Here is a 57,225-nt window from a genome sequence, read left to right on the forward strand (position 1 = left end):
CCCCAGCGAGCTGATCGACGGCGTGGCCGAGTAGCGGCGCCAATACGGCGAGCCCGTCGCGAACGCCTCCGGTGGATCCTGGAAGGTTGACGACCAGCGTGCGTCCCGCTCGTCCGGCGAGGCCTCGTGACAACGCGGCGGCCGGCACACCCTGCGCGGTGCCGTAGGCGCGGATGGCCTCCGCCACGCCCGGCACCTCGGCGTCGAGCACCCGCCGGGTCATCTCCGGTGTGAGGTCGTTCGGGTTCAGTCCCGTTCCGCCTGTCGTCACGATGACGTCGTACCCTGCGTCGACACCGTTGCGCAAGGCGGACTCCACGTCCGGCCCGTCCGGCACCACCGTCGGCCCGTCCACGTCGGCTCCGAGATCGCGGAGACCGGCCACCAGTACCGGGCCGCTGCGGTCTTCGTAGACGCCCGCGGCGGCTCTGGTCGATACGGTCACCACCAGCGCTCTCATCGACTCAGCCCGCACGCCGCCAGGTGCCGGAGCGCCCGCCCGTCTTCTCCTCGACTCGGATATCCGAGATCACGGCGCCTCGGTCGATCGCCTTGACCATGTCGACGACGGTCAGCGCCGCCGTGGCCACGGCGGTGAGCGCCTCCATCTCCACGCCGGTCCGGTCCGCGGTACGCACGGTCGCCGAGATCTCCACCGCGTCGTCGGCGACGGAGAGGTCGACGTCCACGCCGTGTATGGCCAGCGGATGGCACAGCGGCACCAGGTCCGGCGTGCGTTTGGCGCCCTGGATCCCGGCGATCCGGGCCACCGCCAGCGCGTCGCCCTTTGGCACGTCACCGGCGCGTAGTGCGCTGATCACCTCTGGCGACACGAGCACTCGCCCCGATGCACGCGCGGTGCGAACCGTGACGTCCTTGGCCGTGACGTCGACCATCCGTGCCGATCCGTCGTCGTTGATGTGCGTCAGTCGTCCGGCCACGGTCAGTCCTTCCTGCTCTCCAGGCGCATCGCGTCGACCACCTGGCCCGCCGCGACCTCGGTGATGTGCTCCGGGACGACGATCAGGGAGTTCGCGTACGCCAGATCGCCCAGCCGGTGCGACTCCTGGGCTCCCAAGGGTGTCACGAGGTAGGAACCGTCCGACGACGGCTGCAGGCGCGCCCGAGCGAACTGCCGCCGACCGTCCGGCGAGCGCAGGCTCTCCTGGAGAACCGCCTTCACGCTGGACCGATGCAGGCGAGCGGCGCCGAACATCTTGCGGATGGCCGGGCGGACGAAGACCTCGAACGAGACGAACGCGCTCACCGGATTGCCGGGAAGCGTGAAGATGGGCGTGGACTCCTCGCCGATGGTGCCGAATCCCTGCGGCTTGCCGGGCTGCATGGCGACCTTCTCGAAGTTGACCGTGCCCAGCTGCGAGAGCACCGACTTCACGACGTCGTACGCTCCGGCGCTCACGCCTCCGGTGGTGATCACCAAGTCGGCGCGGACCAGCTGATCCTCGATCAGGCCGAGCAGCGTCTCCGGATCGTCCCGGACAGGAGGAATCCGGTAGGCGATAGCGCCCGCCTCCCGTGCGGCGGCGGTTAGAGTGAACGAGTTCGAGTCCGTGATCTGACCCATGAGCAGCGGATTACCCGGCTCGACCAGCTCGCTGCCAGTGGAGATCACGACGACGCGCGGCTTCGGCCGGACCATCACCCGGTCACGGCCGACCGCAGCCAGCAGTCCGATCTGAGGAGCGCCCAGATAGGCGCCGGCCCCGAGGACCACGTCGCCTTCCCCGACATCCTCACCGGCCCGGCGGAAGTGCGCGCCCGGCTTCGGGGGCGCTGCGATGCGCACGCGAGCGGTTCCGCCGTCGGTCAGCTCCACCGGCACGATCGCGTCGGCTCCGGCGGGGATCGGCGCTCCGGTCATGATGCGGGCGGACAGACCAGGGCCGATCGCGGTGACGCGCGTGTCCCCGGCCGCGATGTCCGCGACTACGGGCAACTCGACCGGCTCGTCGTCGCTCGCCTCGGTGACATCCTCGGCGCGCACGGCGTAGCCGTCCATCGCCGAGTTGTCGAACTGCGGCAACGGCCACGGCGCGACCACGTCCTCGGTGAGGACGCAGCCGTGGGCATCGAGGACATGGACGTCCAGGGGAGGCAGCGGTCGGATCGCCTCAAGGACGTCGGACAGGTGGTCGGCCACTCGTTTCACGTCAACAGCCTCTCAAAGACCGGCCCAGAAACCACTACCGACATTCTCGACGGCAGCCGTGGAGTTCGTCAGCTCACTCGCCGTCCTCGGGCGGCAACGCCGCCACGAACTCACGCAGCCACGGCCGGAACTCGGGCCCGAGGTCACTGCGTTCACTAGCCAGCTGAACGATGGTACGCAGGTAGTCGAGACGGTCTCCGGTGTCGTAACGGCGGCCGCGGAAGACGACGGCCCGGACGCCGCCGCCGGATTCGGCCGGCACTCCGGCCAGCGTCTTGAGGGCGTCGGTGAGCTGGATCTCGCCGCCTCGGCCGGGCTCGGTGTTGCGCAGGACCTCGAAGACGGCCGGGTGGAGCACATACCGCCCGATGATGGCCAGGTTGCTGGGCGCGTCGGCGGGGTCCGGCTTCTCCACCAGGTCGGTGACCGCCACCACGTCGTCGTCGTCGTCCGTCGGCTCCACGGCCGCGCACCCGTACAGATTGACCTGGGCGGGGTCGACCTCGATCAGCGCGATGACGCTGCCGCCGTACCGCTGCTGCACGTCGAGCATCTGGGACAGCAGGCGGTCTCGCGGATCGATCAGGTCGTCGCCCAGCATCACCGCGAACGGCTCGTCGCCGACATGCAGCGCACCACACAGCACGGCGTGTCCGAGACCGCGCGGGTCACCTTGCCGGACATAGTGGATGTCGCCGAGGACCTGGGACTTGCGCACCCGCCCGAGACGCAGCTCGTCGCCCTTCTGCTCCAGGGCAGCCTCGAGCTCCCAGGCGCGGTCGAAATGGTTCTCCAGCGAGTTCTTGTTCCGGCCGGTGACGAGGAGGATGTCCTCCAGCCCCGAGGCGACGGCCTCTTCCACCACGTACTGGATGGCCGGCTTGTCGACCACCGGCAGCATTTCCTTCGGCGTCGCTTTGGTTGCCGGAAGGAACCTGGTGCCCAGACCAGCCACGGGGATGACGGCCTTGGTGACTGCTTTCGACGACGCGTTCATGTCGGTACCTTACTCAGTGCGTTCATTCGCGGACGTTGTCCCTGTCTCGTGATGAAGCCCGGGGAGCCTGCGCTCACCGCGCCGGACCGAGTACCGTGACAGGGTGCCGACGTCGATCCGCGAATCGAAGCGCGCGCTGCGCGAGCGCATCCTCGCCAATCGTGCCACCTTGGATGCTCGCGCCTTGGCCACCGACGCCCTGTCATTGCGGGACTCGCTGCTGGAGATACCCGAGTTCGCCCGCGCCACGCGTGTCGCCGCGTACGTGTCGGTCGGCACCGAACCGGGAACCGGGCCGCTCATCGAGCAGCTGTCGGAGAATGGCGTCGAGATCCTGCTGCCTGTGGTGCTGCCCGATTTCGACTTGGACTGGGCGGTCTACCGCGGCCCCGACTCGCTCACCCGGGCGCCACGGGGACTGCTTGAGCCCTCAGGCCCGACGGCCGGCCCCGGTGCGGTGGCCGACGTCGACGCCGTGATCGTTCCCGCCCTGGCAGTGGACCGGCATGGCACCCGCCTCGGCAAAGGCGCGGGCTGCTACGACCGGGTGCTCGCCCGGCTGGCCGGCAGGATACCGGCGTTCGTGTTGCTGCACGACGGCGAGATCCTGGACATACCGATCCCCCGGGAACCGCACGACATCGCCGTCGACACCGTGATCACTCCGTCCGGCCGGCACCACTTATAGGCTGGCTTGGCCGCAGCACCAGGTGATAGTCACCGGCCGCACGCACGCTCTCCTCGCTCCAGCGCATCGGCAGCATCTCGCCGGACCGCCAGAGGTCGTTCTGATCGCCGTAGTTCCGGTGGAACGGGTGCCCACTGACGCCTGTGAGGTCCACCCACATGGAACCATCGAGGTCCGCCAGGTCCACGACCATCCGCATCGACGGCACCCAGGTCACCTCGTACCCCTCGGCCGCGTTCCAGGCATTCGCCTGCACGGTGGACGAGCCGCCGCCCACCGGCTCCGGGTCCATATTGAACAGGCTCTCGACCAGCCCGATCCCGGAATCGCCGAAGGTCTGGTCGGTCAGGCTCAGCGTGTGGGCCCGGCCCCACTCCCACATCTCCGGATCCTTGCCCTGCAGCCGGGTCATTTCGTCGCGCGCCTCCAGAACAGCCCGGGCCAGGATGTCCTCGCGGCGCTCCACCTCGTCGGTCGCGACGTCGTCCCAGAATGGGTCGTCGGGAGACTCGAGCAGATCACGCATCGTCTCGAACCACCGGCCGCCGCCCGACGGCCACTGATCTTCCGGCAGCTCGTCATGGAATGTCAGCGCCAGGACGCGGCTCCATACGGTGTTGAAGTACGCGGCCGCGCCGGACTCCGGCTCCTGGAGGTAGTCCCAGTCCCGCAGCAGACGCAACCCGTCCCCGTAGTAGCCGGCCGGCGCGTCGAGCTTCAGCAGATGCGGCACGAGCACCTCCGCCGCGGCGCTGTACGTGTCCATCTGAATCCGGGTCATGGTCTCGACGTCAAGCGGGCCGTCGGCGACCGCCTCCTCCAGCAGCTCGCCGATACGGCCCGCCCGGTGCCCGAGATCGAAGTCGGCCGTGAGAAGGAACGGATACGCGTCACTGGTGACCGGCTGGTTGGCCGTCACGATCATGCCGTCGTCGGGATTCAGCATGCTCGGCAGGTCGTCGAACGGAATGTATCCGGCCCAGTCGTACTCGTCCGTCCAGCCCGGCACCGGGTAGCGCCCGTCGCCGCCCGCCCGAACCGGAATCTTCCCCGGTGCCTGATAGCCGATGTTGCCCTCGACGTCGGCGTACACCAGGTTCTGCGAGGGGACCTCGAAGAGCGCCGCGGCCGCGCGGAACGAGGACCAGTCGCTCGCCGCGTTCAGGGCGAAGACGGCGTCCGCGGTGAGGCCGGGGTCGAGCGCGGTCCACCGCAGCGCCACCCCGTACCCGTCGCCCCGGTCCGGAGCGTCGCCAGCCACGGGTGCCTCGAAGCCGACCTCACGCATCTGCTCGGAGTGATCGGAGATCAACGGGCCGTGCCGGGTGGAGCGCACGGTGATCGTGACCTCGTCGCCCCCCGCCACGTGGATGGTCTCTTCCCGCGTCTCCATCGGCACCAGCTCGTCGTGCACCCGGTATGTGTCACCTTCGACATCCTCGAGGTACAGATCGATGACATCGGCGCCAAGGTTGGTGAACCCCCAGGCCACATCCTGATTGTGCCCGATCACCACCCCGGGGAGACCGGAGAAGGAGAAACCCGCGACATCGAACGGGCACTCTGGGCCCACCTGGCGGCAGTGCAGTCCGACCTGGTACCAGATGGATGGCAGTGTCGGGCTCAGGTGGGGGTCGTTGGCGAGCAGCGGCGCACCGGACTCGGTCAGCGTGCCGTCCACCACCCAGGCGTTCGAGCCGACGCCGCTCCCGGAGCCCAGCATCACCGGTGCTGCCCGCAGTGCAGCCGCCGCCGAGCGCAACGCGGCGCCGGTCTCCTCGACGGGCACCGGCTCGCCATCGCGGCCGATGATCGTGTCCGGGACGTCGTCGGGCAGATACTCGTCGTCGACGATCGGTGGCCCCACCTCGGGGTCATAGTCCGGATAGAGCTGCTCCACCCGCTCCACAGGGAGCGCACTGCTCAAAAGAGCCCGGTCGACCTCGTCCACCACGTTTCCGCGCAGGTCCCAGGCCATCGCCTTGAGCCAGCTCAGTGAGTCGATGGGGGACCAGCGCGCCGGCGTCGTGTCACCACCGATCAGCCCCAGCAGCGTGTAGGCGAAACCGCGGTCCGCCCCCGAATTCTCCCGCAGCCACGCGTTCACACCGTCCGCATAGGACTGCAGATAGCGCCTGGTCTCCGGGGCGAGAAGCGGGAACTCCTGTCGTGCCACCTGCCGCCAGCCCATGGTGCGGACGAACGCGTCGGTCTCGACGTGGTCCTCACCGAAGAGCTCAGCGATCCGCCCGGAGGTCACGTGGCGGCGGAAATCCATCTCCCAGAAGCGGTCCTGCGCGTGAACGTAGCCCTGGGCTCGGAACAGGTCTTCGGCCGTGTCCGCATAAATGTGCGCGATACCGTGCTCGTCCCGGATGATGTCGACGTCGGCGCTCAGCCTGGGGATCTCCACGGCGCCGTCGTACGCCGGGAACGGCCGGCGGATCGACCAGGCGGTGAAGATGGTGACGGCGACGAGCACGAGGACGAGAATCCCGGCTGTCACCGACAGGGTGAGAGTGATCCGACGACGAGTCACCGGCACAGCGTAGGGGACAAACCGGCCCCCTCCCTCAACCCGGGGGTGCGCCGAGGTGATCATCGCGGTCAGGAGGTATCACGCGGCACGTGGAGCAGTAAGGCTGTAGCCTTTGGCAGAGTTACGAAAGGCTGTCACCTTGCGTACTCCGCATGGAAGTCTTAGCCTTGCAAGATGCGGGTCTACGTCCTGACCGTCGACCAGCGGCGCAGCCGCCGCGGCCGCGACCTGGTCGAGGACGCGCTGACGCTCATGCGGCGCCAGGTCGGTGATCCGCTCCTGCCGTTCGAGCGGACCGCGGGCGACGAGTTCCAGGGTGTTGTCACTGACGCCGAGGACGTGCGCCGTGCTTCACTAGCCCTCATGCGAGAGGGATCATGGAGCGTAGGTATCGGCATCGGTGAAGCCGAAGAGCCGCTGCCCGACAGTACTCGCTCGGCCCGTGGACCCGCGTTCGTCTACGCGCGCGAGGCGCTCGATGCCGCCAAGAAGCGCCCGCACACCATCGCAGTCTCCGGGCCCGGTGACCGGGCCCAGGACGCCGACGCCCTGATGACGCTGCTCGCCGCGCTCATCACCCGCCGTACCGATGCTGGCTGGGAGGCCATCGACCTAGTCGAGGAGGGCCTCGCGCTGGCGGAGGTGGCCGACCGGCTCGGCGTCACCCGGCAGGCCGTGGGGCAGCGGCTCTCGGTCGCCCTGTGGCAGCAGGAGAAGGACGTTCGCCCGCTCGTCGTCCGCCTACTCGAGGAGGCCCGATGACTGTCGCCGCGGTTGCCTTTCTCGGCGCCACCGCCGTGGTCGCCGCCGTCCTCTGGTATCTCGTCGACCGTCGCAAGGACCGCATCTCCACCACGGCGGCCGTCCTGGCCGCGGCTGTGCCGGCCGTCCTTCTCGGGGTCGCGGCGCTGCTGGCGGTCCTCGGACCTGCCGCTGACGACGGCACGCTTCGCACCGCGCACGTGGTCGCCGTCGTCGCGGCCGTGCCCGGTGGTGCCCTCGTGGCGCGTGCCGTGCTGCGGCTCGCCGACCGTCGCCCCGGAGGCGGCCTTGCCGGCGACGAGAAACCCTCCAGCGGCGGCGGCCTGGCAACCACTGACTCGTCACCGGCGGTACCGCTGCCCCCACCTCCGCCTCCGCCTCCACCAGCCGCCGCCTCGTCCAGTCCGCCGGCCTGGACTCCTCGCGTTCCATGGGATGCGCCACGCGGACCGTCGGCCTCCGCCGGCGCCACGGCCGGGTGGCGAAACGCGCGGGCGGTCTCCGACCCAGAGACCTTGCGCGGCGGGGCGACTATCGGCTCGCTGGAGCGCGTGGCCATCGTGGTGTCACTGCTTGCCGGCTGGCCCGAGGGGCTGGCGCTCACCCTGGCGGTCAAGGGCTTCGGCCGGTATCCGGAGCTCCGCAAACCGTCGGCACCCGAACGGTTCATCATCGGCACGTTCGCCAGCATCCTCTGGGCTGCCGCCGTGGCTGGCACCGTCGTCGCCCTCCGCCCCTGACGCACCTCCAAATGATCATGTAAACCATGTTTCCTCGTGCTTCACCAGGCCTGCAGGCATGGTGAAGCACGAGAACGCATGGTTTACATGATCATTTGGGCTCACGTGGACAAAAGGGCGGTCGAAGGCGCATTATTAGCAGTCGAGGTCTGTGAGTGCTAAGGCCGGACCACGTGACATCGGGAGGACGACGAGTGCCCACGTATCAGTACACCTGCACCGACTGTGGCGAGCCGCTTGAGGTGGTGCAGAGTTTTAGCGACGACGCGCTGACCGAATGCCCCTCGTGCCAGGGACGCCTGCGTAAGGTGTTCTCCGCTGTCGGCGTGGTCTTCAAGGGCTCGGGCTTCTACCGCACGGACAGCCGTTCCAGCGAATCGAAGAACGGCTCGTCGACGAGCACCAAGCCCGCCGAGAGCACCAGCTCGTCGGAGTCCAGCTCTTCCTCCAGCTCCGGCAGCTCGGACTCGTCGTCCAGCTCGTCCGGCGGCTCGTCGGAATCCTCGTCGAGCAGCTCGTCGAACGGCTCGTCGTCGTCCTCGAGCAAGACTCCCGCTCCCTCCGCAGCCTGACCCAGCACCACACCCGTCCGCTCCGATTCGGTCTGTGGATAACGCTCGCGGACACCCCTCCTCGACCTAGGGTCACGGAGTATGGAGCGCGGACGCGAACAACTCATCCGCTGGGCACGAAGCATCGGCTGGCGACGGAGGCTGCTGGCGGCGGGACTCGCCGCGGCCGCCGTCGCCCTGGCGATCGAGGCGGCCACCGCGTCGTCGCCCACCGGTGTCGAGATCGCCGTCGCGGCACATGACCTGGACGGCGGCGCGGAACTGGGCGTAGACGACCTCGCAACGGCGACCGTACCGCCCGATGCCGTGCCGGACGGGACGCTCAACGCCGACGAGCTGGCCGGCCGCGTGGTCGCCGGGCCAGTCCGAGCCGGTGAACCGATCACCGACCACCGCGTCGTCGGGCCTGCCCTGCTGGACGGCTGGGGTGAGGACCTGGTAGCAGCGCCGGTGCGGGTCGCCGACGAGGGCGCCACGTCGCTGATCAGACCCGGGGATCGGATCAACCTGCTCGCCGCCGCTACCGACGGCGTCGGCGATACCCGGGTGGTCGCGTCCGACGTGCCGGTGCTGACCGTCACCGCAGCCCAGGACAGCGTCCTCGCCGAAGGTGCCCTACTGGTGGTAGCAGCCACGCCGGAAAGCGCCGCGGAACTCGCTCAGGCCGCCGTCACCTCCCGGCTGTCCTTCACCATCGGCGCACCCTAGCGTCCACCCGTCCACCGGGCGACGCACACGCACACCCGCTAACCTGGCTCCGACCATCAGCATCCGCCGGCCGCGAACACCGCCGGCGGGACGCACATCATCAGCAGACAGAGTCGGAGAGACATCCATGCTCAAGGGATTCCGGGACTTCATCAGCCGCGGAAACGTGATCGACCTTGCCGTCGCCGTCGTCATCGGTGCTGCGTTCAGCACGGTGATCGCAGCGGTGGTCGAAGGGCTCATCAGCCCCCTGGTGGCCGCGATCTTCGGCGAGCCGAACCTCACCGCGGTGGGTGTATTCGAGATCAACGACGCCGTGTTCTCGCTAGGCCTGATCCTGGACGCGGCCTTCAAATTCTTGATCGTCGCAGCCGCGATCTACTTCGTGATCATCGTCCCGTTCAACAAGCTCCGTTCCCTGCGCGCCAAGGAGGCCGCGGCGGCGGAGGAGGTCATCGCCGAAGAGGTGGTTCTGCTCCGGGAGATCAGGGACGAGCTCCGGGCCCGCCAGGATGGCGGCCGCACGCTCAGCTGACGTCCGGGCTTCGTGACCGGCCGCGGGACCGGCCGCGGCTCAGCTCCAGTGCGGCGGTCGCTCGTCGAGCAGGCGCTGGTCGTTGGCGTCGCTGGTCTCGTCGCCCCATCCGCGGGGTGACTCGTCCTCAGTGGTGTCCGGGAGGACATCGAAGTCGTCGTCCCACGCACTGGGTGTACTCACGGCTGCGCACTCCTTGGCCGCTCGGCGTTACGTCATGCCAAGCGTACGACGGCGCTCCGCAGGCTTGCCGCCTGTTCACCATGATGCTTCTGCTCGGGGGCGCTCACTGGGACTAGCTTCAGGGCGCCGGCCACACGTTGACGGTCGGCGTTTCGGCCCCGGGCTCCGCGAACGCGAGCAGCCTGCCGGCTTCGGCCTCCACGGCAGGCGCGTCGGCCTTGGCTATCAGCCGGAACGGCATGACGTCCAGGGTCGCCGCGCCTTTCGAGACCGTGATCCGCCAGGTGCCCGCCACCCTGCCGTCCACCAGGAAGAAGTGCGGAGTGACTCCGTTCCTGGTGTTGATCGCCTTGGAATCCGCGACGCTGATGATGCGGGTGCGGTCCGCGTGTGAACGGATCAGATTGTCGAAGTCGGGCAGGAATCGCGGCGGCGCCGGTGTCTCCGGATCGGGTCGCGGGCCATTGGGCAGGTCGAACAGTTCCCGCCCCGACTCGTCACGGAACGTCCGCAAGCCCGCCCGGAGCCGCTCCATGACCTCACCCAGCCGGGTCAGGCCGCACCAGGTCTGCACGTCGGCGACCGATGCCGGACCGAACGCGGCGAGGTACCGGACGACCATCGTGTCGATCGACGGTGCCGGATCGAGCTCACGCCCCAGCCAAGACTCCGCAGTGGTGAGCCGCGCCTGTCCGCTTCTGCCCCAGACCGCGCGTGGTGGAACCTGAACGAGAGGCAGGAGGTTGCGAGCTGCGTGCGCCAGCGAGGCCGGCTCACAACCGGGGAAACGCTCCGCGAGCTCCGGGCCCAGCTCGGCGTTGGTCATCGGCGTGGCCTCGAGGAGCGAGCGCGCGGCACGGGCGACGGCGTCCAGGTCCACCCCGCGCAACCCCGCCGAGTACTGCGTGTTGCTGCGCAGGTCCCGATCCATGATCGTTTGGGTGAGCGGCCGGAAGGCCACACAGTCGTCGGCGGTGAGCATGTGCACCGTCCCGCGCATCGCGACGATTCGTACGACGTCCCGGTCCACCAGATGCTTGGCCAGCACCTCCGGATCGAAGTCCTGAAGCCGCGACCAGAGCTGGAAGTACGGCGAGAACGGCGCCTGGGCCTGCAGTCCGGCCAGGTGCTCCACCGCCGCGAGCGGGGACTGGGCCGAGCGTCGCAGGAGGAGCTGGCGCTCGAGCGTCGCCCGGTTGAGAGCACGCTGACCGAGTACGTCGCCGCCGATGGCAGTGCGATTCGGCATGTCGGGTACCTCTTCCATGATGTGGATCACAGCGGAGTTCCCTTCCAGCAGCCTGGAAGGGAACTCCGGCCCGTGATCGATGCGGCCTCGGGGAGCGTCGAGCCTCGGGCGGGTCGTCGAGGACGGCCCTCGGGCCCGGGGTTCTTGCGCCTGCGTGGAAACTAACGGAGGCCGCCGAAGAACCCGCGGATGTCGGACACCAGCACGTCCGGGACCTGGTGAGCCGAGTAGTGTCCGCCCGTGTCATAAGTGTTCCACTGCACGATGTTGGCGTGGTCGCGTTCGGCGAAGCGTCTCATCGAGATGAAGTCGTTCGCGAAGCCGGCCAGTCCCAGCGGCACGGTGGTGGGTCCCACCGGCGCCTCCTCGCGGCTGCCCTCGTAGTAGAACCGGGCCGACGACGCCGCCGTGTTGGTGAGCCAGTAGATCATCACGTTGGTGATGATGAAGTCGTCGCTCACGGCATCCTCGCCGAACAGCTGCGCGTTCCAGGCCAGCTGGCCGACGGGCGAGTCTGCGAGTGCGTGCGCCAACGTCTGCGGCTGGGTTGACTGAAGCTGGTTGAACGCACCCATCTTCTCCCAGAACTGCTGCAGGACCTGCAGGCCGGCCATCTCCTCCTCGGACAGCCCCTCCATCTCCGCGGGATCACCCGACGGGAAGGAGAAGATCTGCGTCACGTGCACGCCGGCCACATGTTGGCCGTCCAGCCGACCCACCTCCGGCGAGATGAGCGACCCGCCGTCGTTGCCGTGCAGACCGTAGCGCTCGTAGCCGAGCCGGCTCATCAGCTCGGCCCAGGCCTTCGCGATCCGGATCCGGCTCCATCCCCGGTCTGTGGTGTGGCCGGAGAAGGCGAACCCGGGAATCGACGGAATGACAAGGTGGAACGCCTGCGAGGGATCTCCGCCGTGCGCTCGCGGATCGGTCAGCGGCCCGATGACGTCGAGGAACTCGACGATGGAACCTGGCCATCCGTGCGTCAGGAGCAGCGGGAACGCGTCCGGCTCCGGCGAGCGCACGTGCATGAAGTGGACATTCTGCCCGTCGATCTCGGTGGTGAACTGCGGGTAGGCGTTGAGCTTGGCCTCCCAGGCTCGCCAGTCGTAGCCGTTCTTCCAGTGTTCGACCAGGCGGGTCACGTAGGAGAGGGGAACGCCGTAGTCCCATCCGGCGTCCGGCAACTCCTGGGTGAAGCGGGTGCGGTCCAGCCGGAATTGCAGGTCCTGGAGTTCAGCCTCGGGAATGTCGATGGTGAAGGGACGGATCTCCGCGGTGGCCTGCTGCTGCGCCGTGGTGGCGTGCTGTGTGTTCGTCATGATGAGTACGCTAAGAGCAATTGCGGAAGGCTTCGTTCCTAGATAAGCGCGATGGTGGAAGAATGTTAGAGACATCGGCTCGACTTCTACGCCTGCTGTCCTTGCTTCAGGCCCGCCGTGAGTGGACGGGCGCGGAGCTGGCCGGCCGCCTGGACGTCAGCACCCGGACCATCCGCAACGACATCGACAAGCTCCGCTCGCTGGGCTATCCGGTCAACGCGAGCCCTGGAGTGTCGGGTGGGTACCAGCTGGGTGCCGGTGCCGACCTGCCGCCGCTCCTGCTCGACGACGACGAGGCGGTGGCCGTCGCCGTGGGGCTGCGCACTGCCGCGACCGGGACCGTCGCCGGTATCGAGGAGACCTCGGTGCGTGCCCTCGCCAAGCTGGAGCAGGTTCTGCCCAGCCGGCTGCGACGCCGGGTCAACGCCATGCACACCCAGACAGTGTCGATCCCTTACGACACGCCCGCGCCCACCGTCGACTCCGACGTCCTGGCCACGCTCTCGCTGGCCTGCCGGGATCACGAACGCACCCGGTTCGGCTACCGGAGCCACAATGGGACAGAGACCAGCCGCGCGGCCGAGCCCTATCGGCTCGTCAGGTGGGGACGCCGCTGGTACCTGGTGGCGTGGGATCTCGACCGGCAGGACTGGCGTACCTTCCGCGTCGACCGGATCGCCACGTGCACGCCGGTAGGCGCCCGGTTCTCCCCGCGTGAGCTGCCCGACGAGGACATCGCCGCGTACGTGGCGCGCCAGGTGTCGGTGGCGCCACGCCGATTCCACGCCACCTTCCTGTTGCATACCCCACTGGAGGCCATGCAGGAGCGACTCAACGCCGCCGTCGGCACGCTCGAGCACGTCGACGAGCACACCTGCAGGCTCCGGACGGCGAACGACTCCCTGGAGCAGCTCGCGCTTACCATCGGCCTCGCCGGGGTCGACTTCGAAGTGGTGGAGCCGCCGGAGCTCGTCGCCCACATCCAGGCGCTCGCCGACCGGTACCGCCGCGCCGTCCCAGCCTCAACCTGACAGCCGGGCACGCCGTCCCCGAATGATCATGTAAACCATGTTTTCTCGTGCTTCACCATGCCTACAGTCCTGGTGAAGCACGAGAAAACATGGTTTACATGATCATTTGGGACGAGGGGGCGCCGGCGCGCGCTACCCGTACCGCGTGGTGGAGGACGTCCCGGTTGCGGGCGTCGTCCAGAGATAGCCGCAGGTCCGCGGCGAGCAAGTCGACCACGTCGGACACCCGCCGGCTCACACCGTCGGACTCGATCCAGCGGGCCAACGCGGCCAGCTCGCGTCCGGTGTAATCAGAGACACGACGACCTCGCGCCAGCGCTGGCCTGTCGCCTGTGCGAGCAAGAGGTTCCGCGGGAGCACCATCCGCGCTCCCCGCCTCTGGCGTGTTTGCGGCTGCCGCTCCGTCGCCGGCGGCGGCATCACCCTCGCCGGCACTGTCGCCGGCGCGTGCATCCCCACCGGTACCCGTGGCAGGCACACCCGTGGCTGTGTCCTCGTCGCTCGCGTTCTGGTCACCAGTTGCCTCAACGCCGTCCTGGACGGCATCACCCGTGCCACCATTCTCGGGTTCTTCCACCTCTTCCGGCATTCCGGCGACGACGTCGGCCTCGGCGGCGGCCACGGCCCAGTCGTAAGCATCGGCGGCGGCGACGGACTCTTCATAGGCCTGGATCAGGCGCTCCGCTTCACCATCGGGGTCGCTGACCCACGCCTCGACCCACACCCGGTGGACGGCCCAGCCGAGACGCGCCAGCAGAGCCGGGCGAAGCCGCTCCCGCTCCCGCGCCGAAGCCCGGGCGGAGAGGTCACGGCCATCGGTCTCGACCGCGAGCACGAATCGATCACGACGATTCGGATGCCGCACCGCAACGATGATGCCACCACTGCCGCCGTAGCCGATCTCGACCCCGGCGCCGGCCTTGCGCAGCCGCGCCGCGATGACCTGGGCCAGCACGTCGTCATGCATGGGTTGCCGGTCAGGCGTGCGCCCGCCCCGCTCGACATACGCCAGGAACTCACCCAATGCCTGCGACCCCGGCGTGGTCAACCGGCGTGGGCTCAGGTCGTCGGCGCCGAAGGTGGAGACCACCATGAGCCGCTCCCGGGCTCGCGTAGTCGCCGACACCAGGCGCCGCTCACCGCCCGGCCTGCCCAGCGCGCCGAACCGGTAAAGTATCCGGCCGTCCACGGATCTGCCGTATCCGAGACTGAGGACGATCGCGTCCCGGACGTCGCCGGCGACCCGCTCGACGTCCTTGACGAAGAAGGCCTCGGCACGGTCCTCATGCAGCAGGCCGGCGACGTCCGGCGCCCGGACAAGGGCCCGGCGCAACGCGGCGTCGAGCCGCTCGGCATGCCGTGGACCGAGCGTGACGACACCGAGGCTCTCGTGCGGGCGGGCCCGCAGGTGCTCCAGGACGAGTTCCACCACCCGGCTCACCTCGGCCGACGAGCTATCGACCGGGTCGTCGCCCCCGACCGGTGCGTCCACCAGCTCCAGGGTGACGCGTGGGTTGCCACCGGCCCCAGGCACCGTTGCCAGGCGGCCGGCATAGGTGGTGGTGGCGGCGAATCCGGCCAACCGGTCGTCGCGGTACCGGTACGGCCAGCGCAGGGCCCGAGCGGGCAGCACGCCACGGAGCAGCTCGGCCACCGACGGCGGCGGATCCCCGGACCACGGGCCTTCCTGCTCGTCGGGGTCAGGTGCGGGCTCCACGGCCGTGGTGAAGGACGTCAGGGCCACCTCGTCGTCAGCGATCGCGACGACGCGCTCCGCGCGCGCGATCACCGGCACCGCCTGGGAGACCGCGATCCGGCCGGCGTCCTCAAGGATCACCACATCGAACAGCCGGCGTGGCGGCAGCGCGTTCGCCACCGCCAATGGGGACATCACCCAGCACGGCACCGCGGCGAGCGCGATATCCGGCGCGATGTCCACCAACTGCCGCGGGGTGCGTGGTCCGTCCGCGCTCGGCCCGCGGGTGAGGCCGAGCAGGACATCGGCCTGACCTTCGTGCTCCTCCGCGATCTGCGCGACATGGGCGGCGTGCGCGTGCCGGACCTGTTCAGCCGCCACCTCCAGCCGGTCACGGTCGGCGGCCCGGAAGTCGTCCACGATGCGCTGCTGCTCGGTGACATCGAAGTGGTGCAGTGCCGGATCCGTCTGCCGCCAGTGATCCAGCAGCGAGGACAACCGAGCGTACTCCAGCACGTCCTCGACCCGCTCGGCCCGAATCCGCCGCCGCCTGAGGTCGTCGAGCAAGGGATCAAGTCCAGCGGAGCGCAGGTCCGCCGCGAGCTTGGTCAGTCTGGGCAGCGCGCGCAAGTGCGCCTCGTCCTTGGCGAGCGCGTCAAGCCGGCGCGTCGCTTCGGCGAAGGTCAGGTCGGTCAGATCGCTCGCGCGCGGGTTCGCCTCGGCCAGGACGCTCAGCCGGCGGCGCGCCGCGGTCACCGCCTCGACCGCTCTGGGGAGGTACTCACCCGTTCGCGGCGGTTTTCCGTCGCGCGAGCGCTTTTTCCATGCGGCCAGCTGCGCCTTCGCCGCCGCCAGCTTGGCATGGGCCGACTCGCGCTGGCGCCGGCTCGATGACCCGGCCAGCTCATGCGCACGACGACGCAGACGCCGCCGAGCGAGTAGTCCCGGCATGTTCGCGTACTCGGAACGCTCCGCACGAGCACTGGTGACGGCGACGAGGTCGTCCAGCGGCTCATCCCAGACGCTGGAGCCGAGCCTCTTGTTGGTGGATGCCACCGCGGAGAGGAGCTCCACCACCTCGAAACACTCGGTGATGGTGGCCGGACCGGCCAGGCCGACCTCCACGGCTGCCCGAGTGGCGGCGTCTCGCAACTGTGGTACGTAGATGTCACGCAGGCCGACGACCGTGGTGCTCAACGAGTCGGCCACAGCCGCTGTGGGGATGTCGGCACCGAACCAGAGCGAGCCGTCCTGCGTGAGCGTGAGGCCCTCGAGGTCGGCATATTCCCTGAGCTTGGCGCGGAGCTCGGCGGGCGCGGGTGCCTGCCGGAGTGCCTCGGGTGAGATCCGCACGGTCGTCCGCGCGTTCTGCTGTGTCGTGGCCAGCGTCACCATGGCGTCGTAGGCACTGACGTCACCCGGTTCGCGGACCCGGTGCAGGGCTTCGTGGTAGGCCTCGAGTTCGCCGCCGAGACGCTCGGCTTCCTCGACGGCGCGCGGCTTGGACTCTTCCGCGGCCGGCCCGGACTGGGCGGACCCCGACCGTGCCGAGTTCGCGGCAGCGTGGAGCCGGCGGGCGGTGTCGGTGATCTGGTGCACCGCGTCCTGGGGTGTGGTACCGCCGATGTCGAGAACCAGCTCAGACAGCCCCACCGACTCGAGCCGGGATATCAACGCCTCAGCGGTGGCTCGCTTCTGGCTGGCCACCAGGACGCGCTGTCCCCGCCCGACGAGCTCAGCCACCAATGCGGCGACCGTCTGCGTCCTACCGGTCCCCGGTGGCGCGTCGACCAGCACGTTGCCGCCACCCGCCACAGTGGCGATGACGTCGAGCTGGTCGGCGTCGGTGTCGAGCACCACGTACTCGGGGCTCGCCGGCACCGGGTCCACGCTCACGGCGGCGTGCGCCCGCTCGTCGCCGGCGAGTGCCGCGACCACATCGTGGTGGCCCAGCTCGGCGCCGAGATCATCGAGGTCGCGCGACAGGAGGAGTGGTTCGGTGGAGAACGTCGCGAGTACTGCGCGGTGCGCGATGGAGAATCCGTCGACGACGTGCGCCGGGGCGAACTCCCGTAGCCGCTCCACCACGGTGGTGTACTTCAGCTGTCCCGAATGGTCGCGTAGGTCGTCGGCCTGGAACCGCAGGCCGAGCTGCGTGTCCAGGGCATGGAGAAGCACCGGGTTGATGATCGGATCGTCGGCGACCGTGATCACGAAGTCGGTCTCCGCCGGGTCACGCGCCACGACCGCGGCGGTCCGCAGGAGCACTGGTGCCGTGGGGCGATGGGCGACGAACGGGTTGGCCCAGGTAGCGATCCCGACGGCCAGCAGCCCGACGCTGAGACCTCGTTCTTCGAACAGCTCACGCGACTTGTCCCGGATGGCACGGGTGGAGCGCAGCGCCGAACTGCGCAGCGGCTCGTGCGGAAACAGGCGAGACAACAAGACGGACTCGCCCTCGAGGAGCTTGCGGCGAGCTTCAGGCTCAGCCGCGGCCAGGTCGAGGGTGCCGACCTTCAGATCCCGGAAGGACAGCAGCGGATCACGCCCACCCAGCGCAGCGAGTTCATCCCTCCACGCCTGCACCGCCTCGGCCACGTGTTCACTGTGTCTCACCCAGCCGAGGGTAGTTCAGGCATCCGCCAAGAGCGACGCGGACAGGCCGTGAATCGAGAGTCGGGGTTGCCGACAACCCCGGCATCGGCCGCGCTGGAGGCGTACGGTTCAGTGGTGGCGACACGACGGCGCCCGGCGCCGGTCTGGACTTCCGGTCCAGACAAGCTAGAGTGGCGCGGCGTGACAGGGGCCGGCACCAGCGACTATGACGACCTTGACCGTGATGTGAGGAGTCTCGGTGAAACTGCTTGAGGAACTACCCTCAACGTCAACTCCCAGGCCATCCGGCAAGCGGGTGCTGGCGACGATGACGATCACGTTTCTCGTGGTCGTCGCTGCGAGCGTCGCCGGTTACATCCTCGTAACTGGCGGTGGAGACGACGAGCAGGCCGAGACCGCTCCCGTGCAGCTCTCTGCCTGGGCCGAACAGGCCAGCTCGACGTGCCACGCTGTCGCGGAAGAGCACCCCCTGCTGAGCCAGGGCGCGTCCGCGCGGGAGGACCCTGACAACGTGGCCACCGTCGACGCCGGCGTCCAGTCATTGCTGGCGGGTATCGATGGCCTGCCGCCGCTTCTCGACGAAGACGAGGGTGATCAAGTCGACGAGGTCCTCTCCAGTGGGGCAAGCCTGGGCGACACGTGGCGGGAGCTGGCGGCCGCGGACGAGGTCAGTGGCGAGCAGCTCGCCTCGGCGTCGGAGCTCACCACGGCCTACGTCTCCGGACTCGTCGAGCTCGGCGCGGACTGCGCGGTTCTCGACTGACCGGGTACCCTTGGTTGGCGTCCGCTGGTCGGCACGGTCCCCCGGACGCACGCCCTCGTAGCTCAGGGGATAGAGCATCCGCCTCCTAAGCGGGTTGTCGTAGGTTCGAATCCTACCGAGGGCACGCACTGACCAGCATCGATGCGGAAAGCGTGACCTCACCGTTCCGATACCCAGCCGGTAGTCCGCCAATAGACGCCCCTCGCGGCCCGGTTGGTGGAAGCTTCACGGGTTCATGGCTCGCGTTACTGCGGCGCTCGGGCGGGGAGGCGTACCCGCAGTACCGTCCCACCCGGCTGGGAGTCGATGCTGATCGTGCCGCCGTGGCGCTCCATGATGATGCGACGTGCGACGTCGAGGCCAAGACCGGTGCCAGCGCCCAGGTCCTTGGTTGTGTAGAACGCGTTGAACGCGCGCTCCGCAACGCCCGGCGACATACCCGGGCCCGTATCGCCGACCTCGACGACCACGAAGTCCCCATCAGCCCGCGTCGTCAACCGGAGTGTGCCCGCGCCGTCCATCGCGTCGGCGGCGTTGTCGATGAGGTTGGTCCACACCTGGTTGAGCTCGCCGGGGTAAGCCTCGATGCGGGGGATGTCGGCGTCGTAGTCACGCACCACCATGACGCCCTTGCGGAGCTTGTGTCCGAGCATAACCAGCGTGCTCTCCAGGCCGTCCGTGATGTCGATGTGCTGCCTCGACGCACGATCCATCTGGGAGTAGGACCCGACCGCGTCGACCAGCTCGGAGATGCGCCGGGTGGCTTCCTTCAGTTCCGACATCAACGCTGCCGCGGTGACCGTGCTCGCCACCCATTCCAGGCCTGCTTCCAGCGCGGCTCCCTCAAGCACGACCGCGACGCGTTCGCACCAGGCGACGTCGACGCCAGCAGCCGCAAGCGGCGGGGCGATGACCCAGTCGCGCTCGATGCCGTGGCGACTGAGCCACGTTGAGAGGGCTTCCTCGTGATCAGCCATCCCCAACGCGTCCTCGAGCGCCGTTCGAGGCTCGATCTCGGTTCGCAGCCCGTCGAGCGTCGAGAGCTGCCGAGCCGAGATCCCACCCTGAGCGAGCCGGCCCAGTGACGAGAGCAGCGTCTGGCACGCGCCTTCGAGCGCATCGACGGAGCGCGTGGCGGCCGCAGCCGGATTGTTGATCTCGTGCGCAAGGCCCGCGGCAAGCGTGCCGAGGGTGACCAGAGCCTCGCGCTGGCGCACCGTGGACTCGATGGTGCGTGCCGTGCCGTACAGCCCTTCGATGAGGTGACCGCCGAACGGGAACCAGGTGTCACACAGCTCACGCAGTACGCCCGAGGGCAGCCGGAGCAGCCGTCCGTCGATGACTCCCCGGCCGGTCGCCAGATAGACACCATGTTCATCCCAGGCGCGAAACCCGCCGGCCCAGCGACCGGCGACGGACATCCTTCCGACGACGGTCTCCTCGCGTCCGATGTGGCGGACGAGGTCGACGGCGCCCTCGACGAGCACCCACCAGAAGTCCGCGTACTCACCCTCATGGAACAAGTCGATACCGGGCTCGATCCGGACCTCGGTGCCGGCGGCGAGGAGTTCCGCAAGCTGGTCGCCGGTCAAGCCGTCGAAGACGGGCAGTCTGCGGAGGTCATCGAGGCGCATCAGATCGAGGCCAGGTAGCGGTGCACGAGGTAGACCGACATCGCGCCCTCACCGACGGCCGACGCGACGCGCTTCATGGAGTCCAGCCGGACGTCGCCGGCGGCGAACACCCCGGGCACACTCGTTTCGAGCGCGAAGGGCACCCGGTGCAGCGGCCAGCGCTGAGCGAAGGCCGGATTGTGGAGATCTTGACCGGTCACGACGAACCCCTTGTCGTCACGGACGACGTCAGGCCCGAGCCAGTCGGTGCGTGGCGAGGCACCGATGAAGACGAAAAGCCAGCTCGCCGATACTTCATCGCGGACGCCGGTAATCCGATCCGCCAGAGTCAGGGCCTCGAGGTGGCCGTCGCCCCGGCACTCCACCACCTCGCTGCGGTAACGCACGTCGATATTAGGTGCGGACTTGATGCGATCGACAAGGTACTGGGACATCGTGTCCTCGAGAGTCGCCGCCCGGACCACCAACACCACGCACTTGGCGAATTTTGCCATGTTCAGAGCGGCTTGACCTGCCGAGTTGGCGGCGCCCACGATGTAGACGTCGTCGCCCTGGCACTGGCTCGCCTCGCTGGCGCTCGCACCGTAGTAGACCCCTCGGCCAATCAGCTCGTCGAGACCCGCTGCTGCCAAGCGGCGGTAGGACACGCCGGTCGCCACGATGAGCGCGCGAGCCTCGATCTCCGCCGAGCCTTCGAGCAGCACGGCATGCACCGGCCCGCGGGTCTGGAAGCCGATCACATCGCGCGCGAGCACCATTTCGGCACCGAAGCGAGAAACTTGAGCGACTGCTCGATGGGTGAGGTCAGAGCCCGCCAGCCCTCTGGGAAATCCCAGATAGTTCTCGATCGCCGCACTTTGACTGGCCTGGCCTCCAGGCGCCTCACGCTCGACGACGACGGTGCTCAGACCCTCCGACGCCGCGTACACCGCAGCGGCCAGGCCCGCCGGGCCGCCACCCACGATGCACACGTCGTACAGCGGCTGCTCGGCTCTGGTGCGCAGGCCGAGCGCGTCGGCCACATCGAGACTGGACGGCGAGCGGAGCGCCTCACCGTCGGGCACGAGCACCAGCGGTAGATCGGCCGCTGTCGCCTGAGCGAGTTGGCTCAAGCGCTGCGCCTCGGCATCGCGCTCTATGTCATACCAGCGGTAGGGCACGTGATTGCGGGCGAGGAAGGTCTTGATCTCGTGGCTGCGATCGGACCATTTGTGCCCCACCACGCGCAGGCCGGACGTGTAGTCCGGGTGGGCATCGCGCCAATCGCCGAGCAGGTCATCAACGACGGGGTAGAGCCGTTCCTCCGGAGGATCCCATGGCTTGAGCAGGTAGTAGTCGAGACCGATATCGTTGATCGCCTTAATAGCGGCGTCTGTGTCAGCGTATGCCGTGAGCAGGAGGTACTTCGCGTCCGGCGTCTGGGTACGTGCCTGCTCCAACATCTCGATGCCGGTCATCTCCGGCATCCGCTGGTCGGCGGCGATCAACGCGACCGGCTGATTTCGCAGTGCAAGTGCGGTCAGCAGGGCCAGGGCATCGGCACCCGACCTCGCCTGCAGGATGCGATAGGCCGCGCCGTACCGGCTACGCAGGTCCCGGGTGATCGCCGCGGAGACCTCGCGATCGTCGTCGACGGTCAGGATGGCGGGTTTGCTCATGGACAATCCCTCAGCCGGCCTCGGGCGCCCACCCCGAAGGGGAGCCTGGAGGGACGAAAGACAATTGGGGACAAGCGTAACGCCGGAGTTATCACCGGGCTAGCCCATACATGCAGCGGTATCGAGCTCCCGCCAGACCCCGACTCCATGTCGATGCGCTGGCTCTACCCGTGAGGCACCCGATGACTCTGGCGGTCGTTCAATGCCGCGTGGGGCTCACGTCATGGCGACCCCACGCGGCCACTCGCCCAGACCTCAAGCGGTGATGTCGTACAGGATGTTGAACGGATTCGCGATGTCCACTCGGCGGACCGTACCGAAACCTGCCTCCAAGCACATCTGACGAGCCGTGTGCTCGTTGAATCCACATGTGCCCAGACCCACCCCGTTCTGGGCCAGCGACGTTGTCAGGCAGAACAAGACGCTGACACCGTAGAAATAGGCCCCGAGCGGTCCGGTGTTGTCTTGCAGCCGGTGGCTGGCGTTGACGTCCAGGCACACGTAGCGCCCCTCCGGACGCAGTGCGGCCCGGACTTCCCTCAGGATGCCCTGCGGGTCGGTTGCGTCATGGATGACGTCGAAGGTCGTGATCACGTCGTAGTCGCCGGGAATACCGGCGGACACGTCACGGCACTCGAAACGGACCCGGTCGGCCACCCCAGCGGCTTCCGCACTGGCACGGGCGGCAGTGATCGACTCCTCGTGCACATCGAACCCGATGTAGCGACCAGCCGGATACTCCTCCGCCAGCCGGATCAACGCCTTGCCGCGTCCGCAGCCGATGTCAGCCACATCCGCCCCACGACTCAATGCCGCGTTTACCTCGGGCATCGCCGGTAGCCACACCTGTGGCAGCAGGTAGTGGAACCAACCGCTGCTGAACCGCTCGAAGCCGCGCCACCAGTCATCCGGGTAGCTGGACAGATGCACGCCGCCGCCGTGCTGGAACGCTTCCACGACCGGTTTCAGCATGCTGCTCAACCCGTAGAGCGCATGGTGAAAGCCGCCGAAGAAGGTGGGGCTCTCAATGCCGAGCACTGGCACATGCGCCGGCGGGAGAGTAAAACGCTCGGTTGCCGGATCGAACGTGAGGTATCCATGAGCTGCCATCGACGAGAGCCACTCCCGGACATAACGCTCCGCGGTATCCGTCTGCTCGGCCAGCTCAGCGCTGGTCGTCGGCCGGGAATCTGCAAGCGCGCGCCACAATCCGAGCTGGTCGCCGATCATGGCCATGGTCGTGACGATCCACGCACTCGTGTCGCCCATGACCTGGCCCACGAATGCCTCGACCTCAGCTTGGCTCGCCTCAACGGTGACGGCTGCCTCTACAGAACTCGTTGTCATCTTGCCTCCTCTTGGTTGTGGTGTCAGGATGAACGGGCCGCCTAGCGGCGCGGTTGCAGCTCGATTGCACGCGGGGACATCCCGCGTCAACGAGTCAGTAACGTGAGCGGGCTGACATGGACTTCGGCGTACTGGGATCGCTGGTGATCCGACGCGAAGGCCACGAGGTGACCCTTGGCAGCCCGGCCCAGAGGAGAATCCTCGCCGCTCTACTCGTACACTCCGGCGCGGTCGTGTCGAATGACCGCCTGATCGCCGCGGTTTGGGATGAGAACCCACCGGACACGGCGGTGCGCTCGCTCTTCGTGTACATCTCCCGCCTACGCGGACTCCTTCATTCGCAGGGCGACGAGGTGCTGATCACCCGGCCTCCCGGCTACGTCCTGGAGATCGGCGCAGAACACACGGATGCCGGCCGGTTCGAGCGACTCCTGGGTGAAGCTCGCAGCCTCACGACTGACGTGCCGGAGACGGCCCTGATCCTTCTCGACGAGGCGCTCGCGCTATGGCGAGGCGGCGCCTATGCGGAGTTCGCGGATGCCGAGTTCGCCAAGCACGAGGCGATGCGACTCGAAGAGCTGCGGCTGGCCGCGATCGAGGCCAAACAAGACGCCGGCCTGGTTCTCGGCCACCACGCCGACCTGGTGGGCGTGATCGAGGCACACGCCTCGCGGCACCCGCTGCGCGAACGCCCACGCTCGCAGCTCATGCTGGCGTTGTATCGATGCCAACGGCACGCCGAGGCGCTGGCGGTATTCAGGGAGTTTCGCCGAGAACTCGACGATGAACTGGGCATCGAGCCCTCGTCGCGGCTGCGACTCCTGGAAAGTGCCATACTCCGCCAGGACCCGGAGCTCGATTGGACGGCCCCGCCCAGCCGAATAGGATCCAATGTCGACGCGGACGCGGCGCCGCCGCGCAGCCACGGCGTGCTACCCAGCCACGCACTGCACCTCATCGGACGAGATCAGGACGTCGGAGCCACTGCCGAGGCGTTGTACGAGTACCGGGCCGTTACGCTGACCGGCGTCGGCGGCGTGGGCAAGACTCAGCTGGCCCTGCGAGTGGCCAACAGCGTCGCCCGCCAGTACGCGGACGGCGTGCGGTGGTGCGACCTGGCGCCGATCACCGACGGCGCGGCGGTAGCGGACGCACTCGCCGCCGCGGTAGGTGCCAGAAGGCAGCCAGGCTGGACCGTTGAACAGTCTGTCGTCGCCGTTCTCGCGCCGAGACATCTGCTCCTGGCGGTCGACAACTGCGAGCACGTTCTGGAAGCGGTGGCTCCGTTGTTGGAGGCCGTAATCCGGGAGTGCCCGCGCGTGACGCTGCTCTGCACCAGCCGGGTGGGCCTCGGGGTGACTGGTGAACGCCTCCGTCCCATCGCACCGCTCCCTGTGCCCCGGCCCGACGCGGGCGCGGCGGCAGCCGGATCACCGGCCGTCCGGCTGTTCATCGACCGCGCCCAGGCTGTTCGGCCGGATTTCACGCTGACCGGCGAAAATCTCACCCACATCGCCGAGCTGTGCCGCCAGCTCGACGGACTGCCGCTTGGCATTGAACTTGCGGCGGCACGGACCCGCTCGCTCAATCCTGTCGACCTGGCCGCGCGCTCTGCGGACCGGTTCGGTCTTCTCACCACAGCCCGGACAAGCGTAGCGCCACGGCACCGGACTCTCCGCGCCGTCGTGGACTGGTCCTACGCTCTGTTAGCCCTGCCGAGCAGCGCCTATTCGCTCGGCTGTCCGTCTTCGCCGGAGGCTTCACACTGGACGCAGCTGAACACGTCTGCCAAGAGCCTTCGCTGCTCGACGTGCTGGCAGCGCTGGTGGAGAACTCACTGGTGTCGACTGGGCAGTCAGGGGGCCCAGTCCGATACACGCTGTTGGAAACGTTGCGCGCGTACGGCCGTGAACTCCTAGAGGCGCGTGGTGAACTCCACATGATTCGCCGGGCCCACGCCGCGTATTACGTCCGGTTCGCCGAGGACGTGGGAGGCGGGCTTCGAGGACCCCACGAACGTCACTGGACCAGCTCAATCGACGCAGAACTCGACAACTTGCGCACCGGGCATCGGTGGGCCGTGGAGCAGCAGGACGCCGATCTCGCCCTCCGGCTATCCGCCGGGCTCTACCACTACGCGCTCTATCAGTTCCACGACGAGGTGGTCACCTGGGGTGAAACGGCGCTCACCCTGCCCGGTGCCGACCTCCACGCCCGCTACACCGCGGTCTGTGGAGCTGTGGGAGAAGGCCTGACCCTGCGAGGCGAGCTACGAAGCGCGCTCACACTAGCGGAACGTGCTCTCGCACGAATCGCCGATCCTGACGACGGGCAGCGGATCCCTCTGCTCAAGGTGATGGCCGTCGTAGCCTTGTATGAAGGACGCCTGGACAACTGCCTCGACATGGCAACGGAGCAACTCCAGCTCGCCAGAGCTCACGACGACGCGTGGTATGAATCTCAGGCGCTCATACTGCGTGGACTGGCGTTGACCTATGCCGATGATCCCGAAGGGGGCGCCGTCGCAGCGGACGACAGCCTGCGTGTCTCGCTGGCCACCGGCAACCCGAGCCTGACGGCGTGGTCGTTGTACACCCAGGCGGAGTCGTCGTCAACGCGCGATCCAGATCAGAGTAGACGACACTACGAGGAGGCAATCGCTCTCGCCGAGTTTGTCAACAGCACGTTTACGGCTAACATCGCGCAGGTAGGGCTCGCTGCCCTCCTCATGCGTACAGGCGAGCCGATGGAGGCTCTGCGGGCATTTCGCCGGAGCGTGACCCGGTGGCACCAGATGCAGGTCTGGCATCACCAATGGACCACGTTACGCAATCTCCTGCAGCTCTTCGTCAACGTGGGCGCCTACGAGGAGGCCGCCACGATCCTTGGTGCTTTACGTGCCACCAGCGCGGCCACCTTCGGTAGCGACGCCACGGATGTGGTACGGGCCGCCGATCTCCTGGCGAACGTCCTGGGTGCACGTGGGTTCGCCGCGGCCACTCACCGCGGTACCGCCATGTCGTCCGATGCCGTCGTCGCATTCGCGGTCGCTTCGATCGATGCTGTCTTACCGAGCTGAGCGGTTACTCAAGATCCATTTGCTGTGGCCAGCCAGTGCGCGCAGCAAGAGGGGATGCGGTCGTGCCAGCTCGCGCCGGGACTGGCGTCGATCGTGCGGGCAGTCGTGTGAGAATCGGCCGCGGGAACCTTGGATCTCAATGTCGTGGCGCCTGTCGTGCACGGAATCGCCGATCCATGCACCCAGAGCTCACACGACTCCTCTCACACCCGGCGTGACGATTGCCGTGTGACAAACGGCGGACGCAAAACCCCAGGCCACGCGAGCGTGAAGATCTTCGTGTGAAAAACAGCGGGAAGGTGGTCAGCCGTTCTGGTGGGTCAGGCGGAGCGGCGCGGCGGACTTCACGGCGAGCCGGTCGAGGTAGTCGTCCAGGGCCGTGAGGACGTCGTAGTAGTGCCCGAAGAGTTCGAAGCTGACCGCTCCGAACAGCATGGTCCACGCGTCGATGACGTGCAGGACGACTGACGCCGGAGTCTCGTTCAAGGCTTCGGCGATCTCACCCGGCCCGGCTACGGCCGGGTGGCTTTTCAGGGTCTCGACATCCGCGGTGAGCGCATCGGCAACACCGTCCGCAGGGAGCCCACCGTTGCCAGCGGCTGCCGCCTCGATAGCGATCCGCGCCAGCAGCACGACCACCTCGCTCGCCGGAACCGCCGTGTGCTCCGGTGCGGCGTATCCCGGCACCGGAGAACCGTAGATCAGGGCGTATTCATGCGGATGCTCGCGCGCCCAGTCACGGACCGACCGGAACACCGCCGTCCAGCGGCCGAGGTAATCCTCGCGGGCCACCTCCGACTCCGCTTGGCGAGCAGCCTCACCGATCCCCACATAGGCATCGGTGATCAGCGCCGTCAGCAGCGCGTCCCGGCTGGGGAAGTACCGGTAGACCGCCGACGACGCCATGCCCAGCTCGCGCGTGACGGCACGCACCGACAATCCCCCCGCACCGACCTGCGCCAGCTGCTGGCGAGCGACGTCTTTGATCTCCCGGGTCAGCTCCTCCCGAACTCGTTCCCGGAGACCACGCGTGGAAGCCATGCCCACAGTGTGCCATACGGGGCGAGCGCCAGACCTAACCGAGAGCACTGCTCTTGACAAGAAGCCCGCCTGGCGCAACACTGTTCACCAACAAGAGCACCGCTCACAAAGGAGATCCCGTGTCATTTCACCTCGTTCTCGGCGCCGGCACCGTCGGCACCGCCCTAGCCACACAGCTGGTGAACGACGGCCACGACGTCCGCGTCGTCACGCGTTCCGGCACCGGCCCGTCGCACCCGGGAATCACCCTCATCAGCGCTGATGTAACCGACGCCGAGGCGCTGCGCACCCACGCCACGGGCGCCGCCGCCATCTACAACTGCGTCAGTCCTCCCAGCTATCAGAACTGGGCCTTTATGTGGCCGCCGCTGGCCGCGGCCGTACTCAACGTCGCGCAGGCGACTGGAGCGGTCCTCGTCACCATGAGCAATCTCTACGGCTACGGCCCGGTCACCGGACCGATCAGCCGCGACCATCCGCTCGCGGCCACCGAACACAAGGGGAAGCTGCGTGCCAGCCTCTGGGAAGAGGCACTCGCCGCAAACCAGGCGGGGCGGGTTCGTGTCACCGAGGCCCGGGCGTCGGATTTCATCGGCCCCGGTGTCGGGCCGCACGCGGGGTTGATCACCCGCTACGGACAGGCCGCCATGGCGGGCAAGCCGGTGTACATGTTCGGAGACCCGGACGCGCCACGCAGCTTCGCGTACATCAGTGACGTCGCGAGGACCCTCGCCGTCCTCGGCACCGACGAGCGCGCGTGGGGACATGCATGGCACGTTCCCGCTGCCCCGCCCGTGACGGTGCGGGCGCTCCTCGAGTCGGCCACTCGGCAAGGGGGTGTCCCGGCTCCCAGGGTTCGCCGGATACCCACGGCCGCGCTCAGGCTCCTCTCCACGTTCTCACCACTGTTGCGCGAGGTGCGCGGTGTGCTGTACCAGTGGGAAGCGCCTTTCGAGATCGACGCGACCGCCACCACGGCCACGTTCGGACTGGAGCACACACCGTGGGACGACGTGATGCGGGTGACCGCCGCCTACTGGCAGAGTCAAGCGTCGCAGGACCATGGCCGGGCGGAACCGGCGACGTAGCCGCCGACGTGGCCACGGCCGGCGCGCTGCCAGACCCCTATCCGGCGATCGGGCTGGTGTCCGCCCCGTCGGGATCGAAGCTGTGCGTGGCGCCCACTGCCATGGAGATGTCCTGACTACGCACGCGCTCAGCTTCGTCCCGCACAGCGGCGACAGCCTCGGGCACCGCGTCATCAGGCTGCCGCGGATACGGCACCATCCCTCCGACATCGTCGGCTCCGTCCGCACCGGCCAGGACGGCGACCTTCTCCGCCACAGCCGAGATATGGGTGGCGCTGTCGAGATCAGCGAGCTCACGCGCCAGGGTCCTTAGGCGGTCCCGGTAGGCCGCCAGGGCGATCACCCGGTCCTCCAACCGGCGCGCCAGGGTGTCGAGCGATGCCACCGCGGCGTCGTACACCGCGGACGCCCGGCTCCCGGTCTCGGAGCGCGTCTGGGGTTTCGGGCCCATGTCCGCGCGTAACTCCGCCACCCGGTGGCATTGCAGAGCGATCTGGCGGATCTCGGCATCGACGTCGACGCGAGCGTCCTTCTCGTCGAGGTGTCCGGACGTCCACGCCGGGTTGGACCGGATCGCCGCCACAACGGCCATCAGCTCGTGCAAGACATCGGCCTCCGCTCCGGCCGCTTTCCGGACCCGGGCCGCGTCGACGGTTACCAGGGCATGCACGACCGCAACGACGTGCTCTCTGGCCACGGCGCCGCCCGAAGGCGTGGGCGCCGCCCAGGTCATCGACTCCGCCCCCGCGAAATGGCAGCCCCCGGCGGGCAAGCACGCGGCCAGGTGCCGCCGCACCTCGCTGCCGGGCCAGAAGTCGAACTGGCTCAGCTGGCGTTCCACAATGTCGAGGTCGATCACCTCGGCCGTGGTGCTGGGCACACATTCCCGGTCAAGGACGTACACCGAACGGCCGTAGGCGCTGGTCACCCAGTGTGCCTCCGCCCGAAGTGCCCGAAGCACCTTCAGCACGCCGGCGTGTTCCCGGTTGCCGACGAGCTGGGTGACGTGCTCGTCCACCAGGTCGTCGTCGTACACGCTCAGGCCGGAGGCGAGCACATCCGTCCTGCCGTACCCGCTGGTGACCACCAGGCGGCTTCGGAACTTCCTGGTCAGCTGCCAGATCCGCACCTCGTCCGCGAGAACCTGCCGGCGCGCCCAGGTCAGGGGGTCCGCCGACGTGTCCAGCGCCAGCATTCGCCCGTTGGTGATGACCAGGCAGTCCGCGGGAGGTTTCCCGCCGTTGGTACGCACGACGAGTTCGATGCGCTCCCCCGGGACGAGCCTCAGCCCGCTGCGAATCCGGCTGCTCAGTTTGTCCTGGACATCACGGCCCACGCGCATGCCGTATTCCCTCCGCCTCTCAAGCGCCCACCTGCCCTGCTACTTTCACAGGCCCGCTGGCCGCGCACAACCGAAACGGGGAGATCGCCTCCAGGGTGCCCGCATCCCGGCGCCCGCGCCGATGCGATCATGGCCGGAGCGATACGGGATGGGGTGCCTACGATGCCGACGGAATGGACCCGGCTCAGGCTCGATGTGCAGAACTTCGACGAGGATCCGTTCCTGCAGTACCTGGACCGGGCCCGGCACCACGGGATCGAGCTCACCACCATGGCCAGGATCGGCGACACCCCCGCTCACCGGCACGCCCTGTATCAGCTGAACAAGACCTGTTCGGCCGACATCCCCGAGCGCGGCGAGTTCTACACCTACGACGAGTACGCGACCCGCCGCTTCGATCAACGCGTCTACAACCCGAGCGGCGTGGTTCTCGCGCTCGACGGCGCCGAGTGGGTGGGCATGGCTATGACGACCATTCACGCCGCGAAGGGCTACGCGTTCAGCGAGATGACCGGCGTTCTGGCCGCGTATCGCGGTCGCAGCCTCGCACTGGCCATGAAGGTGCTGGCCATCAGGTTCGCCAAGGATGCCGGCGTCTCGGTGCTGCGGACGTTCCATCACCCGCGCAACGCCAGTGCCATCGCGATGAACAGGAAACTCGGCTTCGTGGACGACCACCAGGACTAGGGGAGAACCCCCTACCCCGGAACCGCGAGCAGGCGCTCCACACGCATCAACATCTCGCGGACGTTCTCCTCGTGCGTGGCCTCGCGCGCCTCGGCAGCGCCAAGCCAGCGCAGCGGCGCATCGGGCGACTCCGGCGTGGCCGCATCCGGTTCGGCCGTCGCCAAGACGAACCGCACGTCGACGTGCTCGTGGGCGGGCTCGACCGCGTTGGCCGGCACCGGAACTATCACCACCTGCACGACGTTCGCGTCCGGCCAGGGAACCAGGTCGGACAGGCCGGTCTCCTCCTTCCCCTCGCGCAGCGCGACGGTCACGGGGTCGGTCTCTCCAGGATCCCCGTGGCCACCGATCTGCATCCACGATCCCTGGCGGGGATGCCACCGCAACAGCACGCGGCGCGTCGGTGGGTGGACAATGATCGCCGATCCGGTCAGATGCAGGAGCGTGTGACGCGACCACGGGTCTTCGGCCGTGGCCACGAACTCGCGCGCACGCCCCACATCGGCTATCTCGGTGGATCCGTTCGGGTGGTATTGAGCGAACAGGTCCTCAACGGTGGCGCGCGCGATCGACATGGACCCGAGCTTAGATGCGTGCTCCGCGAGACCGCATGCGGATTCTCGCCAGGACCGCTCGCACCCAGCTATCGGTCCGTACGGTTCCAGCTCCAGGCGTAGACGCCGTCGTCGCTGGCCTGGCCGGCTTCCCCGAGCTCGAGCGGGCGGAACGTGTCGACCATGACGGCGAGCTCGTCGAAGTACTCCACGCCGATGCTGCGCTCGTAGGCTCCTGGCTGAGGGCCGTGCGCCCATCCACCGGGATGCAACGAAATGGACCCGGGCCCGATCCCGGAGCCCTTACGGGCCTCGTAGTCGCCGCCGCAGTAGAACATGACCTCGTCCGAGTCGACGTTGGAGTGGTAGTACGGCACCGGTATCGACAGCGGGTGATAGTCGACCTTGCGGGGGACAAAATTGCAGATGACGAAGTTGTAGCCTTCGAAGACCTGATGGACCGGCGGGGGCTGGTGAACCCGGCCCGTGATCGGCTCGAAGTCGGCGATGTTGAACGTGTACGGATACAGGCAGCCGTCCCAGCCGACGACGTCGAACGGGTGCTGCGGATAGACGAACCGAGTGCCCGCGAGCCCACGAGGGCCGCGATGTTTGACGAGCACCTCCGCATCGGTGCCGTCAGCAAGCATCGGCTCGGTGGGCCCGTGCAGGTCTCGCTCACTGTACGGTGCGTGCTCAAGTAGCTGGCCGAACCGGGAGAGATAGCGCTTGGGCGGGGTGATGTGCGAGTTGGCCTCGATCACGTAGGCCCGGACCGGCTGGTCCGGCTCCGGGACCCATCGGTGCGTCGTCGCTCGCGGAAGCATGACGTGGTCGCCCTGCCGGAACGGCAGAACGCCGAACACGGTCTCCACGGAGCCGGAACCCGATTCGATATAGACGCACTCGTCACCGATGGCGTTCCGGTACAGCGGCGACGGCTCCCCGGCGACCACGTACGAGATCCGCACATCGGCGTTGCCGAGTACCAGCCGGCGCCCGGTCACCACGTCGGCCGCCTTCCATTCCTGGCCGGGAAAGAGTTCATGTAGCTTGAGGTGGCGCGGTGTGAGCGGATGATTAGCCGTCAGAGACTGGTCCGGCAGCTCCCACACCTGGGCGTCCGCGATGGCGGACGGGATGTTGCGGTGGTAGAGGAGCGACGAGTCACTGGAGAAGCCCTCCTCACCCATCAGCTCCTCGTAATACAGGCCGCCGTCGGGCTTGCGGTGCTGAGTGTGCCGCTTCGGCGGGACGTTTCCGACGCTCCGGTAGTACGCCATCTCGGCCTCCTTGCAGTGACGGCATCGGGGGACGGCTCAAGCGGGATCGGTCTTGTGCCGCTTCCGATTCTGACTAAACTGGAGCGATAATCGCACCTGAAGTGCGGAGACCGCACAGTTTCACGGTAGACAGTGTCCCGCACCACGTCAAGGAGGATCGATGCCGTCCACGGCGCCCGCGCACATCTCCGCCTCCCCCTCGGTAGAGGGCGCGGCCGGATCCAAGACCCTGGACAACGGGATCCGGATCCTCAGCGCTCTCGCGCGGCATCCGCACGGGCTGACCACCACCCAGCTGGCCCACGAGACAGCGCTGCATCGCACCGGCGTCTATCGGCTGCTTGGCACACTGACCCGGCGCGGCCTCGTGACCCAGCGCGCGGATACCCGGTACCAGCTGGGGCTGACCATGATCGAGCTGGCCGGAGCCGTCCGCCCCGACCTGCGCGCCACTGCGCAGGTCCCGTTGCGGGACCTGGCCGAAGCCGCCGCCGCCACGGCGTTCCTGTCCGTGCTGGACGGCGACGAGGTCGTCAGTGCGCTGGTCGTGGAGCCCCTGCACGCCGACGCGCACGTGGCCTACCGGATCGGCACCCGGCACCCGGCTACGGTCGGGTCCGCCGGGCTCGCCATCCTCAGCGCCCGCGCGGCCGTCACCGGTGAGCGCGCCGAGATCACCGAGGCCCGACGACGCGGGTACTCGATCAGCGAGGGCGAGCTGCAGCGCGGCGCTTGGGGTCTTGCCGCACCCGTTCGTCCCCGGACGGGCGAGATCGAGGCATCGGTGGGCGTCGTCGCTCTGGGAGCACTCGACGAGCCGCGTACCGCACAGCTCGTCGTGAGCACAGCCGCCGCGATCGGCAATCGCCTGCCCTGACCTCTATCGACGTCGCGGCGGCACAGGCGTACATTGAGGAACGGTCACGTCCCCTGAGCGGACGTCATCGGGAGGTCCGGGGGGATCGCGACTTGGGGGAGGTCGCCATGTTCATCCAGGTCATCCAAGGTCGCGTGCGCGATGAGGAGCGATTGCGCTCAGGACTGGACCGCTGGCTCGAGGAGTTCGCTCCCCACGCGGAGGGTTGGCTGGGCGGCACGTACGGCATCACTGACGACGGCATGTTCGTCGGTACGGTCCGCTTCGCTTCGGAGGAAGCCGCACGGAGAAATTCTCAGCGCCCGGAGCAGGACGCGTGGTGGCGGGAGATGTCCGAGTGCTTCGACGGCGAGGTGACGTTCCACGACTGTACGGACGTCATGATGCTCCTCGACGGCGGCACCGACGACGCCGGTTTCGTGCAGGTCATCCAGGGCAAGGTCAGGGACCGCGACCGCATGCACTCCCTGATCGACCAGACCGGCTCGGTGCTGGCCCGCGAGCGGCCGGACATCATCGGAGGCACCATCGCCATCGACGACGACGGCGTGATGACAGAGACGGTGGCATTCACCGACGAGGCAGCGGCGAGGGAGGGCGAGCGGCGTGAACTCAGCTCCGAGGCCCGCCAGCTCATGAGACAGGAGATGGACCTGATCGAGGACGTCCGCTACCTCGATCTCCATGAGCCCTGGTTCGCTTCGCACCGCTGAGGCCCCATACCTGATCATTGCCGGGTGACGCCCCTATACACGGGAAACGACCCGGCAATGATCGACGCCGGGCCGAGACGGCGGTGCGGCGGCGACGCATGAGCCGGCGAGGCATTACTACACGGGCACTTCGACGGTCAGGAGAAAGCTGTCGTCCTGGGAGGAGACCGCCACCCGGCCGCCCACCACCTCAGCGCGCGTGGCGAGGTTGACGAGTCCGTTGCCGTGGCCGTCCACACCGCTCTCGCTGTCCGTCCCGACTCCGTCGTTGCCCACGAGCAGGCGCACCACGCCGTTGGCGGTGTCGAGGGAGATGGTGCAGCGCCCGGCTTGCGAATGCCGCACGACGTTGGTGACCGACTCCCGGATCACGATGGCCAGCAGCCTGTCCAGGCGGTCGGCCGGGGGTGGGCCGGTCACCTCCACCGTCACGTCGACGCCTGCCGCCTCCAGGACTCGCTTGGCAATGGCCAGCTCACTGGCGGACCTCAGTTCCTCCGCGATGCCGGCGACGGCACGCACCTCGACCAGCGCGAGCTCCGCGCTACGTGCCAGGTCCATGAGATGGCCGCGGACCGCGGCGGCGTCGCCAACCGTTCTCCAGGCGAGTTCGGCCTTCATGGTGATGACCGTCAGATGAAGGCCGAACACGTCGTGGACATCCCGCGCGAATCGCAATCGCTCCGCCAGCACCGCCGACCGGGCCAGCTCGTCCCGGGTCCCGTGAAGCCATCCGCTGATCTCCGGAAGCCTGCACAGGGCATACACGGCGAGAGCGCACCCCACCGGAGACAGCGCCCAGTACAGCATGAAACCCAGGCCGGAGAGTCCGGCCTGGGCGACGGCCGTAGCGGTCACGAACCCGCAGAGGATCGCCAGTAGCGGCCACGCCATGGCGGGCCGCAATCTGGTCAGCGCCGCGCCACCTGCCAGCGCCAGAATCGGCACCAGGCCAGGGCCGGACACCACCAGGATCGCAGCGGCCAGCATGAGCAGGTGAGCGGGCAAGGTCCAGCGCCACCACCGCGGCGCCGACCCGCCCGCTCGTGGCGTGCCGTGATAGAGCTGGAACGCACCGGCCGCGAGCACCACCGCGATGCTCACCGCCCACGCGCTCGCGCCCAGGGTGGGTGTCTGCTCCGACCCCAGATTCATGATCGAGATGACGGAGGAGGTCACTACCATCGCGAACGCCACCCACCAGCAGAACCGGAACGGGGCCTCTTGCGCCGCTTCGGCCGACCGGGCCGGTGCGGACGTATCCGCGGCGCCGGCGGGACGCGGCGCCCGGTGCATGTTGGTCACCGGCCTGGCGCCGGACACCGTCGTGTTCACCAGTTCACGCAACTCCGCCAGCTCGGCCCGGCTCGGCTCCGGCGCGACCAAGACAGTTCGCGTTCGCTGCACGACGACCGCCAGCTGATCGCCGAGGGCACGCCGGAGCCGGTCCGCGGCGCGCTCCCGCTCGGCCTCCACCTCGACAGCGACGAGCCGCTGCCGCACATCATGAGTCGCTTGAACCAGCTGGGCGAGCCGCGCTATCGCGAACAGGACGATCGCCACGTTCACGTCGACGAGCAGAACTGTGCCCCACTCGTACCCGGTGGAGGCCGGCAGCACGCCGAATGCCGATCGGACGGTCGCGTCCGTCCCGACGACGATTATCAGGAGCAGCCACGCAACGCGCGGGCGCAAGGTCAGCAAGAGCACCGCACCCAGCAGGCCGGCGATTCCGCCCCAGCCGTGCCCGATGACGGCGTACGGACCGAAGGCCAGGAGGGCCTGCACACTCAGCAACACCCGCACGGGGCCGCGCCGCAGCATCACCAGGATGTAGATGCCGAACAGTCCAGCGACGGCCGCGATGCCCACCGCCGTCAAGCCCGCCGACTGCTCCTCCCGGTACGAGAGGTCGTCGAGAAGAGCACCGATCCGGACCGGAACGAGGACGGCGATGAGGGCGAAGGCGAGGAACCACGCGAACCACGGTTTCAGCCTCACCACTCGTCTCCCCTCGCCTGCGGCGGAACACTGTGGTCATGTCGCCGTCGACTGTGAGCATGTCCGAGCCGGCATCGATTGGCAAGGCGGAGTTCATTGTCACCCGGGGGCTCCGGGGTCTGGAGCCGCCCTCGGGCAAGCCATCTGACGAAGGATGACCATCACGCGTCGTAGTCGACGGTGACCTTCTCTGTGCGGGGCAGCGACTGGCAGGTGAGAACGAACCCGGCATCCACTTCGGCGTCCTCCAGCGCGAAGTTGCGCCGCATGGTGACCTCGCCGTCGGTGACCTTCGCCCGGCACGTGCCACACACACCGCCCTTGCACGCGAACGGGAGGTCCGGCCTGACCCGTTGGGCGCCCTCGAGCACTGTGGTCTCCTGGGAGAGGCTCGTCGTGGTGGATCGGCCGTCGAGCACGATCGTCACATCGCTGGTGGCCCCGTCGAGCGGGGCTTCCTCATGCTTGACCGGGGGCGGCGGGACGTCGTCGACGTAGAAGAGCTCGTGGTGGATCCGCTCCGGGCGCACACCGATAAGCTTGAGCAGCTCTTCCGCGTCGATGACCAGGTCGAACGGCCCGCACAACCACCAGTGATCCACCTCATCGACGTCGATGAGCTGGTCGAGCAGAGCCGCCAGCCTCGACGCCTCCAAGCGGCCGGTGAACAGCTCCACGTCACGCGGTTCGCGGGAGAGCACGTGGATGAGCTCGAACCGGTCGGGATAGCGGTCCTTGAGATCGGCAAGCTCGTCCACGAACATCACCGTGTCCGCGCGGCGGTTGCCGTAGAGGAGCGTGACGGCCGAGTCGGGGTGACTGAGCACGGTGGCGGCGATGGACAGCACTGGCGTGATGCCGGATCCGGCCGCAATGAGCACGTGACGCCCCGGCGCCTGGGCATCCGGGGTGAAGGTGCCGGTGGGCGTGCCGACCTCGATCCGGTCACCGGGGCGCACCTCGTGCACCAGCCAGGTCGAGAATGTCCCGTCGGGCACCATCCGGACACCGACCCGGGGAGCCGAGCCTTCGGGTGCGCAGATGGAGTAGGAGCGACGCTCGTCTCGCCCGTCGACGACTCGTCGCACGGTGAGCGACTGACCGGCCCGGAACGCGTACGCTTCGGCCAGCTCCGGTGGAACGTCGAAGGTGATCGCCGTGGCGTCGTCGCACAATCGGTCGACGGCGGCCACGGTCAGCGGGTGGAACTGTCCACGCAGCCGGGGGCTCAAAGCGACGGTCACGCTCAGATCTCCTTGACGTGTTCGAACGGCTCGGCGCAGGCCCGGCAGCGGCGCAGGGCCTTGCAGGCCGTGGCGCTGAACCGGGACACCTCGTCGGTCTTCGCCGATCCGCAGTGGGGGCAGTGGACAACCCGCACGGTCGGACCGAGCGACAGGGGTATCGGCCCCGGCGCCGCCGATGGCGCGGGGCCCGGCGGTGCGATGCCGTGCTCGGCGAGCTTGCGCCGGCCGTCGTCGCTGATCCAGTCGGTGCTCCATGGTGGCGCCAGGACCACGCGCACCTCCACGGCGTCGTATCCCGCGTCCATCAGGGCGTGCACGAGATCGTCGCGCATCGTATCCATGGCGGGACAGCCGGTGTAGGTGGGTGTGATCGAGACGGTGACCCGTCCGCCGTCCACCTCAACGTCCCGGAGGACACCGAGGTCAGCGAGGGTGAGCATGGGAAGTTCCGGGTCGGTGACCGTCTCTGCCACCGTTCGGGCGTCACGCGTCAGGGTCACCATGTCGCCTCCGGGTGCGCCCGGGCCACGCTCTGCATCTCGGCCAGCAGGTAGCCCATCGCCTCGGTGTGGACCCCGTCCCGCCCGGCGCGGCCTCCGACGCCCGGCAGCTGACCGGCCTCAGGCTTGCTGAGCGTGGCCGCCGACAGGACCTGGGCCAGGACGTTGTCGAACTCGTCCCGAAGCGCGGATGGATCGGGTGCCACCCCGGCGGCGCTGAGCCGCAGCTCGACCTCGTGGGCGGCGAACAGCTCGTCGACGTACGGCCAGACCACGGCAAGGCCGGCCTGCATCCGGCCGCGCGAGTGGTCGGTTCCATCTCCTAGCCGGACTGTCCATCGGGCAGCGTAGTCGCGGTGGTAGGTGACCTCCTTGACCCCTTTGGCGGCGACGGCGCTCAGCACCGGGTCCCGGGACTCCGACAGCCGGCTCAGCAGGGCCAGCCGCCAGGTGGAGAACACCACCAGCCGGGCGACGAGCTCCGCGAAGTCACCGTTGACCAGCTCCGCCAGCCGTACGTTGCGGTATTCGTGTTCCTCCCGGAAGAACGCGAGCCGGTCCTCGCCGCGGCCGGAGCCGTCCGCGGTACCCCCGCGGGTCAGCAACAGGCGAGCCTGGCCGAGCAGGTCGAGCGCGATGTTCGCCACCGCCACCTCCTCCTCCAGCTCGGGAAGGCTGGTGCACCACTGTTGCAGCCGGTGCGACATGACCAGCGCGTCGTCGCCCAGCATCAGGCAGTACGCAGCCAGGTCGTCGCCGTCCACGCTGTCCGGCAGCGAGGTGTCGACGCCGGCGAGCGGATCCTCGAACCCGGTGCCGAAGGCCCATCGGGCGTCGTCGTGTGCCTCGGTGATCGCTTCGTAGGCGTTGTCGGACACGGCAGGCCTCACATGTGCGGGACGTCGTCGGGGATGTCGTAGAAGGTGGGGTGGCGATAGACCTTGTCCGCCGACGGCGCGAAGAACGGGTCCTTCTCGTCCGGGCTGGACGCGGTGACGTCAGACGACCTCACCACCCAGATGCTCACGCCCTCGTTGCGGCGCGTGTACACATCGCGGGCGTGGTGCAGCGCCATCGTCGCGTCGGCGGCTCGCAGTGAGCCGACGTGCACGTGGTTCAGGCCACGTTTGCTGCGCACGAACACCTCGTACAGTGGCCAGGCCGCTCGTTCGCTCATCGTGGACTCCCCTCCTCCCCATGATCATTGGCTTTCGCGTACCTGGTCACGTAGGTGAACGCCAATGATCACGGGAGTGGTGTTTAGCTGCGTGCGCCGCCGCGGCCTCCCGGACCCAGGCACCGTCCTCATGGGCCCGGCGACGCTGGGCCAGGCGCTGGGCGTTACACGGCCCGTGTCCGCTGACGACGCGCTTGAACTCGGCCCAGTCGATCTCACCGAAGTCGAAATGGCCGCGCTCGGCGTTCCATCTCAGGTCCGGGTCCGGCAGGGTCACCCCCAGTGCCTCCGCCTGTGGCGCCGTCATGTCCACGAACCGCTGCCGCAGCTCGTCGTTGGTGTGCCGCTTGACCTTCCACGCCATCGACTGCGCCGTGTTGGGAGAGGCGTCGTCGGGCGGGCCGAACATCATCAGCGACGGCCACCACCAGCGGTCGGTGGCGTTCTGGACCATCCGCCTTTGCGCGTCCGTTCCCCGCGTCATGGTCATCAGCAGCTCGTAGCCCTGCCGCTGGTGAAAGGACTCCTCCTTGCAGATCCGGACCATCCCCCGCGCATACGGGCCGTAGGAGCTCCGGCACAGCGGCACCTGGTTGCAGATGGCCGCGCCGTCCACCAGCCACCCGATCACGCCGACGTCGGCGAAGGTGAGCGTCGGGTAGTTGAAGATCGACGAGTACTTCTGCCGGCTCTCGATCAACTTCTCGGTAAGGTCCGTACGGTCTGCGCCGAGCGTCTCCGCAGCCGAGTACAGATACAGCCCATGCCCGGCCTCGTCCTGCACCTTCGCCAGCAGGATCGCCTTGCGGCGCAGCGACGGGGCGCGGGTGATCCAGTTCGCTTCCGGCTGCATCCCGATGATCTCCGAGTGCGCATGCTGGGCGACCTGGCGGATCAGCGTCTTGCGGTACCCGTCCGGCATCCAGTCTCTGGGCTCGATGCGCTGGTCACGCTCGATGACGTGCTCGAAGTGCCGTTCCAGGTCCTGTTCGGGAAGGGTCGCGGTCATGCGGTCGCCTCCTTGGCCACGAGGGTGAGGACGTCGTAACGGGCAGCCAGCTCGCCGTCGTGGTTCACCACGTCCGCGTTCCACCGGACCTCGCCGTAGTCGGCGTCGACACGCGGGGTGATCTGGACCGCCGTCAACGTCACGGTGAGCTCGTCGCCGGGCTTCACCGGGGCGAGGAAGCGCAGATTCTCCAGGCCGTAGTTGGCCAGCACCGGCCCTGGATCCGGGTCGACGAAGAGCCCGGCGGCAAGCGAGACCACGAGGTATCCGTGCGCCACGATCCCCTCGAAGAACGGGTTCGCCGCGGCTGCCTCCTCGATCGTGTGGGCGTAGAACGTGTCACCCGTAAATTCGGCGAAGTGGTCGATGTCCGCGCGGGTCACCGTTCGGGGACCGGCTACGACGGTGTCGCCGACCCGCAGCTGCGCCAGCGACTTGCGGAACGGGTGAACCTCGGTGTCGCCGTACGGCGCGCCGTTGACCCACCGGTTCGTCACCGCGCTCAGCACCGTGGGCGACGCCTGCACGGCGGTGCGCTGCATGTGGTGAAGCACCCCGCGGATGCCCCCCATCTCCTCCCCGCCGCCGGCTCGTCCCGGGCCCCCATGAACCAGCATCGGCAGCGGAGACCCGTGGCCGGTGGATTCCTTGGCGTTCTCCGCGTCGAGCACGAGCAGCCGGCCGTGCCACGGAGCGACGCCGAGCACCACGTCCCGGGCGAACGCCGCGTCGCCGGTGACCACGGAGCCGACCAGACTGCCCGCGCCGCGCACCGCCAGCTCCACCACCTGGTCCGTGGAGGTGTACGGCAGGAGCGTGGACACCGGCCCGAACGCCTCGACCTCGTGCGGCTCCGCCCGTCCTGGGTCGTCTGCCCGCAGGAGGACCGGTGAGACGAACGCGCCCCGCTCCGGATCCGCGTCGACCAGCTCGACCCGCTCGGGGTCGCCGAAGAGAACGCTCCCGGCGTCCATGAGTGCCTTCAGGGAACGACGCACTTCCTCGCGCTGCTCGAGACTGGCCAGCGCCCCCATCCGGACGTCGGGACGGGACGGGTCGCCGATCACGATCTTCGCCAGCCGTTCCCGGACCGCCTCAGCCACATCGTCGAGGCGCTCCGCGGGCACGAACGCCCTGCGGATCGCCGTGCATTTCTGCCCAGCCTTCACCGTCATCTCGGTGACCAGCTGCTTGACGAAGAGCCCGAACTCCGCCGAGTCCGGACCGGCATCCGGGCCGAGGACGGACAGGTTGAGCGAATCCGCTTCGGCGTTGAACCGGACCGAGTGGCGGGCGATCACTGGATGCGTGCGCAGCCGCTGCGCGGTGGAGGCCGACCCGGTGAACGACACCAGGTCCTGCTCGCCCAGATGGTCCAGGAGGTCGCCTGCACCCCCGCAGATCAGCTGCAGGGATCCCTCGGGGAGAATGCCGGAGTCGACGATCAGCTCGACGAGCCGCTGCGTCACGTACGCGGTCTGGCTCGCAGGCTTGATCAGTGTGGGAACACCGGCCAGGAAGGCGGGAGCAAGCTTCTCCAGCGGCCCCCACACCGGGAAGTTGAATGCGTTGATCTGCACCGCCACGCCGCGCAACGGCGTGGCGATGTGCTGGCCGACGAACGTGCCACCCTTGCCCAGAGGTTCGACCGGACCGTCGACGTAGACCGTGTCGTTGGGCAGCTCGCGCCGTCCCTTGCTGCCGTAGGAGAACAGCACGCCGATGCCGCCGTCGACGTCGAACCTCGCGTCGAAAAGGGTGGCACCGGTGCGATACGACAGAACGTAGAGCTCGTCTCGATGCTCCTGCAGGTAGAGCGCGAGCTGCTTCAGGAGCAGCGCTCGCTCGTGGAAGGTGAGCGCGCGCAACGGCGGGCCGCCTACACGGCGGCCATAGTTCAGGGTCTCGCGCATGTCTATCCCGGCCGAGGAGATACGGGCGATCTCCTCCCCCGTGACCGCGTCGTGCAAGGGCGCGCCGTCGTCCGCGGGCGCCTGCCACACGCCTGCGGCGTAGCTGCGAAGTGCGGTCATTCGAGGCGACCTCCTCGTCGTTCCCCCGCCCGAGCGGACGAATTACCAACCGAACGTTCAGGAATTAAGACCCAGGCTACCTCACCGCCCGCGCAGGGACGAGAGTCAGCGACGCGCGACGACCCAGCGCGCCCGCGGCTCATGGCGCCATGGGCCACGGGGTGCCAGCGCGAGAAACTCGTCCCGCCTTGCCTGCATGAAGGCCTCACCCCGGCGATTCGCCAGCGCACGCAGGGGTCCACCGGTGGTCATCGCCGCCCAGAAGCTCGCGGCATCCGGATGAGTCATGGTGAAGGCCTGATACTCGTCTCGCTCGAGCGTCGCTCCGCTGGCACGGACCACGTCGGCGAGCCGGTCCCCCCCCAGGCATCGCCTGCCCGAGGACGCGCACCGGAGAGAACCCGGTCCAGCACGGCGAACGGACCGTCGTCCTCCAGTGTGTCCGGCCAGTACATCACCGAGAGCCGCCCCTCGGGCCGAAGCGCCGAGACCCAGGCCCCCAGCGCAGCCTCGGGGTCGGGTAACTGCTGCAAGCCGAACACGGACACCACACCGGCACACACGGCTGTCCACTCCGGGGCGAGATCTGCAGCGTCACCCACCACCAGCCGCACATGCGGCAGACCGGCAGCGCGCCGCCGGGCGATCTCCACCATCCCCGGAGAAAGGTCGATACCGGCGATGTCGCGGCCGGGAAGGGCTGCGGTCAGCGCCGGCAACTCGGGAAAAGTCCCGCAGCAGGGCACCACGACCGGCCCGGGCGGCAATACCACCTCCGTGACCTCCTGGACCGCGGCGTCGACCCAGGGGGCAAAGCGCGGAACGAAATACCGCTCGTACTCGCTGGCCGCGTCGTCCCAGGCGCGTGCCAGGGAAGCTAGCTGCCGAGAGTCGTCACCCATCAGTGCTCCCAACGGTAGAAGCCCTGCCCGGTCTTGCGGCCGAGCTCTCCGCGGGCGACCTTGTCGCGCAACAGCCGCGGTGGCTCGAACCGGTCGCCGAGCTTCGAGTTCAGATACTCGGCGATGGCGAGCCGCACATCGAGACCAACCACGTCGGTAGAGCGCAACGGGCCCATGGGATGGCGGTAGCCGAGCTCCATGGCCGTGTCGATGGCCTCCGCGTCGGCGACGCCTTCCTCCAGCATGCGGATGGCCTCCAGACCCAGGGCCACGCCGAGCCGGCTCGTGGCGAAGCCCGGAGAGTCACGGACCACCACCTCCGTCTTGCCGAGCGCCCGCACCCAGTCCACGACCCGGTCCCGGACCTCGGCCGCCGTCTGCTGCCCGCCGACGATCTCCACCAGCCTGGAGGCCGGTACCGGATTGAAGAAGTGCATGCCGAGAAATCGGCTGGGATCATCCAGCACGGCGGCGAGCTCGGTGATCGAGAGCGAGCTGGTGTTGCTGGCCAGGACGGTTCTCTCGCCCACAATGCGTTCGACTGCCGCGAGGACGTTTGCCTTCAGATCGGGGGTCTCGGGGACCGCCTCCACCACGAGATCGGCGTCGCGCGGCAGGTGGGCGATGCCGGCGACAAGATCGACCCGCGCCCACACCTCGTCGACGCCGGTGCCCAGCTTGCCCTTCCCAGCTGCCCGTTCGAGGCTGCCCGCGATCCGGACCCTGGCAGCCTCGCCGGCGGTCTCGTCGCTTTCGACGACTGTGACCCGGGCACCCGCCGCGGCGAACACGTGGGTGATCCCGGCCCCCATGGTGCCCCCGCCGACCACCGCGACTGTCTCCGGTACCGCCATCGACTCTCCTCGTGAAGGTATGCCGGCGCTGCGAGCGCCGGGCTCACTTTGTTTACCGTCCAGTCGGTCGGTAAGCAAGCGTCCCATGTGACCCGGCTCCGGCCCGAGCTGGGATACTCGACGCCATGACCGCGGACCCGAGCTCTCGTCCCGCCCGGCGCGGACGGCCGGGCTACGACCTGGAGTCACTTCTCGCGGTCGCGGTGGATCTGTTCAACGAACGCGGATACGACGGCACCAGCATGGAGGATCTCTCCCGCAAGCTCGGCATCACCAAGTCCGCCATCTACCACCACGTGTCGAGCAAGGACGACCTGCTCCGGCTCGCCGTCGACCGCGCCCTCGACAGCCTGTTCGACGTGGTGGCCGAGGTCGAGACGATGCCGGGGCGAGCCATCGAACGGCTCGAGGCACTGGTGCGCGGCAGTGTCGCCGTCCTGGCGGAACAGCTGCCCTACGTCACGCTCCTTCTTCGCGTGCGCGGCAACACGGACGTGGAGCGAGCCGCCCTGGCCCGACGTCGAGAATTCGACCGTCTTGTCGCCGATCTGGTCAACGAGGCCGAGGCCGAGGGCGACGTCCGACCGGACATCGACCCGAACGTCACCGCCCGGCTCTTGTTCGGCCTTGTCAACTCGCTGATCGAGTGGTATCGCCCGGATCGCGGGACCTCGTCGTCCCAGCTCGCCGACGCCGTCTGCAAGATCACGTTCGACGGCATGCGCATCCGCTCCGCTCCACGACAGGCCGGCCACCAGGGTTGACGGCCGTCCGTCGGTGGAGATCACAGACACCTCGCCACCCGGCACAGCCCTCCCGAGGGGGGCCCCGCATCGCGTCAGCGCGCAGCAAGCCGCGCGTCAACGGCCGCGGGGGCGAACACGTGGTCGACGACCATCCGGGTCATCCCGACGACGGCGGCGTTCTCACCGAAGGTCGACAACCTGACGTCGAGGTGGCGGGTGGCACGTGGCAGTGACAGCGGGTACAGGCTCTCCCGTACTCCGCTGATCAACGGCGCCGAAGCGAGAGCACCGCCGATGACGAGGATCTCGGGATTCAGAAGGCAGACCACGGTGGCCATGACCTCGCCGATGCGGCGCCCGGCGTCCTGCGTGAGCCCCATCGCCGTCGTGTCGCCCTGAGCGAGCAACCGAGAGACGTCCCGTCCGGAATGCGCCTCGATGCCGGTTCCGGACAGCGCGCTCGCCACAGCGCGACCGCTCGCCACGGCGGCGAGGCAGCCCCGGGAACCACATTGGCAGACAGCATCCGGATAGTCGGAGAGGCGCACGTGGCCGATGTCGCCGGCTCCGCCGTCGACGCCGTGGTAGATCCGGCCGTTCAGCACGATGCCGGTGCCGATCCCGGTGGAGACCTTCACGAAGCACAAGGTGTCGCAGGACGGGTAGTTCGTACTCTGCTCGCCCAGCGCCATCACATTCGCATCGTTCTCTACCAGGACCGGGCCCGTTCCGAGCGCATCCTCGAGATGGTCGGCCACCGGGTAGGCGTCCCATCCCGGCATGATCGGTGGTTGACTCGGGCGCGCCGTGTCCGGATCCACCGGACCCGGGATGCTCACTCCGACGCCGCTGACCTGAGACCGCGTCACGCCCGTGTGCTCGAGACTCTGGTCGATCGCCTGGCTGACCGCGTGCAGAGCCGACTCAGGACCGTCGGCCACCGCGACCTCGATGTCATGCTCCACGAGAACTCGCCCGACGAGATCGGTCACCGCCACCCGGGCATGGGTGGTCTCGACCGCCGCGACCACCACGACCGAATGGGCCGCGTTGAACTCCAAGTGCGTCGCGCGGCGGCCGCGGGATGCGCTCGCTGTGCCGGCGTGGCGGATGAGACCGTCGGCGAGCAGTGCGTCGACTCGCTGGGCCACGGTCATGCGCGACAGTCCGGTGGCATCCATGATCTCCCCGCGGGTGCGGGCCGTGCCCGTCCGGATCAATGCGAGCACATCACCCGGTCCCGACGCCATCGAACTCTCCCTTCACCTGGCGCGTGGGGCCCGCCGATGGGCCGTGTTCGCCGTCCTTCGGAGCATAACAGTTTGATGAAATATGCATAGACACTATGCATATGTCGCCTAGTGTGCCAGCATAACGACGCCAACGACGGCCGGGACGACACGCAGCAAGCGCGGCGGTACTTGGGCGTGCGGCACACGTACGTCCGCGCGGACTCGTCCCTGTGACCTGTAAGGGGATACCTGATGACAACACGCGCAGTACGCACTGTGGCGACGCTCGCGGCGGTGGTGACAGTGGCCGCCTGCGGGAGCGGAGAAGACAACGATGCCGGCGCCTCCAGTGACGGCCCGATCGTGGTCTGGACGACCGACACATTGCCGGATCGGGTGGCTGCCACCGAGGCCATCATCGATGACTTCACCGACGCCACCGGCATCGAGGTCGAGCTGGTAGGCGTGGCGGAAGACCAGTTCAACCAACTCCTCACGTCGGCCGCCGCAGCAGGTGACCTGCCGGACGTGATCGGATCGATCTCACTGGCCGCCGTACGTACCCTGGCCGCCAACGAGCTGGCTGGCACCGACATCAACGCGGCCGTGATCGAATCGCTGGGTGCGGCGACGTTCAACGAACGTGCCCTGGAGATGACCCGCGACGGCGACCAGCAGCTCGCCGTGCCCAGCGAATCATGGGCGCAATTGCTCTACTACCGGACGGACCTGTTCGAGGATGCCGGCCTCGACGCCCCGCAGACCTATGAGGACGTCCTCGCCGCCGCGCAGGCGCTGGACGAGCAGGGCCTAGCCGGCTTCGTTGGCGCCACCACCCCTGGAGCGGCATTCACGCAGCAGACCTTCGAGCACATCGCCCTCGGCAACGGATGTCAGATGGTGGACGAGGCGGGCACAGTCCTCTTCGACAGCCCGCAGTGCGTCCAGGCGCTGGAGTTCTACGGTGACCTGGTACAGAACCACTCCGTGGCCGGAGGCCAGGACGTGGACACCGTGCGAGCGTCATACTTCGCGGGTCAGGCTGCGATGTTCATCTGGTCGACGTTCGTCCTCGACGAGATGGCCGGACTGCGCGACGACGCGATGCCGAGTTGCGACGAATGCGAAGACGATCCCGCCTACCTTGCGGCCAACACGGGGATCGTCCCGGCCATCCAGGGTCCTGACGGCACTGCTCCGGCTCAGTTCGGTGAGATCACCTCGTGGACGGCGACAGTCGACGCCTCGCCGGAGCCGGCGCGGCAGTTCATCGAGTACGTACTCAGCGATGGCTACCTGGACTGGGTGGGCATCGCCCCCGAGGGCAAGTTCCCCGTGCGGGAGGGCACCGCGGACAATCCCACCGAGTACGTCGACGCGTGGCAGACCCTTCCGGTGGGGGTCGACACGAAAGCCCCGCTCGACGAGCACTACCCGCCCGAGGTGCTGGAGGCCCTTCGCGACGGGCTGTCCGATCTCAATCGCTGGGGGATCACCCAAGGACAGGGAGATCTCGTCGGCGCCTCGCTCGGCGAACTCCCCGTCGCCCAAGCCGTCAGTGATGTGACCAGCGGGAGCGCGGAGCCGGAGGCTGCCGCCAAGCAGGCGGCCGACGCACTGCGCGAGATCCAGGACTCGCTGCGATGAGCCTGCCCGTGACGGGCGCGGGCCGGAGCACACATGGCACCGGACCGCGCCCCGACCGGGGCACCTCCACGATGGCGCGGGCCGAGGCGCGCGCCGGGTTCGGCTTGATCGCGCCCACGGTCATCATCGTGCTCCTCGTGGTGGTCGTCCCGATCATCTGGACGATCCTGCTGGCCTTCCAGGATCTGCGGCTGATCAACCTGAGACGGGCCGGCCTGTTCGGTGACTTCACGCTGGCGAACTTCACCCAGGTGCTCACGTCGTCGGGGTTTCTGGAGGCGTTGTTCACCACTCTGGTCTACTCCGTGCTCGGCACCGGAAGCGCCATCGTCATCGGACTTATCGCCGCGCTCGCGCTGCGCAAGCCGTTCCGCGGCCGCAACCTGGTGCGCGCGTGCATGCTCCTTCCCTACGTGGCGCCCGTGGTCGCCGTGACCTTCGTCTGGCGCACGATGCTCAATCCCCAGTTCGGCGTGGTGAACCACTGGGGCACGCGACTGCTCGGCTGGGACGAGCCGATCGCGTTCCTCACCCAGCGCACCCTCGACGTATCCATCTTCGGCTGGTCGACGGGTATTCCCATCGCCTTGCTCACCGTGATCGCTTTCGAGGCATGGCGCTCGTTCCCGTTCGCGTTCATCTTCCTCACGGCACGTCTTCATGCCGTCCCGGCCGGGATCGAGGAGGCCGCCCGCGTCGACGGCGCCACCCCCCTCCAGCGATTCCGGTACGTGATCCTTCCCCAGCTGATGCCCACGATCGCCGTGCTGACCGTGCTCCGCTTCATCTGGACCTTCAACAGCTTCGACGACATCTACCTGCTCACAGGCGGAGGAGCGGGAACCGAGGTCGTAGCGGTTCGGGTCTTCGACTTCCTCACCTCCCGGGGCGATATCGGAGCCGCGTCGGCACAGGCGCTCGTCCTCGCACTGATCCTCGCGCTTCTCGTCGGGGTGTACATGCGCCGGTTCGCGCGGAAGGAGGAGGTCGCGTGACCGAAACGACTGTCAGCGAGCGGCGTGCTCTCCCACAGGTGCACCGGTCACGGAACTGGTCACGGGACCGTGTGGAGAACAAGACCCTGGGAATTCTGCGTGTCGCAGTCATCGCGGTCCTGCTGATCGCGACCGTGTTCCCCTTCTACTACATGGCGATGCTCTCCGTTCGTGACCTGTCGGGAGTGCTGCGGGACCCCGGTGCGCTGTGGGTGAGCGTCTCCGAACTCAGCTTCGACACCTATCTGGCGGTGCTCCGTCCGCAGGGTGACGGGGGTCAGGGCTTCCTGCTGTTCATGCGGAACAGTGCCGTCGTGGCACTCGGGACGGTCGCGTTGTCCCTGCTTGTCGCGCTGCCGGGCGCATACGCGATCAGCCGCCTGAGGTTCTTCGGTCGCCGCCAGATCAGCGCCCTGTTCCTCGCGGTCTACTTCTTTCCGAGCATCCTCCTCGCGGTCCCGCTGTTCGTGTTCTTCACCCGCATCGGGTTGCGCGGATCGCTGATCGGGCTGCTGGTCGTCTATGTCGCCCAGGTGGTAGCGGTCACGATCTTCATGCTCCGCAACTACTTTCAGACGGTCCCCGTGAGCCTCGAAGAGGCTGCCGCGATCGACGGATGCACCCGTCTGGGCGCGATGCGGCGGATCACCCTGCCGCTCGCCATGCCGGCCATCGTGTCCAATGGGCTGTTCGTCTTCATGATCGCCTGGAACGAGTTCCTGTTCGCCTTGCTGTTCCTGGTGGAACGGCGAGACAGCTGGACCGTTTCGCTCGGGCTCTCGCAACTCTCAGGCAGCATCGAGATCCCCACCACGGTGCTCATGGCCGGTTCCGTGGTGCTGACGCTGCCCATCATCGTCATCTTCTTCGCCACCGAACGGCTCCTGACCGACGGCCTGACCGCCGGCGCCGAAAAGGGCTGACCCGCCCGGAAAGGCCTCCATGCCACAGATCGTCCAATTCACCGAGCCCGGACGCGCCGAACTCGTCGCGTGCGAAGCGCAACCGCTGACCACCGGTTGTGTCCGGGTCCGTACCCGCTACTCCGGTATCTCCGCCGGGACGGAGCTGACCGCGTTCCGCGGGACCAACCCGTACCTGACGAAGAGCTGGGACACCGAACGCCGGATCTTCGTCGACGGGCCGCCTACCTTTCCGTATCCCGTGATGGGGTGGGGTTACTCGGAGGTCGGCGAGGTCGTCGAGGTAGCGGACGATGTCGAAGACGTGAGCGTAGGCACCACGATCTACGGTGCGTGGGGGCACCGGAGCGACGCCGTCATCCCAGCGAATCGGGTTGCCGGCCAGGTCCTGCCGGCCGGCATCGACGTCCTGGACGGCGTGTTCGCCCGGGTCGGCGCGATCGCCCTCAACGCTGTGCTGGCAGCCGCCCCCTGTCTGGGCGAGACCGTGGCGGTCTTCGGGCAAGGCGTCATCGGCTTGCTCGCCACCCGGTTGGTGACGCTCAGCGGTGCCGACGCGATAGCGATCGATCCGGTGGACCGTCGTCGTGACCTGGCTGTTCAATTCGGAGCGCAGGCGACCCTCTCGGCGGACTCGCCCGCTGGGGCGGGCGCAGCTGTCCGCGACCTCACGGGCGGGCCCGGCGCCGACTCGGCGATCGAGCTGAGTGGCAGTTATCGCGCCCTGCACGAAGCCGTCCGCGCCGTCTCGCCGGACTCCCGCGTGGTGGCGGCGGGGTTCTACCAGGGGGAGGCCGGCGGTCTGCGGCTGGGAGAGGAGTTCCACCACAACCGGGTGCAGATCGTGGCCAGTCAGATCGGCGCCACGCCCGTGTCTCTCGGCGCGCGCTGGACACCTCAGCGGCTCGGGACGGTGTTCCTCTCCCGCATTGCCCGCGGAGATCTGGATACCAAGCCCCTGGTCAGTGACGTGCTCCCCGCGGCCGCGGTAGCGGACGCCTTCGCGTTGCTCGACCGCGGAGCGGAGCAGACCCTGCAGGTGGTACTCGACTTCGGTGATCCGCGATGACCGCGCATCCGGAGGCACACGACGACGTGACGTCCGCTGGGCTCGGTGCCGAGGTCCGGTCCCTCATGCAGGCACATTGGGATGACACACGCGGGTATTGCGTGCCGAATCCGAGTGTCTACCCGCATCTGTGGCTGTGGGACTCGTGTTTCCACGCGATCGTGTGGGCTCATCTCGAGGACGAGCGAGCCCCGGCCGAGCTCGCCGCCGTGCTCGCCGGACAACTGGACGGCGGCATGATCCCGCACATGCGCTACGGCCCGGAGGGGCCGGACACCTGGCTGGGGCCGCTGCCCCAAGTGTCGTCCCTGACACAGCCGCCGATCTTCGGACATGCCGCGCGGGTGGTGCACGAACGTGGCATGGAGGTGCCCGACGAGGTGGTGCGCCGGGCCGTGCGGGCGTTCGACTGGCTGTGGGAACACCGCCGCACCCCGGACGGCCTGCTGGTGATCGTGCATCCGTGGGAGGCGGGCAACGATCACTCGGTGCGGTGGGACGACTGGGGCGCACCCGGACGTACGCCAGCCGATTACAACCGTGCCGCGCGCACGGCCTGGAATAAGGACCAGATGCGCCACGTGCGGTTCGACGACGACGGTGCCGCTGTCTGGTCGGCGTCGTTCGTGGCGGCGCCCGCGGGCTTCAACGCCCTGACGGCGTTCTCGATGGCGGAGCTCGGTGCCCTGACCGGCGATCCCCGGCTGGTCGAGCGTTCCCGCCTGCTCGCGGAGGCCATCGACCAGCACCTGTGGAATGCCGAGCTGCGGCTGTGGGCGGACCGGGCCGTCGTCGGTGGTGGCCCTTCCGTCTCTTCCCCGATCAGCGACGGAGCGCTGGGAGCCCTGGTCACCTCGGACCGCGCCAAGGCCGAGGCGGCCCTGTCGCAGTTGGACGATCCCGGTCGTTTCGGTGCGCCGTCGGGTCCGGCGAACGTCGCGCGGGACCACGCGTCGTACGATCCGGCGACATACTGGCGCGGGCCCGCGTGGCCGCAGCTGAATTATCTGTTCGGTGTGGCTCTGGCTCGCTGGGGCCGGGCAGAGGACGCGGCGCGGCTGACTCGGCGATCCATCGCTGCCGCGCGCACGTCCGGCTGGGCGGAGTACTGGAACCCGGAGACGGGCGAGGGGCTGGGTGCGGCACCACAGTCCTGGACCGGGATCGTCCTCGCGATGGCGCAGGAGCATCTGCGATGAGCGCGCCGGACTATCGGCCCTCCTTCCCGGACGATCGCCTTGGCGTCGGGATCCTCGGGTGCGGACGCATCGCGCAGAGCGCTCACTTGCCCGCCTACGAGAAGTACGGAGTGGACGTCGTCGGCGTGTGGAGCCGGTCACCGCAGACCAGGGCCACGCTCGCTGATCGCGTCGGCCATGCACAGGTATACGAGACCGCGGAAGAGCTCCTCGCCGACCCGCGGGTGGCGGTCGTCGACATCGCGACACCTGCCCAGGACCGCCTGCGGTGGGTCGCCGCCGCCGTGGCGGCGGGCAAACACGTCCTGGCGCAGAAGCCGCTCACCACGGACCCGGCCGAGCTGGCGCCCGTGCTGGCCGAGGCGGAGCGCCGCGAGCTCAGGCTCGCGGTGAACCAGAACGGGCGCTGGGCACCGGCGTGGCGACTGGCGACCCTGCTGGTGCGCGACGGTGCCGTCGGGCAGGTGCTCGGCGTCACCCACCTGCACGACAAGCCACTTCCGCCGCTCGCCGGCACCCCGTTCGACGACATACCGCACATGCTCATCACGGACTACCTCGTGCACTGGATCGACATCACCCGGTGCTGGTTGAGCGGCACGAGCGTGCGGACGGTCACCGCGAGCGACACCCGGACACCCGGGCAACCCGGGCACGCACGCAATCCCTGGGCGGCGTCGGTATCCGTCGAGTGCGAGGACGGCGCCCGGGCACACATCCAGGTGCCCGGCAACGTCCACACACGCAGCGGGTCCTGCCCATTCTGGATTCACGGGACGGACGGCACGATCCGCGGCAGCGTACTGCTCGGATCGGATTCCGTCGAGCTCGAGCACGGCGAGCGCACCACCCGGTTCGCACTGGACGGGCAGTGGTTCGTCGACGGTTTCGCCGGTGCGATGGGCGAACTGATGCATGCCGTGGCCGAAGGACGGGAACCAGAGAACTCTGCACGGGACAACCTCGCCACCCTCGGCCTGGTCGAGGCGGCACGTCGCTCAGCGCAACGCTCCGGTTCCGCAATCGACGTCCGCATAGCACTGTGAGGAGCACCCCCATGGAGTTCACTCTGATCGACGAGGTCGAGGTGGACGTGGATACAGCCCGCATATACGTCGAGGGCTGGCAGAGCTGGAGCCCCACCGGCTGGTTTCCGGCAGCGGGCACCGGTCCGCGACCCGACCAGCGCTGGCAGCACCTGATGCGGTTCCGCCCAGGCACCGACCTTCCCGCGGACGGGTACCAGGGCGAGGGTCTGATAGCGGTGGACCCGGGCGGCGAACTCCCCGTGCAGGTGTACGGTGCGCCGGACCCCCGCGCCACGCCGCCCTCCATCCGTGCGCGGCTCTCCGGTTCCACCGTGCTCGTCAGCGCGGACGGCCCGGCGAGCGTCGTCACCGTGCCCGCAGGCGGCGATGCCGCACTCGCGGCTTTCGGCGACCTGTGGTCCGCTGCGCTGGGCGGTGTGCCCCTCCGCCCTGCGCCGAGCGTCTGGTGCTCCTGGTACCACTACTTCGAGGACGTCACCGAGGCCGACATCGTGGAGAATATGGCCGGCATCCGGGAGCATTCGCTGCCGGTGGACGTGATCCAGATCGACGATGGATGGCAACGCGGGATCGGTGACTGGCACGGTCACTCCGAGCGGTTCGCCTCGCTGACCGGACTACGGCGGCGCATCGGTGACGCAGGCATGCGCGCCGGCATCTGGGTGGCGCCGTTTCTCGTGGGCAGCGGGAGCGAGCTGGCCCGTACGCATCCGGACTGGCTGGTGGGCGAAGCCGGGACGAACTGGCACCAGGACCTCTACGGCCTCGACATGACTCACCCGGCCGCCCGGGAGCATCTGTGGACCGCGTTCCGCGAGCTACGCGAGATGGGCTTCGACTACGTCAAGCTCGATTTCCTCTACGCGGGTGCGGTGCCCGGGTCGCGCCACGACGGTTCCGGCCCGCTCGACGCATACCGCAGCGGCCTGCGATTGATACGCGACGCGGTCGGCCCGGAGACGTACATGCTGGGCTGCGGCGCGCCGATCCTGCCCAGCGTGGGTCTGGTGGACGGTATGCGGGTGTCCCCCGACACCTTTCATGCCGGGCAGCAGGACGGCTCAGCGGGACTACGCGGTGCACCGGCCGCGGCCGCCAGGGCCTGGCAGCACGGGCGACTCTGGACCAACGATGCCGACTGCCTCGTCGCCCGGCCGAGTTTCGGGCTGCGCGCAACCTGGGCCGAGGTCGTCGAGGCGTACAGCGGTTTGCGTTCATGGTCCGACCGGGTGGAAGACCTCGACCGCTGGGGCCTCGACACGACCAGGAGACTACTCGCCCACCCGCCCGGGACCCGCCCATTGATCGATTCACCGCTGAGCAAGGAGACGCCCGCATGACATGGTCCAGCCTGGCCGACGAGGCGGGTCGCATCCTGGAAGGGAACTGGTCCGGCGGCTACACGACCCCGGCCAGCGGCCTGTACCCGCACCAGTGGAGCTGGGACTCGGCGTTCATCGCAATCGGGCTGAGGTGGCTTTCCGCCTCCAGAGCGCGCACCGAGCTCGACTCCCTGTTCGCGTCGCAGTGGGCCGATGGTCGCGTGCCGCAGATCGTCTACGACCCCGCTCGGGAGGACGACTACCAGCCCGGAGCGGCATTCTGGGACTCGGCGGCCATCTCCGGCGCACCGGAGCGACCCACCACCGGCCTGGTGCAACCGCCGAACCACGCCGTCGCGGCCTGGCTCGTGCACACGGCCGACATCGAAGGCTCACGGCAGGCCCGGTTCCTCGAGCGCCTGTACCCGAAGCTCGTCGCGTGGCACCAGTACCTCACCATGACGCGCGTATCACCGGGACGGACACTGGCCGCCATCGTCCACCCCTGGGAGTCAGGCACGGACAACTCCCCACTCTGGGATGACGCGCTGGCGACACTTCCGAAGGTCGCCCGTGACATCCCCAGACCAGACCTCGAGCACGCCGGTGCCGACGAGCGACCCAGCCAGAAGGAGTACGGAACGTACTACTGGCTCGCCGAGGCCTACCGCGACCAGGGCTGCGACCACCGCGAGGGGCAATGGCGCTTCCTGTTCGAAGACCCGTCGTTCAATGCGCTGTGGTCCGCCTCGGAGCATGCGCTCGCGCGAATCGCCACGGAGATCGGCCGGGATCCCGTCCCACACCACGAGCGTGCTCGTGCCGTGACCTCCGCGCTCGACTCGTTGTACGACGAGAGTCTGGGGGTGTTCGTCGCCTGGGACGCCGTCCGTCACGCACCGGTCCGCAAGGCGACCGTCTCCGGCCTGATACCTCTTCTCCTCCCCGGCCTCACCCAGGCGGACCAACTGATCCGGACCCTGCGCGGGCCGACGTTCCTCGGCGACCACGCGCTGCTCGTGCCCAGCTATGACGCCACGGCGCCAGATCACGACCCGACGCAATACTGGCGGGGACCGTCGTGGTTCAACATGACGTGGATGGTGATCCAGGGCCTGCGCACACATGATCAGGACGCCTTGGCGGACAGCTTGACCCAGCATTTCTGTGCGCTGGCGCTTGAGCATGATTTCCCCGAGTATGTGGACCCTTGGACCGGAGCCCCTCACGGCGCGCGGCGATTCAGCTGGACGGCTGCGCTCGCCCTCGACCTGGCCCGGACGTCGCCGGCAGGCTGATCAGCCGTCTTGACGTCGCCGTTCGAGGAAGACGGTGTCTCGCCAGACGCCGTGGTGCTGCGCGATGCGCTCGCGCACCCCGAGGGTACGGAATCCGGCGGAGTGGTGCAGCGCCAGGCTGGCCCGGTTCTCCGGGAAGATCGAGGTCTGCAAGGTCCACAACCCCGCGTTGTCGGCGGCGATAACCTGGTGTCGAACCAGGGCCTTGCCGACGCCGCGCCCTCGGAACCGCTCGCCCACATAGACCGATGTCTCCCCAACGCCCGCGTAGCAGGCTCGGCCCGAGACCGGACTCGCGGCCGCCCAGCCCGCGATCTCCCCGTCCACCTCGGCCACCCAGCGGTGATCGTCCATCCACGCGGCATCGAGAGTGGCCTGCGGAGGCACCTCGGTCTCAAAGGTGGCAACGCCAGTGGCGATCCCCTCGGCGAAGATCCGGGACACAGCAGGCCAGTCTCCGGCCCTCATGGCCCGTACGTCCACGTCGTCCGTCGGTAGCTCGGGGCAGCACGGTCGGGTGGCCAAAACTCCCATGACCACGTCCGCAGCGTGCGGGAGGCCGGTGCAGCATGCGGGATTGACGGCGACGACGGTGGTGGTGCCTTCCTTGCGCAGCTGTACGAAACCGACGTCCGCCAGCTTGCGCACGTGATGCGAGCAGGTGGACTGGCTGATGCCCAGCTGCTCGGTGAGCTCACCCACGGTGATGGTCCCGGCAGTGGCGACGGCGTGCAGAAGCCGCACCCGGGTGGGCTCGGCCAGGCAGGCGAACCATTCGGCATAGGTGGAGGCATCGTCGAGCGGGAGCACCGGCCGGACAGGAGCCGTCATCGTCATGACGCCCAGTATCGACGAGAATCGATGGTTGCGTCAATCGATGGCCGTCGATACACTCCCTCCGTCGACGCCTATCGATTAAAGGAGCACACCATGGGCGAGCTGCCCGTTGTCGTGGTGGGAGCGGGTCCCACGGGCCTCGCCGCGGCGGCACACCTGACCGAGCGAGGCCTCACTCCGCTGGTGCTCGAGGCCGGAGACGGCCCCGGGTGGACGGTGTCCCAATGGCACCACGTCCGGCTTTTCTCTCCCTGGTCCGAGCTCATCGATCCGGCGGCCGAGCGTCTCCTGAAGTCGTCCGGCTGGACCGCGCCGGACGTCGGCGCCTACCCGACCGGCTCGGAGTGGGTCAGCTCATACCTCCAGCCGCTCGCCACGCTGCTCACCGGCCAGATCCGGTACGGAGCACGTGTCACAGGTGTCGCGCGGCACGGACGGGACCGGCTCGTCGACGTCGGCCGGGAAACGGCACCGCTGACCGTGTACACCGCCACGGCCGGCGGCACGCGGCGAATCACCGCGCAGGCGATCATCGACGCCTCCGGGACATGGACCACGCCGAACCCGCTCGGCGGTGACGGCTTGCCGGCGCTTGGCGAACCGGAAGCCCGAGACCGGATCACCTACCGGATACCTGACCTGGCCAATGCATCGGTGCGTGAACGTTTCACCGGCCGGCGAGTCGCCGTCGCCGGCAGCGGCCACTCCGCCTTGACGGCGCTCGTCGCGCTGGCCGATCTGGCCCGCGACCACCCCGGAACCGAGATCCTGTGGCTGCTTCGCCGCGGCGCGGTCGGCAACGTCTTCGGTGGCGGAGGCGAGGACCAGCTCCCCGCACGCGGCGCGCTCGGCTTGCGCGCCAAGGCTGCCGCGGTTGACGGGCACGTCCGAACCGTCACGGGCTTCCGGACAGCCAATGTGGACCGCGACCCGGACGGCCGCCTGGTGCTCAATTCCTTCGACGGGCACCGGCTTGAGCCCGTGGACGGGGTGGTGGTGCTCACCGGGTTCCGTCCGGATCTGTCCTGGCTGTCCGAGGTCCGGCTGGATCTGGACCCCGTCCTGCAGGCGCCCCGCGCCTTGGCTCCGCTCATCGACCCCAACGTGCACTCCTGCGGCACGGTGTATCCGCACGGAGCCGCTGAACTCGTCCAGCCGGAGCCCCGGGTCTATCTGGTCGGCATGAAGAGCTACGGACGCGCCCCCACCTTCCTCGCCCTGACGGGCTACGAGCAGGTGCGCTCCGTGGTGGCCGCCATCGCCGGCGACGACGACGCGGCCCGGCGCGTCGAGCTGACGCTGCCCGAGACAGGC

Annotated in this window: 50 protein-coding genes, 1 tRNA gene and 3 pseudogenes (2 of these 54 running past the window's edge); 26 read left to right on the forward strand and 28 right to left on the reverse strand. The window is 68.4% G+C overall.

What is annotated here, in order from left to right; translation table 11 throughout:
- The 4 genes from G1H11_RS04885 to galU form a co-directional block, all read right to left on the reverse strand.
- On the reverse strand, positions 1-460 hold the 5' portion of the coding sequence (locus G1H11_RS04885; protein WP_163816574.1) for a MogA/MoaB family molybdenum cofactor biosynthesis protein. 29 nt of this gene lie to the left of the window's left edge; the window shows 460 of its 489 coding nt (coding positions 1-460); it begins with the start codon at positions 458-460; the stop codon falls past the left edge of the window.
- A gap of 4 nt (positions 461-464) precedes the next feature.
- A complete protein-coding gene (gene moaC, locus G1H11_RS04890; RefSeq protein WP_163817084.1) occupies positions 465-896 on the reverse strand; it encodes a cyclic pyranopterin monophosphate synthase MoaC in 432 nt (143 codons plus the stop codon).
- Between the two features lie 47 nt (positions 897-943).
- Positions 944-2,170 carry a molybdotransferase-like divisome protein Glp gene (gene glp, locus G1H11_RS04895; protein ID WP_163816576.1) on the reverse strand — a complete coding sequence of 409 codons (1,227 nt, stop codon included), beginning with the start codon at positions 2,168-2,170 and terminating at the stop codon, positions 944-946.
- A 73-nt stretch (positions 2,171-2,243) separates the two neighbouring features.
- A complete protein-coding gene (galU, locus tag G1H11_RS04900; RefSeq protein WP_163816578.1) occupies positions 2,244-3,167 on the reverse strand; it encodes a UTP--glucose-1-phosphate uridylyltransferase GalU in 924 nt (307 codons plus the stop codon).
- A gap of 103 nt (positions 3,168-3,270) precedes the next feature.
- On the opposite strand from galU, the gene G1H11_RS04905 reads away from it, so the two are divergent.
- A complete protein-coding gene (locus G1H11_RS04905) occupies positions 3,271-3,855 on the forward strand; it encodes a 5-formyltetrahydrofolate cyclo-ligase (protein ID WP_216843457.1) in 585 nt (194 codons plus the stop codon).
- On the opposite strand, the gene G1H11_RS04910 is transcribed toward G1H11_RS04905, so the two are convergent.
- Complete coding sequence (locus tag G1H11_RS04910) at positions 3,827-6,457, reverse strand: penicillin acylase family protein (RefSeq protein ID WP_163816580.1); 2,631 nt, start codon at positions 6,455-6,457, stop codon at positions 3,827-3,829. The two genes, G1H11_RS04905 and G1H11_RS04910, sit on opposite strands and share 29 nt — an antisense overlap.
- A gap of 111 nt (positions 6,458-6,568) precedes the next feature.
- On the opposite strand from G1H11_RS04910, the gene G1H11_RS04915 reads away from it, so the two are divergent.
- The 5 genes from G1H11_RS04915 (at position 6,569) to mscL (ending at position 9,711) form a co-directional block, all read left to right on the forward strand.
- Positions 6,569-7,156, forward strand: a complete 588-nt coding sequence (locus G1H11_RS04915) for a hypothetical protein (protein ID WP_163816582.1) — start codon at positions 6,569-6,571, stop codon at positions 7,154-7,156.
- Entirely contained in the window at positions 7,153-7,896 is a 744-nt protein-coding gene (locus G1H11_RS04920; protein WP_163816583.1) for a hypothetical protein, read from the forward strand. Before G1H11_RS04915 ends, G1H11_RS04920 begins: the two co-directional genes overlap by 4 nt.
- Positions 7,897-8,090: 194 nt before the next feature.
- Positions 8,091-8,468 (forward strand): FmdB family zinc ribbon protein, encoded by a 378-nt coding sequence (locus G1H11_RS26870; RefSeq protein WP_163816585.1) that lies wholly within the window; start codon positions 8,091-8,093, stop codon positions 8,466-8,468.
- An 81-nt stretch (positions 8,469-8,549) separates the two neighbouring features.
- On the forward strand, positions 8,550-9,176 hold the full coding sequence (locus G1H11_RS04930) for an SAF domain-containing protein (protein WP_163816587.1): 627 nt from the start codon (positions 8,550-8,552) through the stop codon (positions 9,174-9,176).
- A 127-nt stretch (positions 9,177-9,303) separates the two neighbouring features.
- On the forward strand, positions 9,304-9,711 hold the full coding sequence (mscL, locus tag G1H11_RS04935; RefSeq protein WP_163816589.1) for a large conductance mechanosensitive channel protein MscL: 408 nt from the start codon (positions 9,304-9,306) through the stop codon (positions 9,709-9,711).
- Positions 9,712-9,750: 39 nt separating this feature from the next.
- Here mscL and G1H11_RS24970 read toward each other — a convergent pair whose 3' ends face one another.
- The 3 genes from G1H11_RS24970 to G1H11_RS04945 form a co-directional block, all read right to left on the reverse strand.
- Positions 9,751-9,894, reverse strand: a complete 144-nt coding sequence (locus G1H11_RS24970; protein WP_174257370.1) for a hypothetical protein — start codon at positions 9,892-9,894, stop codon at positions 9,751-9,753.
- A 118-nt stretch (positions 9,895-10,012) separates the two neighbouring features.
- Positions 10,013-11,143, reverse strand: a complete 1,131-nt coding sequence (locus tag G1H11_RS04940; protein ID WP_174257380.1) for a winged helix DNA-binding domain-containing protein — start codon at positions 11,141-11,143, stop codon at positions 10,013-10,015.
- 161 nt (positions 11,144-11,304) lie between these two features.
- Entirely contained in the window at positions 11,305-12,462 is a 1,158-nt protein-coding gene (locus G1H11_RS04945; RefSeq protein ID WP_163816591.1) for an epoxide hydrolase family protein, read from the reverse strand.
- A gap of 62 nt (positions 12,463-12,524) precedes the next feature.
- Here G1H11_RS04945 and G1H11_RS04950 point away from each other — a divergent pair, with 62 nt between their 5' ends.
- Positions 12,525-13,493, forward strand: coding sequence for a helix-turn-helix transcriptional regulator (locus G1H11_RS04950; RefSeq protein WP_163816593.1), 969 nt, complete (start codon positions 12,525-12,527; stop codon positions 13,491-13,493).
- Positions 13,494-13,587: 94 nt separating this feature from the next.
- Here G1H11_RS04950 and G1H11_RS26875 read toward each other — a convergent pair whose 3' ends face one another.
- The gene (locus tag G1H11_RS26875; RefSeq protein WP_163816596.1) at positions 13,588-17,805 is read right to left on the reverse strand and encodes a hypothetical protein; all 4,218 of its coding nucleotides are present in this window, start codon (positions 17,803-17,805) and stop codon (positions 13,588-13,590) included.
- Between the two features lie 238 nt (positions 17,806-18,043).
- Here G1H11_RS26875 and G1H11_RS04960 point away from each other — a divergent pair, with 238 nt between their 5' ends.
- Both G1H11_RS04960 and G1H11_RS04965 read left to right on the forward strand, forming a co-directional pair.
- Positions 18,044-18,568 carry a hypothetical protein gene (locus G1H11_RS04960; RefSeq protein WP_163816598.1) on the forward strand — a complete coding sequence of 175 codons (525 nt, stop codon included), beginning with the start codon at positions 18,044-18,046 and terminating at the stop codon, positions 18,566-18,568.
- A gap of 51 nt (positions 18,569-18,619) precedes the next feature.
- Positions 18,620-18,692, forward strand: a tRNA-Arg gene (locus G1H11_RS04965).
- 121 nt (positions 18,693-18,813) lie between these two features.
- Here G1H11_RS04965 and G1H11_RS26340 read toward each other — a convergent pair.
- From G1H11_RS26340 to G1H11_RS04980, 3 genes are all read right to left on the reverse strand, one after another.
- On the reverse strand, positions 18,814-20,202 hold the full coding sequence (locus G1H11_RS26340; RefSeq protein WP_163816600.1) for an ATP-binding protein: 1,389 nt from the start codon (positions 20,200-20,202) through the stop codon (positions 18,814-18,816).
- Positions 20,202-21,860, reverse strand: coding sequence for an FAD-dependent oxidoreductase (locus G1H11_RS04975; RefSeq protein WP_163816602.1), 1,659 nt, complete (start codon positions 21,858-21,860; stop codon positions 20,202-20,204). The genes G1H11_RS26340 and G1H11_RS04975 overlap by 1 nt, the downstream gene beginning before the upstream one ends.
- Before the next feature lie 255 nt (positions 21,861-22,115).
- Positions 22,116-23,207, reverse strand: a complete 1,092-nt coding sequence (locus tag G1H11_RS04980) for a methyltransferase domain-containing protein (RefSeq protein ID WP_163816605.1) — start codon at positions 23,205-23,207, stop codon at positions 22,116-22,118.
- Positions 23,208-23,323: 116 nt separating this feature from the next.
- Here G1H11_RS04980 and G1H11_RS27560 point away from each other — a divergent pair.
- From G1H11_RS27560 to G1H11_RS04990, 3 genes and pseudogenes are all read left to right on the forward strand, one after another.
- Positions 23,324-24,034, forward strand: a pseudogene (locus G1H11_RS27560) (AfsR/SARP family transcriptional regulator); the annotation flags it as partial.
- 938 nt (positions 24,035-24,972) lie between these two features.
- Positions 24,973-25,068, forward strand: a pseudogene (locus G1H11_RS27565) (hypothetical protein); the annotation flags it as partial.
- Between the two features lie 78 nt (positions 25,069-25,146).
- A complete protein-coding gene (locus tag G1H11_RS04990; protein ID WP_163816609.1) occupies positions 25,147-26,286 on the forward strand; it encodes a hypothetical protein in 1,140 nt (379 codons plus the stop codon).
- A 303-nt stretch (positions 26,287-26,589) separates the two neighbouring features.
- On the opposite strand, the gene G1H11_RS04995 is transcribed toward G1H11_RS04990, so the two are convergent.
- On the reverse strand, positions 26,590-27,327 hold the full coding sequence (locus G1H11_RS04995; protein ID WP_163816611.1) for a TetR/AcrR family transcriptional regulator: 738 nt from the start codon (positions 27,325-27,327) through the stop codon (positions 26,590-26,592).
- 119 nt (positions 27,328-27,446) lie between these two features.
- Between G1H11_RS04995 and G1H11_RS05000 the strand changes: the two genes are divergently transcribed.
- Entirely contained in the window at positions 27,447-28,415 is a 969-nt protein-coding gene (locus G1H11_RS05000; RefSeq protein WP_163816613.1) for an NAD-dependent epimerase/dehydratase family protein, read from the forward strand.
- A 37-nt stretch (positions 28,416-28,452) separates the two neighbouring features.
- Here the strand turns inward: G1H11_RS05000 and G1H11_RS05005 are convergent, their stop codons facing one another.
- Complete coding sequence (locus G1H11_RS05005; RefSeq protein WP_163816615.1) at positions 28,453-29,757, reverse strand: hypothetical protein; 1,305 nt, start codon at positions 29,755-29,757, stop codon at positions 28,453-28,455.
- Positions 29,758-29,919: 162 nt separating this feature from the next.
- Here G1H11_RS05005 and G1H11_RS05010 point away from each other — a divergent pair, with 162 nt between their 5' ends.
- Positions 29,920-30,444: a GNAT family N-acetyltransferase gene (locus tag G1H11_RS05010; protein ID WP_163816617.1), complete on the forward strand. Its 525-nt coding sequence runs from the start codon at positions 29,920-29,922 to the stop codon at positions 30,442-30,444.
- Between the two features lie 11 nt (positions 30,445-30,455).
- On the opposite strand, the gene G1H11_RS05015 is transcribed toward G1H11_RS05010, so the two are convergent.
- Positions 30,456-31,019, reverse strand: a complete 564-nt coding sequence (locus tag G1H11_RS05015; protein ID WP_163816619.1) for an NUDIX hydrolase — start codon at positions 31,017-31,019, stop codon at positions 30,456-30,458.
- 68 nt (positions 31,020-31,087) lie between these two features.
- Positions 31,088-32,281, reverse strand: coding sequence for a homogentisate 1,2-dioxygenase (locus tag G1H11_RS05020; RefSeq protein WP_163816621.1), 1,194 nt, complete (start codon positions 32,279-32,281; stop codon positions 31,088-31,090).
- 160 nt (positions 32,282-32,441) lie between these two features.
- Between G1H11_RS05020 and G1H11_RS05025 the strand changes: the two genes are divergently transcribed.
- Together G1H11_RS05025 and G1H11_RS05030 are read left to right on the forward strand one after the other, a co-directional pair.
- Complete coding sequence (locus tag G1H11_RS05025; protein WP_163816623.1) at positions 32,442-33,158, forward strand: IclR family transcriptional regulator; 717 nt, start codon at positions 32,442-32,444, stop codon at positions 33,156-33,158.
- Between the two features lie 107 nt (positions 33,159-33,265).
- The gene (locus G1H11_RS05030; RefSeq protein ID WP_163816625.1) at positions 33,266-33,871 is read left to right on the forward strand and encodes a hypothetical protein; all 606 of its coding nucleotides are present in this window, start codon (positions 33,266-33,268) and stop codon (positions 33,869-33,871) included.
- A gap of 117 nt (positions 33,872-33,988) precedes the next feature.
- On the opposite strand, the gene G1H11_RS05035 is transcribed toward G1H11_RS05030, so the two are convergent.
- The 10 genes from G1H11_RS05035 to G1H11_RS05075 all read right to left on the reverse strand — a co-directional run bounded on the left by G1H11_RS05035 (position 33,989) and on the right by G1H11_RS05075 (position 43,594).
- Positions 33,989-35,872: a histidine kinase gene (locus tag G1H11_RS05035; protein ID WP_163816627.1), complete on the reverse strand. Its 1,884-nt coding sequence runs from the start codon at positions 35,870-35,872 to the stop codon at positions 33,989-33,991.
- A 161-nt stretch (positions 35,873-36,033) separates the two neighbouring features.
- Complete coding sequence (paaE, locus tag G1H11_RS05040; RefSeq protein WP_163817090.1) at positions 36,034-37,122, reverse strand: 1,2-phenylacetyl-CoA epoxidase subunit PaaE; 1,089 nt, start codon at positions 37,120-37,122, stop codon at positions 36,034-36,036.
- Complete coding sequence (gene paaD / locus G1H11_RS05045) at positions 37,119-37,622, reverse strand: 1,2-phenylacetyl-CoA epoxidase subunit PaaD (RefSeq protein ID WP_163816629.1); 504 nt, start codon at positions 37,620-37,622, stop codon at positions 37,119-37,121. The genes paaE and paaD overlap by 4 nt, the downstream gene beginning before the upstream one ends.
- Positions 37,616-38,497, reverse strand: a complete 882-nt coding sequence (paaC, locus tag G1H11_RS05050; protein ID WP_163816631.1) for a 1,2-phenylacetyl-CoA epoxidase subunit PaaC — start codon at positions 38,495-38,497, stop codon at positions 37,616-37,618. The genes paaD and paaC overlap by 7 nt, the downstream gene beginning before the upstream one ends.
- A gap of 8 nt (positions 38,498-38,505) precedes the next feature.
- On the reverse strand, positions 38,506-38,796 hold the full coding sequence (gene paaB / locus G1H11_RS05055) for a 1,2-phenylacetyl-CoA epoxidase subunit PaaB (RefSeq protein WP_163816633.1): 291 nt from the start codon (positions 38,794-38,796) through the stop codon (positions 38,506-38,508).
- A 46-nt stretch (positions 38,797-38,842) separates the two neighbouring features.
- Positions 38,843-39,805: a 1,2-phenylacetyl-CoA epoxidase subunit PaaA gene (gene paaA / locus G1H11_RS05060; RefSeq protein ID WP_163816635.1), complete on the reverse strand. Its 963-nt coding sequence runs from the start codon at positions 39,803-39,805 to the stop codon at positions 38,843-38,845.
- Positions 39,802-41,838: a phenylacetic acid degradation bifunctional protein PaaZ gene (gene paaZ, locus G1H11_RS05065; protein WP_163816637.1), complete on the reverse strand. Its 2,037-nt coding sequence runs from the start codon at positions 41,836-41,838 to the stop codon at positions 39,802-39,804. The genes paaA and paaZ overlap by 4 nt, the downstream gene beginning before the upstream one ends.
- A 105-nt stretch (positions 41,839-41,943) precedes the next feature.
- Positions 41,944-42,126: a hypothetical protein gene (locus G1H11_RS25125; protein ID WP_216843460.1), complete on the reverse strand. Its 183-nt coding sequence runs from the start codon at positions 42,124-42,126 to the stop codon at positions 41,944-41,946.
- Positions 42,123-42,740 (reverse strand): class I SAM-dependent methyltransferase, encoded by a 618-nt coding sequence (locus tag G1H11_RS05070; protein ID WP_216843461.1) that lies wholly within the window; start codon positions 42,738-42,740, stop codon positions 42,123-42,125. Before G1H11_RS05070 ends, G1H11_RS25125 begins: the two co-directional genes overlap by 4 nt.
- Entirely contained in the window at positions 42,740-43,594 is an 855-nt protein-coding gene (locus tag G1H11_RS05075) for a 3-hydroxyacyl-CoA dehydrogenase family protein (protein ID WP_163816639.1), read from the reverse strand. Before G1H11_RS05075 ends, G1H11_RS05070 begins: the two co-directional genes overlap by 1 nt.
- Positions 43,595-43,719: 125 nt before the next feature.
- On the opposite strand from G1H11_RS05075, the gene G1H11_RS05080 reads away from it, so the two are divergent.
- A complete protein-coding gene (locus G1H11_RS05080; protein WP_163816641.1) occupies positions 43,720-44,358 on the forward strand; it encodes a TetR/AcrR family transcriptional regulator in 639 nt (212 codons plus the stop codon).
- 74 nt (positions 44,359-44,432) lie between these two features.
- Here the strand turns inward: G1H11_RS05080 and G1H11_RS05085 are convergent, their stop codons facing one another.
- Complete coding sequence (locus G1H11_RS05085; protein ID WP_163816642.1) at positions 44,433-45,590, reverse strand: ROK family transcriptional regulator; 1,158 nt, start codon at positions 45,588-45,590, stop codon at positions 44,433-44,435.
- A gap of 234 nt (positions 45,591-45,824) precedes the next feature.
- Between G1H11_RS05085 and G1H11_RS05090 the strand changes: the two genes are divergently transcribed.
- The 8 genes and pseudogenes from G1H11_RS05090 to G1H11_RS05125 all read left to right on the forward strand — a co-directional run bounded on the left by G1H11_RS05090 (position 45,825) and on the right by G1H11_RS05125 (position 55,074).
- Entirely contained in the window at positions 45,825-47,219 is a 1,395-nt protein-coding gene (locus G1H11_RS05090) for an ABC transporter substrate-binding protein (protein ID WP_163816644.1), read from the forward strand.
- A 263-nt stretch (positions 47,220-47,482) separates the two neighbouring features.
- Positions 47,483-48,214: pseudogene (locus tag G1H11_RS05095) on the forward strand (carbohydrate ABC transporter permease); the annotation flags it as partial.
- 38 nt (positions 48,215-48,252) lie between these two features.
- On the forward strand, positions 48,253-49,137 hold the full coding sequence (locus G1H11_RS05100; protein WP_343074813.1) for a carbohydrate ABC transporter permease: 885 nt from the start codon (positions 48,253-48,255) through the stop codon (positions 49,135-49,137).
- 19 nt (positions 49,138-49,156) lie between these two features.
- Positions 49,157-50,206, forward strand: a complete 1,050-nt coding sequence (locus G1H11_RS05105) for a zinc-binding dehydrogenase (protein ID WP_163816648.1) — start codon at positions 49,157-49,159, stop codon at positions 50,204-50,206.
- Entirely contained in the window at positions 50,203-51,405 is a 1,203-nt protein-coding gene (locus G1H11_RS05110; RefSeq protein WP_163816650.1) for an MGH1-like glycoside hydrolase domain-containing protein, read from the forward strand. Before G1H11_RS05105 ends, G1H11_RS05110 begins: the two co-directional genes overlap by 4 nt.
- Positions 51,402-52,451 (forward strand): Gfo/Idh/MocA family protein, encoded by a 1,050-nt coding sequence (locus tag G1H11_RS05115; protein ID WP_163816652.1) that lies wholly within the window; start codon positions 51,402-51,404, stop codon positions 52,449-52,451. The genes G1H11_RS05110 and G1H11_RS05115 overlap by 4 nt, the downstream gene beginning before the upstream one ends.
- Positions 52,452-52,462: 11 nt before the next feature.
- Positions 52,463-53,794 (forward strand): glycoside hydrolase family 36 protein, encoded by a 1,332-nt coding sequence (locus tag G1H11_RS05120; protein ID WP_163816653.1) that lies wholly within the window; start codon positions 52,463-52,465, stop codon positions 53,792-53,794.
- Positions 53,791-55,074, forward strand: a complete 1,284-nt coding sequence (locus G1H11_RS05125; RefSeq protein ID WP_163816655.1) for an MGH1-like glycoside hydrolase domain-containing protein — start codon at positions 53,791-53,793, stop codon at positions 55,072-55,074. Before G1H11_RS05120 ends, G1H11_RS05125 begins: the two co-directional genes overlap by 4 nt.
- Here G1H11_RS05125 and G1H11_RS05130 read toward each other — a convergent pair whose 3' ends face one another.
- The gene (locus tag G1H11_RS05130) at positions 55,075-55,911 is read right to left on the reverse strand and encodes a helix-turn-helix domain-containing GNAT family N-acetyltransferase (protein WP_163816657.1); all 837 of its coding nucleotides are present in this window, start codon (positions 55,909-55,911) and stop codon (positions 55,075-55,077) included.
- 93 nt (positions 55,912-56,004) lie between these two features.
- Here G1H11_RS05130 and G1H11_RS05135 point away from each other — a divergent pair, with 93 nt between their 5' ends.
- Positions 56,005-57,225: the 5' portion of an FAD-dependent oxidoreductase gene (locus G1H11_RS05135; RefSeq protein ID WP_163816659.1), read on the forward strand. Its footprint extends 111 nt past the window's final position; the window shows 1,221 of its 1,332 coding nt (coding positions 1-1,221); the start codon lies at positions 56,005-56,007; the stop codon falls past the right edge of the window.

Origin of the sequence: Phytoactinopolyspora alkaliphila (genome assembly GCF_010550695.1) — a bacterium.
GTDB classification, from domain to species: domain Bacteria; phylum Actinomycetota; class Actinomycetes; order Jiangellales; family Jiangellaceae; genus Phytoactinopolyspora; species Phytoactinopolyspora alkaliphila.

Bases quoted from the DNA above. Each gene is read 5' to 3' on its own strand.
- moaC (WP_163817084.1), bottom strand. From the start codon at position 896: ATGGTCGACGTCACGGCCAAGGACGTCACGGTTCGCACCGCGCGTGCA.
- galU (WP_163816578.1), bottom strand. From the start codon at position 3,167: ATGAACGCGTCGTCGAAAGCAGTCACCAAGGCCGTCATCCCCGTGGCT.
- G1H11_RS04910 (WP_163816580.1), bottom strand. From the start codon at position 6,457: ATGATCACCTCGGCGCACCCCCGGGTTGAGGGAGGGGGCCGGTTTGTC.
- G1H11_RS04915 (WP_163816582.1), top strand. From the start codon at position 6,569: ATGCGGGTCTACGTCCTGACCGTCGACCAGCGGCGCAGCCGCCGCGGC.
- G1H11_RS04920 (WP_163816583.1), top strand. From the start codon at position 7,153: ATGACTGTCGCCGCGGTTGCCTTTCTCGGCGCCACCGCCGTGGTCGCC.
- G1H11_RS04930 (WP_163816587.1), top strand. From the start codon at position 8,550: ATGGAGCGCGGACGCGAACAACTCATCCGCTGGGCACGAAGCATCGGC.
- mscL (WP_163816589.1), top strand. From the start codon at position 9,304: ATGCTCAAGGGATTCCGGGACTTCATCAGCCGCGGAAACGTGATCGAC.
- G1H11_RS04940 (WP_174257380.1), bottom strand. From the start codon at position 11,143: ATGCCGAATCGCACTGCCATCGGCGGCGACGTACTCGGTCAGCGTGCT.
- G1H11_RS04945 (WP_163816591.1), bottom strand. From the start codon at position 12,462: ATGACGAACACACAGCACGCCACCACGGCGCAGCAGCAGGCCACCGCG.
- G1H11_RS04950 (WP_163816593.1), top strand. From the start codon at position 12,525: ATGTTAGAGACATCGGCTCGACTTCTACGCCTGCTGTCCTTGCTTCAG.
- G1H11_RS26340 (WP_163816600.1), bottom strand. From the start codon at position 20,202: ATGCGCCTCGATGACCTCCGCAGACTGCCCGTCTTCGACGGCTTGACC.
- G1H11_RS04975 (WP_163816602.1), bottom strand. From the start codon at position 21,860: ATGAGCAAACCCGCCATCCTGACCGTCGACGACGATCGCGAGGTCTCC.
- G1H11_RS04980 (WP_163816605.1), bottom strand. From the start codon at position 23,207: ATGACAACGAGTTCTGTAGAGGCAGCCGTCACCGTTGAGGCGAGCCAA.
- G1H11_RS04990 (WP_163816609.1), top strand. From the start codon at position 25,147: ATGATTCGCCGGGCCCACGCCGCGTATTACGTCCGGTTCGCCGAGGAC.
- G1H11_RS04995 (WP_163816611.1), bottom strand. From the start codon at position 27,327: ATGGCTTCCACGCGTGGTCTCCGGGAACGAGTTCGGGAGGAGCTGACC.
- G1H11_RS05005 (WP_163816615.1), bottom strand. From the start codon at position 29,757: ATGCGCGTGGGCCGTGATGTCCAGGACAAACTGAGCAGCCGGATTCGC.
- G1H11_RS05010 (WP_163816617.1), top strand. From the start codon at position 29,920: ATGCCGACGGAATGGACCCGGCTCAGGCTCGATGTGCAGAACTTCGAC.
- G1H11_RS05015 (WP_163816619.1), bottom strand. From the start codon at position 31,019: ATGTCGATCGCGCGCGCCACCGTTGAGGACCTGTTCGCTCAATACCAC.
- G1H11_RS05020 (WP_163816621.1), bottom strand. From the start codon at position 32,281: ATGGCGTACTACCGGAGCGTCGGAAACGTCCCGCCGAAGCGGCACACT.
- G1H11_RS05025 (WP_163816623.1), top strand. From the start codon at position 32,442: ATGCCGTCCACGGCGCCCGCGCACATCTCCGCCTCCCCCTCGGTAGAG.
- G1H11_RS05030 (WP_163816625.1), top strand. From the start codon at position 33,266: ATGTTCATCCAGGTCATCCAAGGTCGCGTGCGCGATGAGGAGCGATTG.
- paaD (WP_163816629.1), bottom strand. From the start codon at position 37,622: ATGGTGACCCTGACGCGTGACGCCCGAACGGTGGCAGAGACGGTCACC.
- paaB (WP_163816633.1), bottom strand. From the start codon at position 38,796: ATGAGCGAACGAGCGGCCTGGCCACTGTACGAGGTGTTCGTGCGCAGC.
- paaA (WP_163816635.1), bottom strand. From the start codon at position 39,805: ATGACCGCGACCCTTCCCGAACAGGACCTGGAACGGCACTTCGAGCAC.
- paaZ (WP_163816637.1), bottom strand. From the start codon at position 41,838: ATGACCGCACTTCGCAGCTACGCCGCAGGCGTGTGGCAGGCGCCCGCG.
- G1H11_RS25125 (WP_216843460.1), bottom strand. From the start codon at position 42,126: ATGACTCATCCGGATGCCGCGAGCTTCTGGGCGGCGATGACCACCGGT.
- G1H11_RS05070 (WP_216843461.1), bottom strand. From the start codon at position 42,740: ATGGGTGACGACTCTCGGCAGCTAGCTTCCCTGGCACGCGCCTGGGAC.
- G1H11_RS05075 (WP_163816639.1), bottom strand. From the start codon at position 43,594: ATGGCGGTACCGGAGACAGTCGCGGTGGTCGGCGGGGGCACCATGGGG.
- G1H11_RS05080 (WP_163816641.1), top strand. From the start codon at position 43,720: ATGACCGCGGACCCGAGCTCTCGTCCCGCCCGGCGCGGACGGCCGGGC.
- G1H11_RS05085 (WP_163816642.1), bottom strand. From the start codon at position 45,590: ATGGCGTCGGGACCGGGTGATGTGCTCGCATTGATCCGGACGGGCACG.
- G1H11_RS05090 (WP_163816644.1), top strand. From the start codon at position 45,825: ATGACAACACGCGCAGTACGCACTGTGGCGACGCTCGCGGCGGTGGTG.
- G1H11_RS05105 (WP_163816648.1), top strand. From the start codon at position 49,157: ATGCCACAGATCGTCCAATTCACCGAGCCCGGACGCGCCGAACTCGTC.
- G1H11_RS05110 (WP_163816650.1), top strand. From the start codon at position 50,203: ATGACCGCGCATCCGGAGGCACACGACGACGTGACGTCCGCTGGGCTC.
- G1H11_RS05115 (WP_163816652.1), top strand. From the start codon at position 51,402: ATGAGCGCGCCGGACTATCGGCCCTCCTTCCCGGACGATCGCCTTGGC.
- G1H11_RS05120 (WP_163816653.1), top strand. From the start codon at position 52,463: ATGGAGTTCACTCTGATCGACGAGGTCGAGGTGGACGTGGATACAGCC.
- G1H11_RS05125 (WP_163816655.1), top strand. From the start codon at position 53,791: ATGACATGGTCCAGCCTGGCCGACGAGGCGGGTCGCATCCTGGAAGGG.
- G1H11_RS05130 (WP_163816657.1), bottom strand. From the start codon at position 55,911: ATGACGATGACGGCTCCTGTCCGGCCGGTGCTCCCGCTCGACGATGCC.